61 protein-coding genes and 1 pseudogene (2 of these 62 running past the window's edge) are annotated in these 54702 nt (G+C 70.4%); 33 read left to right on the top strand and 29 right to left on the bottom strand.

Translation table 11 applies throughout. The features are described from left to right. Together IG04_RS0104995 and IG04_RS0104990 are read right to left on the bottom strand one after the other, a co-directional pair. Positions 1-327 carry the beginning of a HAMP domain-containing sensor histidine kinase gene (locus IG04_RS0104995; RefSeq protein ID WP_030475326.1) on the bottom strand. The gene continues 1371 nt to the left of window position 1, outside the view, so the window shows 327 of its 1698 coding nt (coding positions 1-327); its start codon is at positions 325-327; its stop codon lies off the left edge, out of view. Next, positions 317-1012 (bottom strand): response regulator transcription factor, encoded by a 696-nt coding sequence (locus IG04_RS0104990; protein ID WP_030475325.1) that lies wholly within the window; start codon positions 1010-1012, stop codon positions 317-319. Before IG04_RS0104990 ends, IG04_RS0104995 begins: the two co-directional genes overlap by 11 nt. Positions 1013-1091: 79 nt before the next feature. On the opposite strand from IG04_RS0104990, the gene IG04_RS46290 reads away from it, so the two are divergent. From IG04_RS46290 to IG04_RS0104970, 4 genes are read left to right on the top strand one after another with little or no spacing between them, the layout of a single operon-like run. Next, on the top strand, positions 1092-2126 hold the full coding sequence (locus IG04_RS46290) for an efflux RND transporter periplasmic adaptor subunit (RefSeq protein WP_030475324.1): 1035 nt from the start codon (positions 1092-1094) through the stop codon (positions 2124-2126). Further along, positions 2123-2839 (top strand): ABC transporter ATP-binding protein, encoded by a 717-nt coding sequence (locus tag IG04_RS46285; RefSeq protein WP_036013697.1) that lies wholly within the window; start codon positions 2123-2125, stop codon positions 2837-2839. The genes IG04_RS46290 and IG04_RS46285 overlap by 4 nt, the downstream gene beginning before the upstream one ends. Next, positions 2836-4005, top strand: a complete 1170-nt coding sequence (locus tag IG04_RS0104975; protein ID WP_030475322.1) for an ABC transporter permease — start codon at positions 2836-2838, stop codon at positions 4003-4005. The genes IG04_RS46285 and IG04_RS0104975 overlap by 4 nt, the downstream gene beginning before the upstream one ends. Before the next feature lie 17 nt (positions 4006-4022). Beyond that, positions 4023-4562, top strand: a complete 540-nt coding sequence (locus IG04_RS0104970) for a hypothetical protein (RefSeq protein WP_030475321.1) — start codon at positions 4023-4025, stop codon at positions 4560-4562. A gap of 39 nt (positions 4563-4601) precedes the next feature. Here the strand turns inward: IG04_RS0104970 and IG04_RS0104965 are convergent, their stop codons facing one another. Next, the gene (locus IG04_RS0104965) at positions 4602-5621 is read right to left on the bottom strand and encodes an LLM class flavin-dependent oxidoreductase (RefSeq protein WP_030475320.1); all 1020 of its coding nucleotides are present in this window, start codon (positions 5619-5621) and stop codon (positions 4602-4604) included. Further along, the gene (locus IG04_RS0104960; RefSeq protein WP_030475319.1) at positions 5618-6205 is read right to left on the bottom strand and encodes an NADPH-dependent F420 reductase; all 588 of its coding nucleotides are present in this window, start codon (positions 6203-6205) and stop codon (positions 5618-5620) included. Before IG04_RS0104960 ends, IG04_RS0104965 begins: the two co-directional genes overlap by 4 nt. A gap of 85 nt (positions 6206-6290) precedes the next feature. On the opposite strand from IG04_RS0104960, the gene IG04_RS0104955 reads away from it, so the two are divergent. Beyond that, a complete protein-coding gene (locus IG04_RS0104955; RefSeq protein WP_030475318.1) occupies positions 6291-7043 on the top strand; it encodes a class I SAM-dependent methyltransferase in 753 nt (250 codons plus the stop codon). Here IG04_RS0104955 and IG04_RS0104950 read toward each other — a convergent pair. Then, complete coding sequence (locus tag IG04_RS0104950) at positions 7027-7806, bottom strand: alpha/beta fold hydrolase (protein ID WP_030475317.1); 780 nt, start codon at positions 7804-7806, stop codon at positions 7027-7029. The two genes, IG04_RS0104955 and IG04_RS0104950, sit on opposite strands and share 17 nt — an antisense overlap. A gap of 67 nt (positions 7807-7873) precedes the next feature. Here IG04_RS0104950 and IG04_RS44965 point away from each other — a divergent pair, with 67 nt between their 5' ends. The 3 genes and pseudogenes from IG04_RS44965 (at position 7874) to IG04_RS0104935 (ending at position 10522) form a co-directional block, all read left to right on the top strand. Next, complete coding sequence (locus IG04_RS44965; RefSeq protein ID WP_084400994.1) at positions 7874-9343, top strand: ABC transporter substrate-binding protein/permease; 1470 nt, start codon at positions 7874-7876, stop codon at positions 9341-9343. Continuing rightward, a pseudogene (locus IG04_RS42255) lies at positions 9340-10106 on the top strand (amino acid ABC transporter ATP-binding protein). Before IG04_RS44965 ends, IG04_RS42255 begins: the two are co-directional and overlap by 4 nt. Positions 10107-10213: 107 nt before the next feature. Next, positions 10214-10522, top strand: a complete 309-nt coding sequence (locus IG04_RS0104935) for a DUF1540 domain-containing protein (RefSeq protein ID WP_030475315.1) — start codon at positions 10214-10216, stop codon at positions 10520-10522. On the opposite strand, the gene IG04_RS0104930 is transcribed toward IG04_RS0104935, so the two are convergent. The 3 genes from IG04_RS0104930 to IG04_RS0104920 form a co-directional block, all read right to left on the bottom strand. After that, positions 10519-10944: an MgtC/SapB family protein gene (locus IG04_RS0104930; RefSeq protein ID WP_030475314.1), complete on the bottom strand. Its 426-nt coding sequence runs from the start codon at positions 10942-10944 to the stop codon at positions 10519-10521. The genes IG04_RS0104935 and IG04_RS0104930 overlap by 4 nt on opposite strands. A gap of 192 nt (positions 10945-11136) precedes the next feature. Further along, entirely contained in the window at positions 11137-11724 is a 588-nt protein-coding gene (locus IG04_RS43710) for an SMI1/KNR4 family protein (protein ID WP_030475313.1), read from the bottom strand. A gap of 8 nt (positions 11725-11732) precedes the next feature. Then, positions 11733-12557 carry an aldo/keto reductase gene (locus IG04_RS0104920; RefSeq protein WP_030475312.1) on the bottom strand — a complete coding sequence of 275 codons (825 nt, stop codon included), beginning with the start codon at positions 12555-12557 and terminating at the stop codon, positions 11733-11735. Positions 12558-12587: 30 nt separating this feature from the next. Here IG04_RS0104920 and IG04_RS0104915 point away from each other — a divergent pair, with 30 nt between their 5' ends. After that, positions 12588-13229, top strand: coding sequence for a TVP38/TMEM64 family protein (locus IG04_RS0104915; RefSeq protein ID WP_084400995.1), 642 nt, complete (start codon positions 12588-12590; stop codon positions 13227-13229). A gap of 70 nt (positions 13230-13299) precedes the next feature. Here the strand turns inward: IG04_RS0104915 and IG04_RS0104910 are convergent, their stop codons facing one another. After that, positions 13300-13644 carry an RNA polymerase-binding protein RbpA gene (locus tag IG04_RS0104910; protein ID WP_030475310.1) on the bottom strand — a complete coding sequence of 115 codons (345 nt, stop codon included), beginning with the start codon at positions 13642-13644 and terminating at the stop codon, positions 13300-13302. A gap of 237 nt (positions 13645-13881) precedes the next feature. Continuing rightward, the gene (locus IG04_RS0104905; protein WP_030475309.1) at positions 13882-14637 is read right to left on the bottom strand and encodes a thymidine kinase; all 756 of its coding nucleotides are present in this window, start codon (positions 14635-14637) and stop codon (positions 13882-13884) included. Positions 14638-14871: 234 nt separating this feature from the next. Between IG04_RS0104905 and IG04_RS0104900 the strand changes: the two genes are divergently transcribed. Further along, positions 14872-15219: a helix-turn-helix transcriptional regulator gene (locus IG04_RS0104900; RefSeq protein ID WP_338043492.1), complete on the top strand. Its 348-nt coding sequence runs from the start codon at positions 14872-14874 to the stop codon at positions 15217-15219. Continuing rightward, positions 15216-16106, top strand: coding sequence for a hypothetical protein (locus IG04_RS0104895; protein ID WP_144065252.1), 891 nt, complete (start codon positions 15216-15218; stop codon positions 16104-16106). The genes IG04_RS0104900 and IG04_RS0104895 overlap by 4 nt, the downstream gene beginning before the upstream one ends. A gap of 99 nt (positions 16107-16205) precedes the next feature. Here the strand turns inward: IG04_RS0104895 and IG04_RS0104890 are convergent, their stop codons facing one another. Together IG04_RS0104890 and IG04_RS0104885 are read right to left on the bottom strand one after the other, a co-directional pair. Next, the gene (locus IG04_RS0104890; RefSeq protein ID WP_030475306.1) at positions 16206-17618 is read right to left on the bottom strand and encodes an MFS transporter; all 1413 of its coding nucleotides are present in this window, start codon (positions 17616-17618) and stop codon (positions 16206-16208) included. Between the two features lie 54 nt (positions 17619-17672). Then, entirely contained in the window at positions 17673-18434 is a 762-nt protein-coding gene (locus IG04_RS0104885) for a glycerophosphodiester phosphodiesterase family protein (protein ID WP_030475305.1), read from the bottom strand. 297 nt (positions 18435-18731) lie between these two features. Here IG04_RS0104885 and IG04_RS0104880 point away from each other — a divergent pair, with 297 nt between their 5' ends. The 3 genes from IG04_RS0104880 (at position 18732) to IG04_RS0104870 (ending at position 21818) form a co-directional block, all read left to right on the top strand. Continuing rightward, complete coding sequence (locus IG04_RS0104880) at positions 18732-19073, top strand: hypothetical protein (protein WP_030475304.1); 342 nt, start codon at positions 18732-18734, stop codon at positions 19071-19073. Positions 19074-19145: 72 nt separating this feature from the next. Next, positions 19146-21146 carry a putative bifunctional diguanylate cyclase/phosphodiesterase gene (locus tag IG04_RS0104875; RefSeq protein WP_245815997.1) on the top strand — a complete coding sequence of 667 codons (2001 nt, stop codon included), beginning with the start codon at positions 19146-19148 and terminating at the stop codon, positions 21144-21146. 15 nt (positions 21147-21161) lie between these two features. Further along, positions 21162-21818 carry a VOC family protein gene (locus tag IG04_RS0104870; RefSeq protein ID WP_338043489.1) on the top strand — a complete coding sequence of 219 codons (657 nt, stop codon included), beginning with the start codon at positions 21162-21164 and terminating at the stop codon, positions 21816-21818. Between the two features lie 164 nt (positions 21819-21982). On the opposite strand, the gene IG04_RS0104865 is transcribed toward IG04_RS0104870, so the two are convergent. Further along, positions 21983-22447, bottom strand: coding sequence for a PPOX class F420-dependent oxidoreductase (locus IG04_RS0104865; RefSeq protein ID WP_030475301.1), 465 nt, complete (start codon positions 22445-22447; stop codon positions 21983-21985). Positions 22448-22457: 10 nt separating this feature from the next. On the opposite strand from IG04_RS0104865, the gene IG04_RS0104860 reads away from it, so the two are divergent. Beyond that, complete coding sequence (locus IG04_RS0104860) at positions 22458-23303, top strand: alpha/beta fold hydrolase (protein ID WP_030475300.1); 846 nt, start codon at positions 22458-22460, stop codon at positions 23301-23303. On the opposite strand, the gene IG04_RS0104855 is transcribed toward IG04_RS0104860, so the two are convergent. From IG04_RS0104855 to IG04_RS0104840, 4 genes are all read right to left on the bottom strand, one after another. Next, the gene (locus tag IG04_RS0104855) at positions 23300-24502 is read right to left on the bottom strand and encodes a GGDEF domain-containing protein (RefSeq protein WP_245815999.1); all 1203 of its coding nucleotides are present in this window, start codon (positions 24500-24502) and stop codon (positions 23300-23302) included. The genes IG04_RS0104860 and IG04_RS0104855 overlap by 4 nt on opposite strands. 180 nt (positions 24503-24682) lie before the next feature. Beyond that, a complete protein-coding gene (locus tag IG04_RS0104850) occupies positions 24683-25957 on the bottom strand; it encodes an MFS transporter (RefSeq protein WP_063758210.1) in 1275 nt (424 codons plus the stop codon). Between the two features lie 3 nt (positions 25958-25960). After that, the gene (locus IG04_RS0104845) at positions 25961-27460 is read right to left on the bottom strand and encodes a carboxylesterase/lipase family protein (protein ID WP_144065254.1); all 1500 of its coding nucleotides are present in this window, start codon (positions 27458-27460) and stop codon (positions 25961-25963) included. 14 nt (positions 27461-27474) lie between these two features. Next, positions 27475-28980: a carboxylesterase/lipase family protein gene (locus IG04_RS0104840; protein ID WP_036013691.1), complete on the bottom strand. Its 1506-nt coding sequence runs from the start codon at positions 28978-28980 to the stop codon at positions 27475-27477. Between the two features lie 145 nt (positions 28981-29125). Here IG04_RS0104840 and IG04_RS0104835 point away from each other — a divergent pair, with 145 nt between their 5' ends. From IG04_RS0104835 to IG04_RS0104825, 3 genes are read left to right on the top strand one after another with little or no spacing between them, the layout of a single operon-like run. Further along, positions 29126-29797 carry an HAD family hydrolase gene (locus IG04_RS0104835; protein ID WP_245816002.1) on the top strand — a complete coding sequence of 224 codons (672 nt, stop codon included), beginning with the start codon at positions 29126-29128 and terminating at the stop codon, positions 29795-29797. Next, positions 29794-30798 (top strand): phosphotransferase family protein, encoded by a 1005-nt coding sequence (locus IG04_RS0104830; protein WP_030475294.1) that lies wholly within the window; start codon positions 29794-29796, stop codon positions 30796-30798. Before IG04_RS0104835 ends, IG04_RS0104830 begins: the two co-directional genes overlap by 4 nt. Further along, positions 30798-32003 (top strand): acyl-CoA dehydrogenase family protein, encoded by a 1206-nt coding sequence (locus tag IG04_RS0104825; protein ID WP_030475293.1) that lies wholly within the window; start codon positions 30798-30800, stop codon positions 32001-32003. Before IG04_RS0104830 ends, IG04_RS0104825 begins: the two co-directional genes overlap by 1 nt. An 85-nt stretch (positions 32004-32088) precedes the next feature. Here IG04_RS0104825 and IG04_RS0104820 read toward each other — a convergent pair whose 3' ends face one another. Genes IG04_RS0104820 through IG04_RS0104810 form a run of 3 tightly spaced genes read right to left on the bottom strand, consistent with a single transcriptional unit; the run spans position 32089 to position 34089 of the window. Next, positions 32089-32871 carry a poly-gamma-glutamate hydrolase family protein gene (locus IG04_RS0104820; protein ID WP_084400998.1) on the bottom strand — a complete coding sequence of 261 codons (783 nt, stop codon included), beginning with the start codon at positions 32869-32871 and terminating at the stop codon, positions 32089-32091. A 17-nt stretch (positions 32872-32888) separates the two neighbouring features. Then, the gene (locus tag IG04_RS0104815) at positions 32889-33602 is read right to left on the bottom strand and encodes a poly-gamma-glutamate hydrolase family protein (protein ID WP_030475291.1); all 714 of its coding nucleotides are present in this window, start codon (positions 33600-33602) and stop codon (positions 32889-32891) included. A 55-nt stretch (positions 33603-33657) separates the two neighbouring features. Continuing rightward, the gene (locus IG04_RS0104810; protein ID WP_030475290.1) at positions 33658-34089 is read right to left on the bottom strand and encodes an Hsp20/alpha crystallin family protein; all 432 of its coding nucleotides are present in this window, start codon (positions 34087-34089) and stop codon (positions 33658-33660) included. A 104-nt stretch (positions 34090-34193) separates the two neighbouring features. Here IG04_RS0104810 and IG04_RS0104805 point away from each other — a divergent pair, with 104 nt between their 5' ends. Next, a complete protein-coding gene (locus tag IG04_RS0104805; RefSeq protein ID WP_030475289.1) occupies positions 34194-34742 on the top strand; it encodes a hypothetical protein in 549 nt (182 codons plus the stop codon). Here IG04_RS0104805 and IG04_RS0104800 read toward each other — a convergent pair. Further along, the gene (locus tag IG04_RS0104800; protein WP_030475288.1) at positions 34716-35564 is read right to left on the bottom strand and encodes a S66 peptidase family protein; all 849 of its coding nucleotides are present in this window, start codon (positions 35562-35564) and stop codon (positions 34716-34718) included. The two genes, IG04_RS0104805 and IG04_RS0104800, sit on opposite strands and share 27 nt — an antisense overlap. Beyond that, a complete protein-coding gene (locus IG04_RS0104795) occupies positions 35561-37447 on the bottom strand; it encodes a dipeptidyl-peptidase 5 (protein WP_030475287.1) in 1887 nt (628 codons plus the stop codon). The genes IG04_RS0104800 and IG04_RS0104795 overlap by 4 nt, the downstream gene beginning before the upstream one ends. Positions 37448-37525: 78 nt before the next feature. Between IG04_RS0104795 and IG04_RS0104790 the strand changes: the two genes are divergently transcribed. The 9 genes from IG04_RS0104790 to IG04_RS0104750 all read left to right on the top strand — a co-directional run bounded on the left by IG04_RS0104790 (position 37526) and on the right by IG04_RS0104750 (position 45368). Next, complete coding sequence (locus IG04_RS0104790; protein WP_030475286.1) at positions 37526-38092, top strand: DUF3090 domain-containing protein; 567 nt, start codon at positions 37526-37528, stop codon at positions 38090-38092. A gap of 1 nt (position 38093) precedes the next feature. Next, a complete protein-coding gene (locus IG04_RS0104785) occupies positions 38094-38882 on the top strand; it encodes an SCO1664 family protein (RefSeq protein ID WP_030475285.1) in 789 nt (262 codons plus the stop codon). A 43-nt stretch (positions 38883-38925) separates the two neighbouring features. After that, positions 38926-39627, top strand: a complete 702-nt coding sequence (locus IG04_RS0104780; RefSeq protein WP_051768898.1) for a fructosamine kinase family protein — start codon at positions 38926-38928, stop codon at positions 39625-39627. An 11-nt stretch (positions 39628-39638) separates the two neighbouring features. Further along, positions 39639-40445, top strand: coding sequence for a DUF3097 domain-containing protein (locus IG04_RS0104775; RefSeq protein ID WP_030475283.1), 807 nt, complete (start codon positions 39639-39641; stop codon positions 40443-40445). A 183-nt stretch (positions 40446-40628) separates the two neighbouring features. Beyond that, complete coding sequence (locus IG04_RS0104770) at positions 40629-41054, top strand: NfeD family protein (protein WP_030475282.1); 426 nt, start codon at positions 40629-40631, stop codon at positions 41052-41054. A 35-nt stretch (positions 41055-41089) separates the two neighbouring features. Next, positions 41090-42298 (top strand): SPFH domain-containing protein, encoded by a 1209-nt coding sequence (locus IG04_RS0104765; RefSeq protein WP_173849977.1) that lies wholly within the window; start codon positions 41090-41092, stop codon positions 42296-42298. 181 nt (positions 42299-42479) lie between these two features. Beyond that, positions 42480-42902 carry a YciI family protein gene (locus tag IG04_RS0104760; RefSeq protein WP_030475280.1) on the top strand — a complete coding sequence of 141 codons (423 nt, stop codon included), beginning with the start codon at positions 42480-42482 and terminating at the stop codon, positions 42900-42902. Positions 42903-42932: 30 nt separating this feature from the next. Continuing rightward, positions 42933-44228, top strand: a complete 1296-nt coding sequence (locus tag IG04_RS0104755) for an RNA polymerase sigma factor (protein ID WP_030475279.1) — start codon at positions 42933-42935, stop codon at positions 44226-44228. Positions 44229-44291: 63 nt separating this feature from the next. Next, a complete protein-coding gene (locus IG04_RS0104750) occupies positions 44292-45368 on the top strand; it encodes a hypothetical protein (protein WP_051768895.1) in 1077 nt (358 codons plus the stop codon). A 36-nt stretch (positions 45369-45404) separates the two neighbouring features. Here IG04_RS0104750 and IG04_RS0104745 read toward each other — a convergent pair whose 3' ends face one another. Further along, on the bottom strand, positions 45405-46829 hold the full coding sequence (locus tag IG04_RS0104745) for an amidase (RefSeq protein ID WP_030475277.1): 1425 nt from the start codon (positions 46827-46829) through the stop codon (positions 45405-45407). Between the two features lie 77 nt (positions 46830-46906). Next, entirely contained in the window at positions 46907-47410 is a 504-nt protein-coding gene (locus IG04_RS0104740; RefSeq protein ID WP_030475276.1) for a CGNR zinc finger domain-containing protein, read from the bottom strand. A 25-nt stretch (positions 47411-47435) separates the two neighbouring features. Between IG04_RS0104740 and IG04_RS42245 the strand changes: the two genes are divergently transcribed. After that, a complete protein-coding gene (locus IG04_RS42245; RefSeq protein WP_036013684.1) occupies positions 47436-47642 on the top strand; it encodes a hypothetical protein in 207 nt (68 codons plus the stop codon). Further along, on the top strand, positions 47629-48243 hold the full coding sequence (locus IG04_RS0104730; protein ID WP_245816003.1) for a TetR/AcrR family transcriptional regulator: 615 nt from the start codon (positions 47629-47631) through the stop codon (positions 48241-48243). The genes IG04_RS42245 and IG04_RS0104730 overlap by 14 nt, the downstream gene beginning before the upstream one ends. A gap of 163 nt (positions 48244-48406) precedes the next feature. Here the strand turns inward: IG04_RS0104730 and IG04_RS47980 are convergent, their stop codons facing one another. The 4 genes from IG04_RS47980 to IG04_RS0104695 form a co-directional block, all read right to left on the bottom strand. Then, complete coding sequence (locus IG04_RS47980) at positions 48407-49882, bottom strand: ASCH domain-containing protein (protein WP_245816005.1); 1476 nt, start codon at positions 49880-49882, stop codon at positions 48407-48409. Beyond that, complete coding sequence (locus IG04_RS0104710; RefSeq protein WP_030475273.1) at positions 49879-50484, bottom strand: AAA family ATPase; 606 nt, start codon at positions 50482-50484, stop codon at positions 49879-49881. Before IG04_RS0104710 ends, IG04_RS47980 begins: the two co-directional genes overlap by 4 nt. Continuing rightward, positions 50481-51287, bottom strand: coding sequence for a hypothetical protein (locus IG04_RS0104705; protein WP_144065255.1), 807 nt, complete (start codon positions 51285-51287; stop codon positions 50481-50483). The genes IG04_RS0104710 and IG04_RS0104705 overlap by 4 nt, the downstream gene beginning before the upstream one ends. A 320-nt stretch (positions 51288-51607) precedes the next feature. Then, the gene (locus tag IG04_RS0104695) at positions 51608-52471 is read right to left on the bottom strand and encodes a sucrase ferredoxin (protein ID WP_030475271.1); all 864 of its coding nucleotides are present in this window, start codon (positions 52469-52471) and stop codon (positions 51608-51610) included. A 108-nt stretch (positions 52472-52579) separates the two neighbouring features. Here IG04_RS0104695 and IG04_RS0104690 point away from each other — a divergent pair, with 108 nt between their 5' ends. The 3 genes from IG04_RS0104690 to IG04_RS0104680 are packed head-to-tail and all read left to right on the top strand — an operon-like array spanning position 52580 to position 54363. Then, the gene (locus IG04_RS0104690) at positions 52580-52951 is read left to right on the top strand and encodes a DoxX family protein (RefSeq protein WP_030475270.1); all 372 of its coding nucleotides are present in this window, start codon (positions 52580-52582) and stop codon (positions 52949-52951) included. A 26-nt stretch (positions 52952-52977) separates the two neighbouring features. Further along, complete coding sequence (locus IG04_RS0104685; protein WP_030475269.1) at positions 52978-53676, top strand: SDR family oxidoreductase; 699 nt, start codon at positions 52978-52980, stop codon at positions 53674-53676. Positions 53677-53733: 57 nt separating this feature from the next. Further along, on the top strand, positions 53734-54363 hold the full coding sequence (locus IG04_RS0104680; protein WP_030475268.1) for a class I SAM-dependent methyltransferase: 630 nt from the start codon (positions 53734-53736) through the stop codon (positions 54361-54363). Here the strand turns inward: IG04_RS0104680 and IG04_RS0104675 are convergent. Further along, positions 54360-54702 carry the 3' portion of a VOC family protein gene (locus IG04_RS0104675; RefSeq protein WP_245816006.1) on the bottom strand. Its footprint extends 20 nt past the window's final position, so the window shows 343 of its 363 coding nt (coding positions 21-363); its start codon lies beyond the right edge, outside the window — the gene reads right to left on this strand; the stop codon is at positions 54360-54362. The two genes, IG04_RS0104680 and IG04_RS0104675, sit on opposite strands and share 4 nt — an antisense overlap.

Below are 54702 nucleotides of genomic sequence, written 5' to 3'. Positions count from 1 at the left end.
GGCCGAGGCCCTGTCCGGCAGCCGGCCGCCGGCCGCGCCCAGGTCGGCGACCGTGCGGCCGTCCTTGGTGACCAGCACGATGCGCCGGCCGGGCTGCCCGGACACCAGCGCCTCGACATAACCGTCTATTCCGGACCAGTCGCGATGACCGGCCGCGTAGTCGAGCAACGTCGTGTAGATCCGGTGATCCGAGGCGAGCTCACGGCCCTGCTCGCGGGCGATCGACGCCTGGGTCAGCTGCGTCGCCAGCCACGCCGTCGCGGCGATCGAGCACACCGCGATCAGCACCACCACGACGAGCAGGCGCGTGAAGACGCTACGGCGCATCGGCGCGTCCCGCCGTGAGCTTGTAGCCGATGCCGTACACGGTCACGAGGTGCGCGGGCGCACGCGGATCGGTCTCGATCTTGCGCCGCAGGTTCTTCACGTGCGTGTCGATCGTCCGCGCGGTCAGGAAGCTGCTGATGCCGTGCATCCGCTGCAGCAACTGCTCGCGGCTGAACACCCTGTCCACTTCGGACGCCAGCACCTCCAGCAGCCCGAACTCGCCGGGCGTGCACTCGACCGCTTCGCCACGCACCCTCACCTCGTGCCGCAGCTGGTCCACCACGATGGGCCCGACCTGCAGCACCGGCTCCGGTTTCGCGGCGGGCACGCGCCGCAACAACGTCCGTACCCGTGCCACCAGCTCGCGCGGGCTGAACGGCTTGGTCATGTAGTCGTCCGCGCCGATCCCGAGACCGTGCAGCAGGTCGTCCTCAGTGGACCGTGCCGTCAGCATCAGCACCAGCACGTCCGACTCGGCCCGCAACGCCCGGCACACGTCCAGCCCGCCCAGTCCCGGCAGCATCAGGTCGAGCACCACGAGTGCGGGGCCGTGCGCACGGACCACGTCGAGCGCGTCGCGTCCATCGTGGACGACGAGCACCCGGTGGTGGTCCTGCTCCAGGTACCGGCGCACCAGCTCGGCCTGGTTCTCGTCGTCCTCCGCGACCAGGATGAGAGCGCTCACCCGCCGATCATATGGACGCCCTCACCGCGATCACCGGTTCGACACAGGATCCTCACAAGTGCCTCCGAAGATCCACGGCATGCGCAGGACAATCATCGGGGCCGCGGTGCTCGTCGTGGTCATCATCGCCGTGGTGCTGGTGGTGAGGGCCCGGCCACCGGAGCCCTCCGCGGCCCCGCCACCGGCGGTGAAGACCACGACCGTGCGAAAGGGAGACCTCACGAACACCCGCACAGTGCAGGCCCAGCTCGGTTTCGGTGCCGCCCGCCTCGTGAAGGGCGCCGCGGGCACCGTCACGAAGCTGCCCGCCACCGGCCAGGCCACCGAGCTCGGCAAGGAGCTCTACCGCGTCGACGACCAGCCCGTCGTCGTGTTCTTCGGCGCGACGCCCCTGTTCCGCGCGCTGGACACCCCGGGCATCAAGGGGTCGGACGTGGCGGTGGTGATGGACAACCTCGCCGCCCTTGGCTACTCGGTCGGCACGCGGCCCAAGGACGTCACCAAGGCCGAGTTCACGCCGCGCGTCGTCGAAGCGCTCAAGAAGTGGCAGAAGGCCCTCGGCGTCGAACAGACCGGCACCCTGGCGCCGGGCCGCGTGCTCGTCCTGGACCGCCCGATGCGCGTCGGCGCCGTGAAGGCCCAGCTCGGCGAGCCGGCCACGGAGGAGCTGTTCGAGCTCACACCCACCACGCGCCTGGTCACGCTGCAGCTGCCGGTGACCGAGGCGGGCGTGCTGAAGGCGGACCTGCCGGTCACGATCGTGCGCCCGGACAACCGCCCGGTCCCGGCCAAGGTGACCTCGCTGACCCAGCTGGCCGCCCCCGCCGAGAACGGCAGCGGCCCGAAGGTCGACATCGTGGTCACACCCGACAACCCGGCGGACGTCGCCGACCTCGACACCGCCCCGGTCCGCCTCACGGTCACCACCGAGAGCCGCACCGGCGTCCTGACCGTGCCGCTGGCGGCCCTGGTGGCGCTGAAGGAGGGCGGCTACGCCGTGCAGCTGCCGTCCGGTGGCCTGAAGGCGGTCCAGACCGGCCTGTACTCGCAGGACAAGGTCGAGATCTCCGGCGACGGCGTGGTGGACGGTCTGGAAGTGGTGACCGCCCAATGACCCCGGTACTCGCCCTGCGCTCGGTGACCAAGCGGTACCCCGGCGGCGTGACGGCGCTCGACGACGTGTCACTGCAGGTCGCCTCGGGTGAGCTGCTCGCGATCGTGGGCCCGTCCGGCTCCGGCAAGTCCACGCTGCTGCACCTCGTCGGCACCCTGGACCTGCCCTCGTCCGGCACCGTGGAGATCGACGGCCAGGACGTGTCCCGCCTGCCGGACCGCCGCCTGTCCGCGTTGCGCGGCAGCCGGCTGGGGTTCGTGTTCCAGCAGTTCCACCTGTCCGACGGCCTGACGGCGACCGAGAACGTGGCCACCGGCCTCCTCTACGCCGGCGTGCGCCGCAAGGACCGCCGCCCGCTCGCCGTGGAGGCCCTGAACCGCGTCGGCCTCGGGCACCGGACCGACCACAAGCCGCAGCAGCTGTCCGGCGGCGAACGCCAACGCGTCGCCATCGCGCGTGCCGTGGTGAACAACCCGGCCCTGGTGCTGGCCGACGAGCCGACCGGGGCGCTCGACACGGCCAACGGGCTCGCGGTGCTGGACCTGCTGCGGGAACTGAACGGACAGGGGACGACCATCGCGCTGATCACGCACGACCGTGACATCGCCGCGTCATTGCCACGCCGTGTGGAACTGCGCGACGGGCGGATCGTCGCGGACACCGGAGACCAGCCCACCATCACGTTCCCGAGCCTGAACGGCATCACCGGATGAGCCGTCTGTCGCCCGTCGACCTGCTCGCCGTCGGCTCCCTGGGCATGCGCACCCGCAGGCTCCGCGCCGCGCTGTCCGCTCTAGGCATCGCCCTGGGCATCGCCACCGTCGTGGTGGTCACCGGCATCCCGGCCTCCAGCCAGCAGGCCCTGCTCGACGAACTGACCGCCCTGGGCACCAACCTCCTGCGCGCCCAGCCCACCCCACGCCAGGACGACCCGGTCCTGCTGCCGGAGTCCTCGGTGGCGATGGTCCAGCGCATCGGCCCGGTGACCGCCGCCGCGGCCGTCGCCAACACCCACACCCGAGTCCGCCGCAACGACCTCCTGGACCCCGGCCACAGCTCCGACATCACCGTCCTCGCCGCCACCCCGAGCCTGCTGGACACCGTGAACGGCTACGTCCAGAGCGGGGACTTCCTGCCACGGCCGGACTTCCCGGCCGTCGTCCTCGGCCACGTCGCGGCCCAACGGCTCGGCATCCCCGACGTGGGCGAGCGTCCGGCGATCTTCGTGGGGGAGAAGTGGTTCACGGTGACGGGCGTGCTCGGCCCCATGCCACTGGCACCCGACGTCGAACGCTCGGTGCTCGTCGGCTGGGAGGCCGCCCGCACGCACCTGGGCTTCGACGGCCACCCGACCGTCGTCTACGTGAAGGCCCGTGAGGAGTCCATCGAGGACGTTCGCGCGATCCTGCCCGCCACGCTGTACGGCGAGATCCCCGGCCTGGTGCAGGTGAGCCGCCCGTCCGACGCGCTGGCGGCCAAGCGCGCCACGCAGAACTCCTACAGCGCGTTGTTCCTGGGCCTCGCGGGCGTCGCGTTGCTCGTCGGCGGCGTCGGCGTGGCGAACACGATGGTGATCTCCGTGCTCGAACGCCGCAGCGAGATCGGCCTGCGCCGCGCCCTGGGAGCCACCCGCGGCCACATCCGCGCGCAGTTCCTGACCGAGGCCGTCCTGCTCTCCGGCCTCGGCGGTCTGGCGGGCACCGCATTGGGGGCGCTGGGCGTCGTCGGCTACGCGACGCTGCACCGCTGGCCGCTCGTCATCCCCCTCCAAGTCCTGGCCGCAGGCGTGCTCGCCGCGTTCGTCGTGGGCGCCGCCGCCGGCCTCTACCCCTCCATCCGCGCCTCCCGGCTCACCCCGACCCAGGCGCTCGCCGCGTGACGAAAGGAAATCCAACGATGAAGAAGGCCACCCTGGCCCTCCTGCTGCTGCTCCTGGCCGCGTGCTCCAAGCCAGAGGCCCAGCCGCAGGTCGCCTCGATCTCGACGCCGCCGAGCAGCGCGGCCCCGACGTCGGCCTCCCAGGAGCAACGCCCCCGCGAACGCCTCGACATGACCCCGGAGGACCTCGAGGCCCTCAACGTCCCGCACGACCAGTGCATGGCGGGCCTCGGCCTGGACAGGAAGGGCCGCGCCGCCGAGGGGAGCGGCCGCCCGCAGCCCACCAAGGAGGAACTCGACAAGGCGCTCCAGGCCTGCGAGTCGAAGGACCCGCTGCCCCCATGGGAGAAGGACTCCACCAACCCGGAGGCCGTCGACTTCGCCAACCGCGTCGTGCAGTGCCTGCGCGGCAAGGGAGTCCGCTACGTCGAGGTGCACAACGAACCCGGCTCGGAGATGATCAGCTACGCGCTGGGCGGCCCGAACAACGACGCCGCGTCGATCTCGCTCGGCCTGGAGCACGCCAAGGCGTGCGAGATCGCGAGCTCCAAGAAGTGACGCGGGGGTGAGCGGGGGCCGTGACAGCCCCCGCTCACCTCAGGCCAGCATGTCGCGCACCATCGGCACGACCTTCGTCCCGTACAGCTCGATCGTCCGCATCAGCGACTCGTGCGACAGCCCGCCGATCCCGTACTTCAGGTCGAACCGGCTCGCGTCGAGCTTCTTCATGGTGCGCGCCATCTTCTCCGCGACCGTCTCCGGCGACCCGACGAACAGCGCGCCGTGCGGTCCCACCTCGTGCGCGTAGGACTCCGGCGTCGGGGTGGCGAACCCCCGCGTCTTGCCGAGCCGGCCGATCATGTCGAGGTAGTGCGGCCAGAACTCCTCCCGCGCCTCCTCGTCGGTCGGTGCCACGTGACCGGGGGAGTGGATGCCGATCGGCAACGGGTCGCGGCCGAACTTCTCCAGCGCGTGCTGGTAGAGCTCCGAGAACGGCGCGAACCGGCCGGGGTGGCCGCCGATGATCGCGAGCATCAGCGAGAAGCCGTACGAGGCCGCACGCACCACGGACTGCGGACTGCCGCCGACACCGATCCACGTCGGGAACGGCTCGGTGTACGGCACGACGTCCTGCTCGTGCAGCGCCGCGCGGGTCTTGCCCTGCCAGGTGATCGGCCCGCCCTTGAGCAGCTCCGCGAACAGGTGCGTCTTCTCCTCGAACAGGTCCTCGTAGTCCGCGAGGTCGTACCCGAACAGCGGGAACGAGTCCACACTGGACCCGCGGCCCAGGATGACCTCCGCGCGGCCGTCCGACACGGCGTTCAGCGTCGAGAAGCGCTGGTACACGCGCACCGGGTCGTCCGAGCTGAGCACCGTCACCGCCGAACCGAGGTGGATCGACGACGTGCGGGCGGCGATCGCGGCCAGCACCACGTCGGCCGCCGACAGCGGCATGTCCGGCGTGTGGTGCTCACCGATGCCGAAGAAGCCGAGGCCGACCTGGTCGGCGAGCACGCCCTGCTCGACCACGTCGCGGATGGTCTGGGCGTGCGTGAGCGGGATGCCGGAGGCGTCGTGGGTGACGTCGCCGAACGTGTCGAGTCCGAAGGTGGTCATGACTGCTGCTCCTTGGTGAAGTTCTCGAGTTCCTGCCTGCGGGCCGCGACGCCGAACACCGGGCTGCCGGGTTCCAGCAGCCGTCCCGCGGCCAGGGGTCCCACCGGCACCGGGTCGAACCCGATGCGTTCCAGGAACTCCGCGACGGCCTGCACGGCATCGGCCGAGTCACCGGCGATGCCGACGGCACGGCCGGCGGCGGGTTCCATGTCCTGGTAGGCGACGTGGTTCAGGGTCTTCACGACGTCGGCGCCCACCAGCCGTCGCGCGACCTCCTCGCTCGTGCCCAGGGGAGCCTCGGCGGGCGGCCAGTGGTTCATGGAGTCGATGACGACCTTGCCCGCGAACATCTCCGGTTCGAGCGTGGGGAACCGGTGCCACGGGATCGCCAGCACGACGAGGTCCGCGTCCACCACGGCGTCGGCGGCCGGCAGCGCGACGGCACCGGGCGCGAGGAACTCGATGATCATCTCGATCCGCGCCGGGTCACCCGAACCCGCGATGCCCACCTCGTAGCCCGCCGCCAGGGCCAGGCGCGCGATGACGGGACCGACGTGGCCCGCACCGAGAACAGCGATCTTCACAGCACACCCGACCTCGCTAGTTGATGTGTCATCTAGCTTAACCGGACCAGCCCCCGGTTATTCCCTCGGGTGCTACGTTCGAGTCGTGTGGGATCTGGGTGACGCGTACGAGCGCTACGTGGGCCGGTGGAGCCGGCCCGTCGCGGCGGAGTTCCTGCGCTGGCTGGACGTGCCGCCCGGCCGGACGTGGCTCGACGTCGGCTGCGGCACGGGCGCGCTGACCGAGGCCGTGCTGGCGCACACGCGGCCGGCCGCGGTCACCGGCGTGGACCCGTCGGAGGGCTTCCTGCAACGCGCCCGCGCCTGCGTCCCCGATGCCCGTTTCGCGGCCGGCGATGCCACCGATCTGGGCGAACGCACCGCCGACATCGTGGTCAGCGGGCTCGTGCTCACGTTCGTGCCCGACGCCGCCCAGGCGGTGGGGGAGTTCGCGCGCGTGGCCCCGTGTGTCGGTTCGTACGTGTGGGACTACGCGAGTGGCATGCAGATGATGCGGCTGTTCTGGGACGCCGCGAAGGACGTCGACCCCGCCGCGGCCGCGCACGACGAGGGACTGCGCTTCAGCGCGGTGAGCGGTGCCGAGCCCTTGCGCGCCCTGTGGACCGGCGCCGGCCTGCGCGACATCGAGGTGACGGGCATCGTCGTACCGACGGTGTTCCGCGACTTCGACGATTTCTGGGAACCGTTCCTGGGCGGCACGGGTGCCGCGCCCGCCTACGCCGCGAAGCTGCCGCCGGAACAGCGCGACGCCATCCGAGACCTGCTCCGCTCCCGTCTCCCGGCGCAGGGCCCGATCGAGCTGGCCGCGAAGGCCTGGGCCGTCAGAGGTTCGCGCTGAGGAACCGCTCCAGGTGCGGGTTCACGTCCGCGGCGTGCGTGAGGCTCAGGAAGTGCGCGCCGCCCTCGACGAGCACGAGTGGTTCGGCCCTGGGCAGCGCCGCGACGAGCGCCTCGGCCTTCGTGACGGGGTAGGCGAGGTCGGCGGTGCCGTGCAGCACCAGCGCGGGCACGTCGACCTCGGTGATCCGGTCCAGCACGCCTTCACGGCCGACCAGGGCGTTCATGATCAGGCGCAGTCGCTCGGGTTCGACCTCGCTCCACTTCGGCGTCCACTCGAACGGGTCGTAGTCACCCAGGCAGATGTTCGCGACGGCCTCGGTCACCGTCTCCGGCCCCTGCTCGATCCACAACTCGGCGAGCTGCTGGTAGGCATCGGAGATCTGCTCGTCCTCGGTCTCGCCGGACGTGCCCAGCAACACGAGCGCCGTCACTCGTTCCGGCGCGAGCAACGCCATCCGCAGCGCCACGAACCCGCCCTGGCTGGTGCCGGCGACGGCCGCACTGCCGATCTTCAGCTCGTCGAGCACGGCGAGTGTGTCGCGCGCGACGTCCCAGTGGTCGAACGGCGCGGTCGCGGGCGTGGCACCGTGGCCGCGCTCGTCGATCGCGATCAGCCGGTACCGGTCACCGAGCGCCTCGACCTGCGGCGCCCACATCGACGCGTCCATCAGGAAGCTGTGCAGCAGCACGACCGCCGGACCGTCCCCGCCGTGGTCCACGTAGGACACCAGCTGCCCGTCCGCAGTGGTCACCGTAGCCATGCCGCACACCCCGTCCCGCATAGTGGATCTTCAGCACCGCCCGCCCGGTTCGCTCTACCCTGCCCCGATGCGACAAGTGTTCAGGAGCGCGGTGCTGCTCCTGCTGCTGGTGATCGTCGTCCCCGCACCGGCGTACGCGCAACAAGAGCAACCACCGCTGATCCGCGTCGGCACGGAAGGCACCTACCCGCCGTTCTCGTTCCACGACCCCCAGACCCAGGAGCTGACCGGCTACGACGTCGAGGTCGTCAAGGCGATCGCCGCGAAAGCGGGCTGGCGGCTGGAGTTCGTCGAGACGCAGTGGGACGCGATCTTCCCCGCCCTCGACGCCCAGCGGATCGACCTCGTCGCGAACCAGGTGTCGCGCAATCCCGAACGCGCCGCGAAGTACGGCCTGTCGAACACCTACACCTACTCGCGCGGCGTGATCGTCCGCCGCACCGGCGACGACCGGATCAAGTCCATCGCGGACCTCAGCGGCAAGACCACCGCCCAGTCCAGCACCAGCAACTGGGCCAAGGTCGCCCGTGACGCCGGCGCGAGAGTCGAGGCCGTCGAAGGCTTCGCGCAGGCCGCCGCGTTGCTGCAGCAGGGCCGCGTCGACGCCATCGTCAACGACAACATCGCGGTGCTGGACTACCTCGCCACCACCGGCTCGAAGGACGTCGAGATCGCCGGCGACGCCGGGCAGGCGGGCAGCGAACAGGTCCTGGCGCTGCGTCAGGCCGACGCCGCGTTGCTGACACAGGCGAACCAGGCGATCGACGCGCTGAAAGCCGACGGCACGTTGCGCGGCATCTCCCAGAAGTACTTCAAGGCCGACGTGTCCGTGCAGAACGGTGGCGCGGCGGACCTGTCCGAGGGACGTGGCCCGCGCAGCACGTGGGACATCCTGCGCTCGACGGCGTGGCCGATGTTCGTGGGCCTGGTCAAGGTCACCATTCCGCTGACCGCGCTGTCGTTCGCGATCGGCCTCACGCTCGCGTTGCTGGTGGCGCTGGCCCGGATCTCGCCGTACCGGGTGCTGTCGGGCCTCGCGCGGGCGTTCATCTCGGTCATCCGCGGCACCCCGCTGCTGCTGCAGCTGTTCATCGTCTTCTACGGCCTGCCGCAGATAGGCCTGAAGTTCCCGCCCTTCACCGCCGCCGTCGTCGCGTTCTCGCTGAACGTCGCCGGCTACGCGGCGGAGGTGATCCGCTCGGCGATCCTGTCCGTGCCGCGCGGCCAGTTCGAGGCGGCGTCCACCATCGGCTTCGGCTACGCGCAGACGTTGCGCCGCATCGTGCTGCCCCAGGCCGCCCGCACCGCCGTGCCGCCGCTGTCCAACACGTTGCTGTCGTTGCTGAAGGACACGTCACTGGGTTCGGTCGTGCTGCTGACCGAGCTCTTCCGCGAGTCGCAGCTGGCCGCGGCCGAGAGCAACGAGTTCCTCGCCCTGTACTCGTTCGCGGGGCTCTACTACTGGGTGATCTGCGTGGCCCTGTCCGCCGCGCAGAAACGACTGGAGACCAGGCTGAACAGGTACGTGATCGCATGAACGACATCCGCATCGAGGTCACCGGGCTGCACAAGTCCTTCGGCGACCTGGACGTCCTGCGCGGCATCGGCTTCACCACCCCGCGCGGCACCTCGACCGTCCTGCTGGGCCCGTCCGGCTCCGGCAAGACCACCCTGCTGCGCTCGCTCAACGCCCTGGACACACCCGATCGCGGCATGGTCCGCATCGACGACGTGTCGGTCGACTTCTCCGCCCTGCCAGCGGGCAAGGCGGGCCGGGCGGCAGGGGCGCGGCTGCGGGGGCAGAGCGGCATGGTCTTCCAGTCGCACAACCTCTTCCCGCACCGCACGGTCCTGCAGAACCTCACCGAGGGCCCGGTCGTCGCCCAGCAACGCCCGCTGGAGGAGGTCGTGGGGGAGGCACGGGGACTGCTCGACCAGGTGGCCTCGCGGACAAAGCCGATTCGTACCCGTACCAGCTTTCCGGCGGCCAGCAACAACGCGTAGGTATTGCCCGTGCACTGGCTTTGAAGCCACGAGTCGTGCTGTTCGACGAACCCACCTCGGCACTCGATCCGGAACTCGTGGGCGAGGTGCTCGCGGTGATCAAAGATCTGGCCTCGGAAGGGTGGACCACCGTCATCGTCACGCACGAGATCCGGTTCGCCGAGAAGGTCGCCGACCAGGTGTTGTTCCTGGACGGCGGGGTGATCGTCGAGCACGGGCCGCCCGGTCAGGTGATCGCCGACCCGCGGGAAGAACGCACCCGGCGGTTCCTGCGGCGCGTTCTCGACCACGGCTGAAATGATTCTTGAGGATAGGCTCGCCTAATTCCTCTCGAATTGCGGGGCTCCTGCGGTGGTGGCATCGTCGCGATTACCGAACCTTTCCCACCACGGCAGGAGCGGACATGACCACCCTCGAGAACCCGGCGATGCCCGCAGTCCACGATTGCACGGTGAGCGACTGCTCCTACAACCACGACGGATGCCACGCGTTCGCGATCACCGTGCGCGGCGACAACGGCGCGGCCGACTGCGGCACCTTCATCCCGCTGGGCACGAAGGGTGGCCTGGACAAGGTCATCGCGCAGGTCGGCGCCTGTTCCCGCGCCGACTGCGTGCACAACGCCTCGCTGGAATGCACGGCGCAGAGCGTGCGGGTCGGTCAGGGCACAGGCGGCCACCACGCGAACTGCCTGACGTACCAGCCTCGCTAGCCCTCCTCGTCCTTGCGGTCGACGGCCCGGCCCAGCTCCCGCAGCCCGACGTTGACCGCGATGATCGCCACCGTGCCGGCCGCCGCCACGACGTGCAGCCCGGCACCGGCCAGTGAACCCACCGCGGCCGCGCACCAGAGCGTGGCCGCGGTGTTCAGTCCGCGCACCGACAGCCCGTCGCGCAGGATCACGCCCGCGCCGAGGAACCCGATGCCGGACACCACCTGTGCGGCGACGCGCGTGGGGTCGCCCTGGCCGTCGAAGCCCTGTGCGGACAGCAGGACGAACAACGCGGCGCCCACCGCCACGAGGGCGTTGGTCCGCAGGCCTGCCATACGAGAGCGGTACTGCCGCTCGAAACCGATCAACGCGCCGAGACCCATGCTCTCGGCAATGCGCAGCGTCATGTCGAAGACGTGCATCGTGTGACTCCCCTTGTGTGCAGGGGTGTGCGTCACACGCCAGAACTGGAGCGTGCGAGGTGGGATGACCTGCGCGGGCTACTGTCGCCTGGCATGTGTCGCTCACCTCGCTTCCTTGTGTCTGGTCGGTAGAACCGGGAAGTCACGCTACCGAACCGGCCGTGAGCCTGCGGTGAGAGTGGGACGCGCGTCTCATTCCCAGTGGAAGTCGTTGTGCTCGACCACGATGCGGTGCCCGGTCTCGCCGCGCAGCGCGCACGACGCCTCGGCGAACATCGCGGTCACGTTGGGCCACAACGGATCGCCGTCCGCGCCGCTGTACTTCCCCCACTCCATCACGCACCCGTGCCGTGGCCCGCCGCGCAGGTCCACGAAGAGCTCGTACCCGGAACCGTCCGCCGCGACCGGCAGCCACGCGGGCAGCCAGAGGTCCACACAGGGCGTTCCGGCGGGCTCTCGCAGCGCGCCGGCCTCGTAGTCCTTCTCCTCGCCGAGCGTGGCGAACGCGATGCCGCTGATCGCCCGCATCATCAGCGTCCGCAGGTGCAACGCCCGGTCGAGGCCGTGCGGCTGCCACATGGCCGGGATGAGCGGCCAGCGCGAGTACGTCACGCCGACGCCACCGAACCGCCGCCACCACGCGGACAGGTCGGGCGGCAGTGCGTACCCGATGGACTCCTCCGCGTCCGCGACGTCCACGGCGGACGACGGCGGGAGCAGCGCGGCGTGCAGCGCCGGGGCGTGCTCGCCGATCCAGCCCTCGATGTCGGTCCAGCTCATCCGCGGAACTAAAGCATGGCGAGCGGCGAAGGCCCAGCAGGGGGAGGAAAGGCGCGGTCGAGGTCGGCGAGGTCCTCAGGGGACAGCCGGAGTTCCAGTGACCGCGCGTTCTCCCGGACGTGCTCCGGCGAGCCCGCCTTGGGGATCGCGTTCACGTGCGCCAGCCGCAGCACCCAGGCGAGCGCGATCTGGGCGGGGGTGGCGCCGTGCCGTGCCGCGACCGATGCCAGCGCGGGGGAGTCGAGCAGCCTGCCCTGTTCGACGGGGGAGTAGGCCATGACCGGGATGCCGGTGGAGGCGTGCCACGGCAGCAGGTCGTGCTCGGGGCCGCGGCGGGTGAGGTTGTAGAGGATCTGGTTGGTCTGGCAGTGGCCCGGCAGCGCCGTGAGCTCGCGCATGTCGTCCAGGTCGAGGTTGCTGACGCCCCAGTGCCGGATCTTGCCCGCGTCCTGCAGCGCCGCGAACCCCTCCAGGGTCTCGGCGAGCGGCACACCACCGCGCCAGTGCAGCAGGTACAGGTCGAGGCGGTCGGTGTTCAGGCGGCGCAGTGACGCCTCGCACGCGCGCACGGTCGCGGCGGCGGACGCGTTGGACGGCAGCACCTTCGACACCAGGAACACCTCGTCGCGCCGGCCCGCGACGGCCTCGCCCACGAGCGTCTCGGACGCGCCCGAGCCGTACATCTCGGCCGTGTCGATCAGGGTCAGGCCGAGGTCGAGGCCGGTGCGCAGCGCGGCGATCTCGGCGGAGCGCCTGCCGGGGTCCTCGGCCATCATCCAGCTGCCCATGCCGAGCGCGGGGACGGTCTCGCCGGAGGGGAGGAGCACGGTCATGCGCTCCAGCTTGCCGGGTACGTTGGTCTGATGCGACGTGCGGGCCTGATCCTGTTGGTGCTGCTCGTCGTCGCGCTGGCGATCACGGCCCAGCTCGTGGACCTGCCTGATGGCGCGGAACTCCGTGCCCTGGTCGGCCGTGCGGATCATGCGGCGCCGATCGTGTTCGTGGCTGTGTGCGCGCTCGGCACGGCGGTGTTCTTCCCGAAACCGGTTCTCGCCACGGCCGCGGGGCTGCTGTTCGGCGTGGGGTGGGGGAGCGCGCTCGCCATCGCGGGGTTCACGGCGGGCGCGATGATCGCGTTCGCGATCTCCCGAGGGCTCGGCCGCGACACGGTCGAACGCCGGCTCGGGAAACGGCTGGCGGTGCTCGAACGGGTCTTCGCGCGCCGGGGAGTCGAGGCGACGCTCGTGATCAGGTTGCTGCCGATCCTGCCGTTCGCGCTGGCGAACTACGGCGCGGGCGTGACGTCGGTGCGCGGCAGGGACTTCGCGCTCGGCACGGCGCTCGGGCTGGTGCCCTCGACGGTGCTCGCCGCGGTGCTGGGCGACGCCCTGAGCGATCTCGGCTCACCACGCTCGATCGTCGCGTTGTCGATCTGGGCCGTGCTGGCGGCCGTGGGCGTGTGGTGGGGCCGGAACTTGATCACAGGGGCCGTACGGGCCTCCTAGACGCCCTTATGAGGTGCGCAAAAAGCCGCCCCGGCGGGAGACCGGGACGGCTTGACGCGTCTGGTGTGGATCAGGCCGTGCGGGTGCGGCGTCCGCGAAGCTCTTCGAGGCGCTCGTCGAGCAGCTCCTCGAGCTCGGGGATCGACCGGCGCTCCAGGAGCATGTCCCAGTGCGTGCGCGGCGGCTTGACCTTCTTGATCTCCGGCTCGACCCCGTCGATGATCTTCGACTCGGTGCCGTGGAGACGGCATTCCCAGGTCGGCGGCAACTCGGCGTCGTCGGAGAACGGGACCTCGAAGTCGTGTCCCTTCGGGCAGGCGTACCGCGCTGCACGGCGCGGAGCGAGATCGTGGTTGCGGTCGGTCTCGTAGCTGACTGCTCCGAGCCGGCTTCCACGCAAAACGCGGTCGGCCATGGCGGTGTCCTTTCGCTCGGCTCAGGGCCGGGGCCCAGGCTGCTTGCTCACCGTGTGCAACGCCCGGATTGCTCCGTTTGTTTCCGGTTCGCTCTCATGGTCGCCCACAGTGACGTCGTTCACTCGTCAACGAAGGCTTCCTACTAATGGATGCGATCGCCACAGGATCGTGACGCGTTATCAAGCTCCTGCGCTCATGCATCACTCTAATGGCCCAGTGGGACCGATGGGTAGTCGCTACGCCAACCGAAGCTGACCACTTTGTGCGACGTCAGGGCCCAGGTCGCCCAACCTAAAGTGACGCCGACAGAGCACCTGGTAACGGACAGTAGTTTCCGTGGCGTCGGTTACATCGTTGCTCTCAGTACCCGATCGGTGCTGTTCCGTGTCCGCCGCCGTGTCGGCGACCAGGACCGTGTCCCCGGCCCGGATCACCCGTCCGGCCCGCACTCGCGCGTTGAACCGTCCAGGCACCCCGCACCAGCACAGCACCTCGACCTGAATCGCCTTCAGCTCGTCGGCGAGTTCGAACAACCGCTGCGACCCGGGGAACATCTCGCCGCGGAAGTCCGTGGCGAGCCCGAAGCAGTACACGTCGACCTGGACATCGTCCGCGAGCTCCGCCAGCTGCTCTACCTGATCGGGTGACAGGAACTGCGCCTCGTCGACGATCAGGTAGTCCACCCGCCGGCCCTCGGCCCACTCCGACCGCACCATCTGGCGGAGATCGTCGTCGCTGATCTCCGCGGCCTCGCGCGTGATGCCGATGCGACTGGAGATCTGAGGCTTGCCCGAACGATCGTGCCGCACCAGCAGCAGCCCGCGCCGACCCTGGCGCGAGTTGTTGTGGTCGATCTGGAGCGCGAGCGTCGACTTGCCGCAGTCCATGGGACCGAAGAAGAACTTGAGATGCCCGACCACCGGCGTCGAGCGCCGGGAACCAGCGACAGGTACAGCGGAGAGGGCGTCTGTCGGATCGGGAAGGGCGTCCACGGCGGGTCACCCTAGTGCCTGGATCCCGATCATGAGGAATCCCCACGGTCCGCCTCCCTCCTGCTTGCGGCCTTTCGAGTACGACCTGCTGTTTCCGGACGACATAGCCGCTGTGGGGGAGGCTCAAACCTCCTCTCGGCTCGGATCACTCGATAACTTCAGTGTTGACTAAAGTTTATCTCACCTGGCCGCTACGCTTCCCGATATACCTCGCGCCGCGATATATTCAGCGACATGAGTGGTCGGGTCATGTCCGAACAGACGTTTCTGGTGCTCACCGCGCTGGCGGAGGAGCCGTTGCACGGTTACGCGATCGTGCAGGCGGTGGAACAGCTGTCCGAGGGGCGGATGGTGTTGCGGGTCGGCACGCTGTACGGGGTGCTGGACCGGTTGGTGGCGGACGGGCTCGCCGAGCGCGACCGGGAAGAGGTGCACCAGGGGCGGCTGCGGCGTTACTACAAACTCACCGACTCCGGGGTGCGGGCGTTGCAGGCCGAGGTCGCGCGGCTGAGCGCCAACGTGCGGGCGGCGAGCGCGGTGCTGCGGGGGAGAGGGCTTCAGGCATGGGCGGGTCGGGCATGAGGAATCTCGAGCGGCGGTATCGCACGCTGCTGAAGGTGTTGCCCCGGTGGTACCGGCGGGATCGCGAGGAGGAGATGGTCGGGATCTTCCTGGCCGAGCGGGACGACGATCTCGACCTGGAGCACAGCTGGCCGGGGTGGGGGGAGACGTGGGCGGTGCTCGGGCTCGCGGTGCGCACGCATCTGGCGGCGGGGGCGGCGCTCACGAGTGTGCCGGCGAAGGTGGTGTGGCGCGGCGAGGTCGTGCGGGCGCTGGGGATGCTCGGGCTGTTGCTGGGGCTGTACTACGCGACGTCGGCGGTCGTGCAGGTCTTCACCCTGTCCGGTGGTCCGTACGCCGCAGGCGTGGCCTGGTGGCGTGTGCTGGAGCTGGCGCCGTTCGTGGCCTTCCCGGCGTTGCTGAGCGGGCGGCGGACGCTCGCGAAGGTCGCGGCGGGGGCTCCGGCGTTGTTGTCGGTGGCGTCGCTGGGGCAGCCGGGGCCTGCCGCGCTGATGTGGACCGTGTTCCAGTTGCCGGCGCTGGTGACGTTCGCGTGCCTGTGCCTGGGTTTCCACCGCGAGGCGCCGATCCCTCCGGCGCGGAGGTTGCTGTGGTGGGGCGGGGGAGCGGTGGTGCTCGGGGCGGTCGGCGGGGTCGCGGCCGGGACCGGGTTGCTGTTGCTCGGCCTGATCACGGCGGGTGCGCGGGTCTTCGCGTTCGTGCGGGGTGACGCGGTGTTCGGGCGGGCGTTGTCGTTGTTCGCCTTGCTGCAGCTGGTTCCGCTGGTGTTCCTGGTCGTCGCGTGGGACGAGGTCGTGACGTCGCGGACCGTGCTCTCGGTGGTGCTCCTGCTCGTCGCGGTGTTGCCGGTGCGGCGCCGCTCGAAAGCGGCGCCGCAGGTGAGCTAGTGGCGTGACCCGGAACGTCGGCGAGGTAATCCACGTTCAGCAGGGCACCTCGCACCCGTCTGACCGCGAATTCCCCCGGCAACGTTCCGGGCCACACCACTAGACGAGTGCGGGTTCTTCGTTGCCCACGGCCTTGATGGCGCGGCGGACGGGTACGAAGATCAGCAGGACGAAGCCCGCGACGAAGAAGATGATCAGGGCGAGGATGGCGGGCCGCAGGCTGCCGGTGGCCTGGCCGACGCCGGCGAAGACCAGTGGGCCGAGCCAGCTGGTGGAGCGCTCGCCGACCTCGTAGAGCGAGAAGTACTGGGCTTCGCGGCCGGGCGGGACCATCTGGCTGAACAGGCTGCGGGACAGGGCGTTGGTGCCGCCGAGCACGATGCCGATGCCCGCGGCGACGAGGTAGAACGACGTCTCGTCGCCCGCCTCGACGAAGAACGCCGCGGTGATCACGACGATCCACACGACGAGTGAGCCGAGGATCGTCTTCTTGGCGCCGACGCGCTTGGCGATGAAGCCGTGCAGCACGCCGCCGACGAACGCGACGAACTGGACGATGAGGATCACCGTGATCAGCGTCTGCTGGTTGAACCTGAGCTCGACGCTGCCGTACTGGGCGGAGACGTTGGCGACGGTGGCGATGCCGTCGGTGTAGATCAGGTAGGTGCCGAGGAACGCGAGGGTGAGCGGGAAGGCCTTGGCCTGCCTCAGCGTCGTGCCGAGTTCCTTGAAGCCGCCGGAGATCACCGAGGCGCCCTGCTCGCCGCCGTGCGGGCGCTGGTGCTCGGTGAGGGCGCGCAGCGGGATGATCGTGAAGGCGGCCCACCAGATGCCGGAGATGACGAACGCGATGCGGGCGGCGTCGCCGGAGCTGATGCCTAGGGGGTCGGCGGACAGGGTGATGGCGAGCTGGATGGCGAGGGCGACACCGCCGCCGAGGTAGCCGAAGGCCCAGCCGCGGCTGGAGACGGCGTCGCGTTCGTCGGGTGTGGCGATCTCGGGCAGGAAGGCGTAGTAGACGACGACGCTGGCGCCATAGCAGATGTTCGCGATGATGAAGAAGAAGACGCCGAGCTTCCAGTTGGTGCCTTCGACGGTCGCGAGCGCGATGGTGGCCGCGGAGCCGGTGAAAGCGAAGAAGCCGAGCATCTTCTTCTTGTTCTGGGTCCGGTCGGCGATGGCGCCCATGACGGGCAGCACGACGACCTGGACGACGGTCGCGATGGAGAGCAGGTAGCCCCACAGCGAGCCGGAGGGGAACTGCAGGCCGAGGATCGTGACGTCGCATTGGGCGAAGGCGTTGTCGTTCGCGCACGGGTTGGCACCGTTGAGCGCGGTGTCGGCCTTGGCCGCGTTGGTCGCGATGCTCGTGAGGTACAGCGAGAGAAAGACGGTGATCACGGACGTGGGGAACACGGAGTTCGCTACGTCGTACCAGACCCAGCCGCGTTGTTCTTTCTTGCGGCGCTCGGCGGTGTTGGCGTCGGCGGCGTCGTCGCCCTTGACCTTCATGTCGGCGGACTGTACTTGTCCGCCGACACGTCCAATGATCGACTGCCCAAGCTGTTACCAGCTGTTGCGCGACTGGAGAACTTCGCGCAGGACGTCGGGCCGGTCGGTGACGAGCCCGTCGACGCCGAGGTCGAGCAGGGTGCGCATGTCGGCTTCGTCGTCGATGGTCCAGACGTGGACTTCGAGCGACCTGCGGTGGGCTGCCTGGACGAAGCGGCGGTCGACGATCTGCAGGCGGCCCTGGCTGACGGGGACCTGGGCGACCTGGCCGCGGACGGCGAGTCCGGCGAGGGGGATGCGTCCGGCGGCCCAGAGCGCGCCGGCGGAGCGGGGGCCCATGGAGGTGAGCAGGTCGGGGCCGGCGATCCTGCGCAGGCGGGCGAGGCGGTTGTCGGAGAAGCTGGCGAGGCAGACGCGGTGCAGTGACTTGGCTTTGCGCAGCAGGGTGATGATGGGTTCGACGGCGTTCTCGGACTTGACGTCGATGTTGAAGAACGTGTCGGGGAGTTCTTCGAGGACGTCGGCGAGGCGGGCGATGGGTTCGCGGCCGCCGACGCGGGCGTGCTGGACCTCGGTCCAGGGGAGTGCGGAGACGATGCCCTGGGCGTCGGTGGTGCGGTCGAGGGTCTGGTCGTGGTGGACGACGACGTGGCCGTCGCTGGTGGCGTGGACGTCGGTCTCGATGTAGCGGTAGCCCTCCTGCACGGCCCGGCGGAAGGAGCTCAGTGAGTTCTCCATGCCGGTGAGGTCGTCGACGTGCCAGCCGCGGTGGGCGAAGGCGCGGGGGCGCGTGCCTGTGAGGTAGGGATGTGTCACGTGCTGGAGTGTGCCTTCCGGCGGTGGCTTCGGGGTGGACGGTGGGTGGCGACACACTTTCTTCTTGATCTCTATTACTTCAGTGTTGCCTGAAATCAGACCTGTCGGTCTACGAGTCCCCGCACTCACCACCGACCCAAACCCGCAAAGGAACAGGCAAAAACAACGGAAGTTGATCAAATCCCACCCGAAAGCGACACGAACGGCCCTGCGGGTAGTGTCCGGTTCCCTACGAAGGTCGGGCTTTCTGGCGCGTCGCTGGAGACCACCCACCACCATTCGCTACCGTCGCGCGCCATGGAGCGCTCCATGGAGGCGGATGAGCCCAGGCACTGTGCGTGGTGCGGGAGGCGGTTGCCCGGGAGCGGGCGGATCGGCCGGCCGCGCCGGTACTGCGCACAGCCGTGTCGTCAGCGCGCGTACGAGCGCAGGGCGGCGTTGCAGCGTGGTGGTCTGCCGGAGGACGCGGTGGTGCTGAGCACCGCCGAGCTGGCGGATCTGCAGGACAGGTTGTTCCAGCTGCGGTGTGCCGCGGAGGATGTGGTGACGGCGGCGCAGGACGGGGCCGAGAACGAGGAGCTGAGGAAGCTGGCCGCGGAGCTGGTGGAGTCGGCGAAGGGTTTGGAGCGGCTGAGATAGCCGTTCGCACATCAGCGAACTGACCGGCGTAGCGGGTTGCTTACGTCCGGTGATCGGACGATCATGACGCGCGTGACCTCCTACTGCCGCACGGTGCTGGACCGAGCGGGTGTCGGCTATGCCGTGACGGATTCGCGCGGAAACCTGTTGTGGTGCAACCGCGCGTTGGGTGCTGTGCTGGGAATTCCGGTCGAGCAGGCGTACGGGCGGTCGTTGCCCGCGCTGCTCCCGGGAGTGCCCGAGGTGCCCGCTCCGGTGCGGGAAGTGCTGGTGCCGGGTCCGAAGTGGCTCGAGGTGCGGTGCTCGAAGCTGGGTGACGACCTGATGTACGAGGTCGTGGACGTGTCGGCGTGGCGTGATCGTGAGTTGACGGTGACGCAGGAGGCGGACGCGTTGCGCCGGGCTCAGGCGCTGGGGCGGATGGGTACGTGGGAGTGGTCGATCCGCGAGGACCGGGTGACGTGGTCGGACACGTTGCTGGAGATGTTCGGGTTCGCGGCGGGGACGGCGTTCGACTTCGAGATGTACTCGCGGCTGGTGCACCCGGACGACCTGCCGATGATCGAGGAGACGCTGGACACGGCGCTCAAGACGGGTTCGGTGTTCACGTACACGCATCGGATGTTGCGGCCGGACGGCAAGGAGCGGGTGTTCGAGTGCTTCGGTGAGGTCGTCGTGGGTGACGACGGCACGCCGTTGCGGGCGCTCGGTACGGCGCATGACGTGACGCAGTCGTCGCGCGTGCACGACGAGCTGGTGCGGATGGCCGAGCAGGATCCGCTGACGGGTCTGCCGAACCGCAGGGCGCTGACTCGTGCGCTGGAGCGGGAGCTGGCGAACAACGGTTCGGGTGCGTTGCTGGTGCTGGACCTGGACAACTTCAAAGACGTCAACGATCTGCGCGGTCACGCGGTGGGTGACCGGGTGATGCGGATGCTGGCGAGTGCGTTGCAGTCCCGTTTGGGTGACAGGTTGATCGCTCGTCTGGGTGGTGATGAGTTCGCGGTGGTGTTGCCGGGGGCGTCGCCGAAGGACGCGTCCGAGGTGGCCGACGGGTTGCGGGACGCGGTGGCGGGTTTCCCTCTCGCGGGGATCGGGACGCCGGCGCGGATCACGGTGAGCACGGGGCTGGCGGAGTTCGGGCCGGGTGACTCGTGGGAGCTGGTGCTGGCGAACGCGGATCTGGCGTTGTACGCGTCGAAGGCGGCGGGCCGGGACCGGGTGACGGTGTACGAGCCGAACCATTACGCGGACACGGTGAAGCGGGTCAGTGTGCTGGACCGGTTGCGGGCGGCGCTGGCGGGTGGCGGTCTGGCGTTGTACGGCATGCCGATGGTGGAGCTGGCGACGGGACGGGTGCTCGGGCACGAGTTGTTGCTGCGCCTGGAGGATGGGCAGGAGCCGTATCTGGGGCCGGCGGACTTCCTGCCGGTGGCGGAGCGGTCGAACCTGATCCTGGAGGTGGACCGGTGGGTGCTGACGACGGCGATCGACGCGTTGGTGGAGCAGCCGGATCCGTTGTTGCGGTTCAACGTGAACGTCTCCGGCCGGACGCTGGAGGATCCGGATTTCGGGAACTTCGTGCTGGACAAGCTCGGGTCGGCGGGGGTGGCTCCCGGCCGGTTGGGGTTGGAGATCACGGAGACGGCGGCGGTGACCAATCTGGACGCCGCGGTGACGCTGGCGACGCAGCTGCGCAGTTTCGGGTGCCGGATCACGCTGGACGACTTCGGTTCGGGGTTCGGGTCGTTCGTGCATCTGAAGCACCTGCCGATCACGGGCATCAAGATCGACGGTGAGTTCGTGAAGGGCATCGAGACCAACGACGCGGACGCGGTGCTGGTGTCGGGGATCGTGCAGATCGCGAACGGGCTGGGGTTGTCGTCGGTGGCGGAGTGGGTGGAGCGACCGTCGCAGGTGGACGCTCTGCGCAAGCTCGGGGTGCGGGTGGGGCAGGGTTTCCACCTGGGCAGGCCGGTGCCGTTGCGTGACGTGCTGAATGCGGAGCGCATGCCGCCGAATGGTGCATTGTCGTCTCAGGTGGTCGGAGCAGAGGATGGTGCGCGCTCCTGATGTCCGCCCGATGGGATGCCCGTGTCGTCTTGTGGTCTTCGTCGTCTCGAGTTGAGTGTTGCCGAGCCTGAGTTGTCGGTGGATTTTTTAGCCGGTGTGCTCGGGTGGACGGTGATCGCGGAACCGGGTGGGTCGTTCTCGGGCTGGGTGGGTGATCGGCTCGCGGCTCAGGTCGTTGCGGGGGAACGTGGTTGGCGCCTCGTGTTCGGTGGTGACGAGGCACGCGAGCTGACGCACGACTCCTCTGTGGACACCGGCAGGGTGCTGCACGGTCCGTGGGCGCCGCCGCCGCGGCACGGTGAGCCGTGCTGGGTGGAGTACCTGACCAGCGAGCCGGATGAGAGCAACGCGTACTGGAAGCGGGAACTCGGCTGGGAGACCGCGAAGGGAAGCCGGGGCCTGGGGTTGTACACGTCGTCCCGCCACGGTGATCCGCGTCCGGTCGCGGGCAGCATGTCCTCGTGTTTCGCCGGATTCTTCGGCTGGAGTTTGTACTTCGCGGTCGATGACCTGGAGGCCGCGTGCGCGCGGGCGTCCGGGTTGGACGGTGAGGTGGTGTCGGAGCCGTTGTCGCTACCGATCGGGTTGATCGCGTCGATCAAGGGCCCGCGTGGCGGCTCGTGTGCGTTGCTGGAGAAGCCGGCGGGCTGGGGCGGGGCCTGGTCCGGCTAGTGGTGTGGCCCGGAAGGTTGCCGGGGGAATTCGGGGTCAGACGGGTGCATCGTGGTGTCGCCCCCACGTCGTCGTACTGGTTGTACGGGGGCGTGGGGGCGGCGCCGCGAGGTGCCCTGCTGAGCGTGGATTACCTCGCCGACGTTCCGGGTCGCGCCACTAGATCACGAGTCCAGTTCGGGTGGGAAGCCGCCGGTGGCGATGGGTCCCCAGCTGTCGATGGTGATGCGGATGAGGGATTTGCCCTGGCGGAGCATGGCGGCGCGGTACTCGTCCCAGTCGGGGTGTTCGCCTGCGATGCAGCGGTAGTACTCGACGAAGTCGTCCAGTGCGTCGGGGAGGTCGAGGACTTCGGCGGTGCCGTCGATCTGGACGTAGGCGTCGTTCCAGTCGTCGGAGAGCACGCAGATCGTGACGGACGGGTCGCGGCGGGCGTTGCGGACCTTGGCGCGCTGGGGGTAGGTCGCGATGACGATGCGGCCGTGGGTGTCGACGCCGCAGGCGACGGGGGAGACCTGCACGCCGCCGGTCGAGGGGCGGCGGGTGATGAGGACGCCGTGGTGTCGGGTGGAGAGGAACTCGAGCAGCTGCGGCCGGTCGACGAGGTCGGCCGTGGCGATCTTCGGCATGATGTGCAGCATGGCACGCTTCACCTCGTTCGACGGCACGGAACTCGCCTATCGGGAAGAGGGTGAGGGCACTCCGCTGATCGTCCTGGCCGGTGGTCCTGGCCGGGCTTCGGAGTATCTGGAGACCCTCGGTGGCCTGGATGCGTCGCGGCGGCTGATCGTGCTGGACAACCGGGGTACGGGTGCTTCGGACGAGCCGGCGGATCCGTTCACGTACCGGCGGGACATGCTGGTGCGGGACGTGGAGATGCTGCGCCGGCATCTGGGTCTGGACGTCGTGGACGTGGTGGGTCATTCGGCGGGTGCGGGGATCGCGATGGGGTACGCGGCGGACTTTCCCGAGCATGTCGGGAAGCTGGTGTTGCTGACGCCGGCGTTGCGCAGTGTCGGGTTGTCGCCGGAGCAGAGTGACTGGGACGTGTTCCTGGCGGCGCGGGTGGATCAGCCGCGGTTCGAGGCCGCGACGGCGGCGCTTGCGCGCAACGCGGCGGGGGACGACTCGGTGGAGAACCGGGTGGCGGCGTCGCCGTTGCTGTACGCGCGGTGGGACGAGCGGGCGCGGGCGCATGCGAACGCCGAGCTGGGTCAGTGGAAGTACGAGGTGGCGCTGGGTTACAACGCCGAGGGCGCGTTCGTGCCGGGGGTGTTGCGGCGGGCGCTGGTGGACTTCGACCATCCGGTGCTGGTGTACGTGTGCTCGGAGGACCCGATCTCGCCGGTGCGGCGGTGTGCGCAGCTGGCGGAGCTGTTCTCGGATGTGACGTTGTACGTGCACGAGGGTGTGGGGCACTACCCGTGGGTGGAGGACCCGGAGCGGGTGTCGGAGCAGGTCGCGGCGTTCCTGGACGGGGTCTAGAAGAGCTGCGCGGTGGCGACGCGGTCGCGGCCGTTGCTCTTGGCCTGGTAGAGCGCCTCGTCCGCGGCGAGCAGCAGCGGGCTGAGCTCGGTTCCGGTGTCGGGGAACACCGCGGCGCCCACGGAGGCGGTGAGGCCGGCGACGACCTGTTCGCGGCCGAGGCGGTCGACGGCGACGATGTGCAGGCTCGCGATCTCGAAGCGGATGCGTTCGGCGGTGGCGCGGACCTCGTCGGTGCTCACGCCGGGGAGCAGGACGGCGAACTCCTCGCCGCCGAAGCGGCCCACGAGGTCGTAGGAGCGCACGGAGTGTTTGAGGGCGTCGGCGACGGCGAGCAGGACGCGGTCGCCGGCGAGGTGGCCGTAGGTGTCGTTGATCTGTTTGAAGTGGTCGAGGTCGAGGAGCAGCACGCCGACGGTGGACTGCAGGCGGCGGGCGCGTTCGATCTCGCGGCCGGCGACGTCGTGCCAGAACGTGGCGTCGACCAGGCCGGTCTTGGAGTCGGTGCGGGCGGCGACGCGGAACTGCGGGAGCAGCAGGCCCATGTGCAGGGCGAGGACGGTCAGCAGCAGCATCGGGGCGAGCCACGGGCGGTCGTTCATCATGATCGCGAGCACGGAGCCCAGGCCGATGGAGGCGAGGATGATGAGCTGGTCGGAGGCGTTGCCCAGGGCGGCGCGGGCGGGCTGGTCGCGGTTGGTCATGACGATGGCGGCGACCACGAGCGCGTAGTTCACCAGCCAGTACACGAGGCCGGCCAGGGTCAGCGCGATCAGGCCGATCGGGCCGTCAACGTCAAGAGGCCGGTTCGGGAAGAATCCGAGAACCTGTTGCGCCGCGGCGCATGCGAGTACGACAGTGGCCGCGGAGAACACCTTGCGGAACAGGACCGCCCGCCGCTTGTAGACCCGGAGCCACGCGTGCAGGTAGCTGATTGCGATCAGCGCGACCAGCAGGGGCATCGGTAGTACGAGCACGCCTGCGAACAGCCACACCGACTGCATGTGGGCGTGTGGCGAGCCTTCGCGTGAGATTTCGCGAATCCGCTCGATTCCCTGGGCTGCCTCCAGGTGCAGTACCGCACCTCCGGCGAGCAGCAGGAACAACGGCCAGGCCAAGGTCTCGGCCGGGGTACGCCATGCGGTGGCGAGCGTGACGAGGGACGCCAAAACGTCCGCCGTCACGACGTAGGCCAGCACCACAGGAGGAAGCGACCATAACCTCCATCGGCGCGGGTCGAGCCAAGGCACGCTGCCACCCCCACACCACCGTCAGGAACAAACAACTGTAGCTACCGGGTAACTCAAAGTCGTGGCTCCATGTGGGGGACCTCACCCTGAGTAGTACTCACGATTTCCGCACCCCTTCGAAGGAGATTGTCATGATCGTCCGTACCTCTTCCCCGCGTCCGGTCCGTCCGAACGACTGGTGCCGCCCCAACGACTGGAACCGTCCGAACGACTGGCGTTCGGGCGAGACCCGCTGACCCACCAGAAGATGGCCGCACCGCCTGCCGCGAGCACGCCGAGTGCTCCGGCGGCGGCGACGACGAGGTGCACCGCGATCCGTTCGGCCGCCACGCCGGCCAGGGCCACCCCGATGCCTTGGGAGACCCGCAGCGCCGTGACGGCCAGACCGAACGCCTGCCCTCGTGAGGAATCCGGAACCGCGCGCACGAAACTCGTGTTCGCGACCAGGTGATACGCGCTGGCTGCTCCGGACAGCGCGAACAGTGCCACGCTGACCGCCAGGCCCGGCCGCAACGCGGCCGGGACGAGAACAGCGCACGCGGCGATCGCCAGCCACGGCATGAGCCGTAGTTGTTGCCGCTCGCTTTGGCGTGCGATCAGCAGCATGCCGGCGGCAGCGCCCGCGGCGTAGGCGCCGAAGATGAGCCCGACGCCGGCCGGTCCGGCTCCGAGCTGCGCCGAGTACGGTGCCGCGAGAGCCTCCCCGGCGATGTAGAAGCCCGAGACGCAGGCGAGCGCGACCAGCGCGCGCAGCCGCCGGTCACCCCACACCAGCCTCGCCCCGCCGACCAGGTCGGCGGGCCACGCGCGGACGTGTGCGTGTCGCGGTGCGGGCCGGTGCAGCAGGAACGCTGCTATCAGTGCCGCCGAGACCGCGAACGTCAGCCCGTCGGCGATCAGCACGAGGCCTGGTCCGAGCCAGGCGACCAGCGCGCCGCCGGTGAGGAAACCGGCGACCTGCGCGGCCTGGGTGACGGTGCTGAGTACCGCCTGACCCATCGGATACCGCTCGTCGGGCAGGATCTGCGGCAGCAGCGCCGCCCGGGCCGCCCCGTGCGGCGCTCCCGCGAACTGCACGGATACCAGCAGCGACGCGAGTGCCCACAGAGGCAGCCCCGGTATCGCCATGAACAACAGGAGGACCGCCCGGACGAGGTCGGCGGCCACCATCACCCGCCTGCGGGCGAACCGGTCGGCGAGCCCGGAGAGCAGGGGCCCGCCGAGCAGGTCGGGCAGGAACGTCAACGCGTAGGTCAGCGCGGCCAGGCCGGCGCTGGCGGTGCGGTCGTAGACGTGCACCGTCAGCGCGACCCTGGCGAACTGGTCTCCGGCCACCGACACCACGTGCGCCACGAGCAGGGCGCGGAACTCGCGATCGCGGGCGAGGTCGCGGTAGCCGGGCATGCGCTACAGGATGGACGACCAGAACCCGCACTGGTGTTCGCGGGCGAAATCAGTGCCGCCGATTGCTCCGGGCGCCAGTGACTGCACGTCCGGACGCCATCCCGGGTCGCCGGTGCGGGCGAAGCGGCCCCACGCCGTGATCATGTAGTCCGACAGCCTGCGCTGTGCGGGCGTGAGCTGCACGCCGGGGAACTCGAACAGCGACAGCAGCTCGGAGGCGTGGTAGGCGCCGTAGTCGGGGAACGGCGGCAGGCCGGGGAAGATCAGCGGCGCGTCGGGGTCGGCGAACTCGTAGCCCGAGACCCGCGTGTGGCGGCCGATCTCCTTGCGCGCGGTGTCGGTGGGGCAGGCCCACGACGCGTCGGTCAGCAGCCGGGCGAGCTCGTCGCGGGCGTCGTCGTTGCCGTTGACCGGGTAGCGGGCCACGATCCGGTCGGCAGGTGCCTGGCCGAACAGGCCCGCCACCTGTGCCCGGTACCCGGCCTCGGGCAGTGGCTGCGCCCAGATCAACGCGGCGAACAGCGTGAACTCGTCGTGCGTGGAGCCGATCATCGTCGGTACGCGGTGCAGGCGTCCCGTGCGTTGCGCCACGACCGGGTCGACGGGCATGACGGCGGTGTCGAACGCGGGGCTGGCGAACTGCTCGTGCACGGTCAGCAGCTCTGCGACCGGCTTGGCCCGCAGGCAGGCCACGTCCGCGCAGCCCAGGGTGCCGGTGCCCTGCTTCTCCACGTCGGTGCGGGACTTCCACACGTGCGTGAACTTGCCGGGTTCGGTGAACGACGGCGAGACCAGCCCGCACGGACCGGACTGGATGATCGCCTTGGCGAACAGGCCCGCGGCCCGCGGTGACGCGAGCTGCGCGCACACGCTCAGCCCGCCCGCGGACTCACCGAAGATCGTCACGTTGCCGGGGTTGCCGCCGAACGCGCGGGCGTTGCGCTGCACCCACCGCAGCGCTGCCTGCTGGTCGGCCAGGCCGAACGCGCCCGAGCCGGGCAGGCCGGGGTGGCCGAAGTAGCCGAACACGCCGAGCCGGTAGTTCACCGTCACCACGACGGCGTCGTTGCGCGTCGCGAGCTGCCGGGCGTCATACAGCGACGCGCCACCGCCGGTGAACCCGCCGCCGTGGATCCACACCATCACCGGCCGTGGTTTCTTCGGGGCCGTGGCCGGGGTGGTGACGTTGAGGTAGAGGCAGTCCTCGGTCTCGGAGCCGGGCTGGCCCAGCTGCGCGGTCTGCGCGCAGACCGGCGCGGGCCTGGTCGCGTCCCGCACGCCCTGCCACGGCGCGGCGGGCTGCGGGTCGCGCCACCGGTTGGCCCCCACGGGGGCGGCGGCGAACGGGATGTTCCCGAACGTCCGGTACGTGTCGGTCACCGTGCCCCGCACGGCGCCCTTGTCGGTGCGCACGACCCCGCCCTCGCCCTCGGCCTGCGCCGGGACCTGCGTGATCGTGAACGCCAGCGCGGCGGCCATGGCCGCCGTCAGCAGTCGTTTCATCAGCTGAACACCCCTCAGTGTTGTTGTCCCCAGAAATCGCACTGGTGGTCCTTCACGAAGTCGGCCGGCCCGATCGCACCCGCCCGCAGCGACTGCACCGGTGCCCGCCAGCCGGGATCGCCGGTGCGGGCGAACCGTCCCCACGCCGTGAGCAGGTAGCCGGACAGCTCCCGCTGAGCGGCGGTGAGCGGCAGGCCCTCGAACTCGAAGAGCAACGGCAGCTCCGAGGCGTGATAGGCCCGGTAGCCGCCGGGGAACGGCGGCATCCCCGGAAAGATCATCGGCATGTCGGGCTGCGCGAACTCGTAGCCCGCCACCGGCATCCGCCGTCCCAGCCGCTGCCGTGTCTCGTGCGTCGGGCACGACCACGACCGGTCCGTCAGCGCCGCCGCCAGCTCGTCACGCGCGTCGCCGTTGCCGTTGACCGGGTAGCGGGCGACGACCTGGGCGCCGAGGTCCTCGCCGAACACCGCCGCCGCCTTCGCCGGGTAACCGGGCTCCGGGATCGGCTCCGGATAGATCAGCCCCGCGTACAGGGTCATCTCGTCGCGCGTCGACCCGACCAGCGTCGGCACCCGGTGCGTGCGGCCGGTGTTCTGCGCGACGTGCGGGTTGATCGGCAGCACCCGCGTGTGGAACGCGGGCTGTGCGAACGCGCCGTGCACCGCGAGCAGCGCCGAGGTCGGCAACGCGCGCAGGCAGGTGATGTCGGAGCAGCCCAGTCGCAGGTCCGAGCCCTGCTTCTCGACGTCCTCGCGTGGCTTCCAGAACGTCATCAGCCCGCCGGGCTGGTCGGTGGGCACGCTCAGCCCGCACGGTCCCGACTGGATGACCGCCTTGCCGAACAGGCCCGCCGCGCCCGGTGAGGCCAGGTGGGCGCACACACTGAGTCCGCCCGCCGACTCGCCGAGCACCGTCACGTCGCGGGCGTCGCCGCCGAACGCGCGGATGTTGCGCTGCACCCACCGCAGTGCCGCCTGCTGGTCGGCCAGGCCGAACGCGCCCGAGCCGGGCAGTCCGGGATAGCCGAAGAACCCGAACACCCCCAGCCGGTAGTTCACCGTCACGACCACGGCGTCGTTGCGCGTCGCGAGCCACCGCGCGTCGTAGCCCGACGCGCTGCCGTTGATGAACCCGCCGCCGTGGATCCACACCATCACCGGCCGCGGCTTCGCCGGGGCTGTGGCCGGGGTGGTGACGTTGAGGTAGAGGCAGTCCTCGACGTCCGAGGCCGGATCACCCAGCTGCGGCGTCTGCGCGCAGACCGGCGCGGGCCTGGTCGCGTCCCGCACGCCCTGCCACGGTGTCACCGGCTGCGGATCGCGCCACCGGTTCGCCCCCACCGGCGCGGCGGCGAACGGGATGTTCCCGAACGTGCGATCAGTGCTGGTCACCGTCCCCGCGACGGCGCCCTTGTCGGTCCTGACGATGCGGCCGCCGACATCGGCCCGGGCGATCGGGACCTGGATGACGGCGAGCGTCATCGCGGCGGCCAGCGCCGCCGTCGTAAACCTTGCCATGAGTTGATGGACCCCCTTCGGGCTCGAACGTAGCGAGGTCCGGGGGAGTCGGAAACCAGATAAAGGGGACTTGTCCCATCCATCGAAAGTTGACGGCCCAGATCACCGGTTGCCGACATACCGACCGGTCGGTACCCTCCGTGTCGTGGGTGACTCAACCGGCAACGACCTGCCCGGCGGCCAGCGGCCCGAGGTCGACGCGCTGATCTTCGACTGGGGCGGCGTCCTGACCGTCTCCGTGCCCGAGTTCGTCGGTGCCTGGCTGCACGCCGAGGCCATCGACCGCGAGGTGTACGGCCGCATCATGCGCGACTGGCTGGGCCGCGACGCGCTCCCGGACAACCCCGTGTTCCGCCTGGAGACCGGCGAGCTGACCGTGCCTGAGTTCGAACGGCTGCTCGCGGCCGAGCTGATCACCACCAGCGGCGCGGGCATCGACGAGAACGGGCTGCTCAGGCGCATGTTCGGCGGCGCCACCCCGGACCCGGCGATGGTCGAGCTCGTCCGCAAGGCCCGCGCCGCCGGCCTGCACACCGCGCTGCTGTCCAACAGCTGGGGCGAGGGCTACCCGAAGGACCTGCTGCTCGAGCTGTTCGACACCGTCGTGATCAGCGGCCGGATCGGCCTGCGCAAACCCGACGAGCGCATCTACCTCCACACCCTCGAGCAGGTCGGCGTCCCCGCCGCGCGATCGGTGTTCTTCGACGACGCGCCCGTCAACGTCGAAGCCGCCCAGGCCGTCGGCATGCACGCCTTCCGCCACACCGGTGCGGACAGCACCCGCGCCCACCTCGCCACCCTCGGAGTGAACCTGTGACCGACCTTCCCGGCCTCGACCTGCAGGCACTGGCCGCACACCTGGGCACGGGCCCGCTCACCGGCGAACTGTTCCGCGGCGGCCGCTCCAACCTCACCTACCGCATCAGCGACGGCACCCGCACCTGGGTCCTGCGCCGCCCGCCCCTGGGCCACGTCCTCGCCACCGCCCACGACATGGCCCGCGAGTTCCGCGTCATCTCCGCGCTCGCCGGCACCACCGTGCCCGTGCCCGGCGCACACCGGCTCGTCGAGGACACCTCCGTCATCGGCGCGCCCTTCTACCTCATGCAGGAGATGCCCGGCGCCGCCCTGCGCGAACGCGGCCAGTGCCCGTGGCTCACCCCCGAAGACGCCCGCACCCTGTCCGAACGCCTCGTCGACGTGCTCGCCGACCTGCACTCGGTCGACCCCGCCTCCGTCGGCCTGCAGGACTTCGGCCGCCCCGAGGGGTTCATGGCCCGGCAGGTCAAGCGGTGGGGCAAGCAACTCGACGCCTCCCGCAGCCGGGATCTACCGGGCATCGAGGAACTGCGCGACAAGCTCGCCGCCACCGTCCCGGACTCGCCGCGCGCCGCGATCATCCACGGCGACTACCGCCTCGACAACGCCCTGGTCACCCAGGACCCGCTCGCCATCAGCGCCGTCCTGGACTGGGAGATGGCCACCCTCGGCGACCCGCTCGCCGACCTCGGCCTGCTCTACGTCTACTGGGCCGGTCTGGGCGTCGACAACGACCCCATCACCGGCAGCGTGCCGTCCCTGCCCGGGTTCCTGACCGCCGACGAACTCGTCTCCCGCTACACCGCCCGCACCGGCACCGACACCTCCGGCCTGGGCTGGTACATCGCCTTCGGCTACTTCAAGCTCGCCGTCATCGTCGAAGGCATCCACTTCCGCTTCGCCAGTGGCAAGACCGTCGGCGCCGGCTTCGAAAAGCTCGGCGCGTTCACCGTTCCCCTCGTGCGGCAGGGACTCGCCGCCGCTCACAAGGAGCTCTAATGGACTTCGCCTACGACGCCAAGACCGAGGAACTGCGCACCAAGCTCCTCGCGTTCATGGACTCCCACGTCTACCCGGCCGAAGCGGTCCTCGAACAGCAGCTGCGCGACGCCGCCGACCCGTGGGAACGCCAGCCCATCCTCGAGGAGCTCAAGGCCGAGGCCCGCCGCCAGGGCCTGTGGAACCTCTTCCACCCCGAGCACAGCGACGGCGTGACGAACCTGCAGTACGCGCCACTGGCCGAGATCACCGGCCGCAGCCCCCACCTCGCCCCCGAAGCGCTCAACTGCGCGGCGCCCGACACCGGGAACATGGAAGTGCTCACCATGTTCGGCACCGACGAGCAGAAGAAGCAGTGGCTGCAGCCCCTGCTCGACGGCGAGATCCGCTCCGCGTTCTGCATGACCGAACCCGAGGTCGCCTCCTCCGACGCCACCAACATCGCCACCCGCATCGAACGCGACGGCGACGACTACGTCATCAACGGCCGCAAGTGGTGGTCCTCCGGGGCGATGAACCCCAACTGCGCCATCTTCATCGTCATGGGCAAGACCGACCCCGACGCCGAACGCCACCGCCAGCAGGCCATGATCCTCGTCCCGCGCGACACCCCCGGCGTCACCGTCAAGCGCGCCATGCACGTCTTCGGCTACGGCGACCACGCCCACGGCGGCCACGCCGAGATCGAGTTCGCAGACGTCCGCGTCCCCGCCTCGAACCTCATCTCCGGGGAGGGCGAGGGCTTCGCCATCGCCCAGGCCCGCCTCGGCCCCGGCCGCATCCACCACTGCATGCGCCTGATCGGCATGGCCGAACGCGCCCTCGAACTGATGTGCCGCCGCGCCACCTCGCGCGTCGCGTTCGGCAAGCCCATCGCCGCCCAGGGCGTCGTGCACGAGTGGATCGCCGAATCCCGCGTCCGCATCGAACAGGCCCGCCTGCTCGTGCTCAAGACCGCGTGGCTGATGGACACCGTCGGCAACAAGGGCGCCCACACCGAGATCCAGGCCATCAAGATCGGCACCCCGTCGATGACCGAATGGGTCCTCGACAAGGCCATCCAGGCCCACGGCGGCGCCGGCGTCAGCCAGGACTTCCCGCTCGCCGAACTGTGGGCCGCCACCCGCACCCTGCGCCTGGCCGACGGCCCCGACGAGGTCCACCGCATGTCGCTGGCGAAGAGGGAACTCAAGAAGTACCTGTAGAGGCGTTCCCGCTCTGCCACCAAGTGCACGCGCGGGCCTTTCGTTCGCTCCGAGCGCACGAAAGGCCCCCGCGTGCGATGCGCGACTAAAGGATCGGCTGCGTCGCCTCCTGTGCGGCGATCGCCGACCGCACGGCACCCACGAAGTCCCAGAACAACGGAGTTGTCGTGTGCTTGCGTTGCGCCCCGGTGTTCGTCGTGAACATCGCGGCCCGCAACGGCGTCGTCAGCTCCACCTGCACCCCGGCCGCCGGCAACGTCCGATTCACGATGTTGCCCGGATCCGTGCCGTCCAGGCTCGGATGCGACGACGCGTCCACCGCCGAGATCCCCGCAGCGCCCAACGCCGACACCACACGAGAACGCAGCTCCGCCGAAGCCCCGCCCACCAGCGCACACGCCTGATCCGGCAACGGCCGCCAGTTCCGCTCCGCCTCCGTCACCGTGCACCCGTGCAGCGCCACGGCGTTCAACGCGCCCGCCGCCAGCGACCGGGCGTAGTGGTCGTCACAGCCGGTCGAGGTCACGTGCAGCGCGGAGTTCCCCGACGCGCGCAGCCCCTCGAACATCCAGTAGTCGTGCACGGCACCGGAGGCGGCCAGCGTCGCCGGGTGATAGCCCGCGACCGCCAGGCACAGCTCCGACGTGCCCGGCTCGATCCCACCCCCGTGCGGCGCGAACACCACGGTCCGGCCGAACGCGGGATGCCGCAGCATCCGCCGGCCCCAGTCCACGCCCTCCGCCAGCGCCGGATCACGGTAGATCTCGCTGTAGGTCGCATAGCCCGCGACCGCGTACACCGTCACCGGACGGGTCAGCAGCGGCGTCGCGGCCACCAACCCCAGAAACACACGCCTCGAAGTCCCCATGAAACCGCAGGCTAACGTCAGTTGTTCAGCGCCTCACGCGCCGCCAGCGCCGCCCGGCAGGCGTGCACGAAGCCCCAGAACACCTCGGTCGTCGTGTGCCGCCGCGCCGGCCGCGAGTTCTCCGAGAACATCGCCGAACGCAGCGGAGTCGTCAGCTCCAGCTGCGCGCCCTGGCGCCCGCGGGTGCGGTTCGCGATGTTCGCCCGGTCGTAGCCGCCCAGGATCGGATGGTCCACCGCGTCGATCGTGTGGAACCCGGCCCGCCGCAGCCGCGTCAGCAGCTCCAGGCGCAGCAACGCGTCGCGGCCGCCGACCAGCACCGCCCGGTCGTGGTCGGCCAGGCCCGCCGCGGCCGCCGTGCAGCCGTGCAGGCCCAGCGCGTGCGAGGCACCCGACACCAGCTGCCGCGCCATCCGGTCGTCGCAGTTCGACGACGTCACGTGCAGCTCGTCGTTCGACGCGGTGCGCAGGCCCTCGAACATCCAGTAGTCGTGGGTCTGCCCGATCGGCACCCGCGTGGAGGGGTGACAACCGGCGATGGCCAGGCACAGTTCCGAGGTGCCGACCTCGATGCCACCGCCGTGCGGGGCGAGCACGACCGACGGGGTGCGGGGCCGGTGACGCTTGAAGCGACGCCGGTAATCCACCCGTTCCACAAGTCGGGGATCTGCGTAAAGGTCGGAATTGGACGCGTAGACGTCCAGCGCCGTCCACTGGGGCTGCGGTCTCATGGCGGGCGGAAGCCTACCGGGCGTCACCCGGACGGCCGCCGCCCGCCGGGGTGGATCAGGCGTCGATCTGGCGCGGCGCGTCCTCGCCCGCGGAGATCGCGATCTTGCGGGGCTTCGCGCGTTCCGCGATCGGAATCCGCAGCGTCAGCACACCCGCGTCGTACTGGGCGTCGACGTGGTCGGTGTCGAGCGAGTCGCCCAGGAACAGCTGCCGCGAGAACACGCCCAGCGGCCGTTCCGACACCTGCATCTCGACGTCCTTGCCCACCGGCCGGCGCTCCGCCTTCACGGTGAGCACGTTGCGCTCGACGTCGAGATCGATCGCGTCCGGCGGCACGCCCGGCAGGTCGAACGCCACCACGAACTCGTCGCCGTCGCGGTAGGCGTCCATCGGCATCGCCGTCGGCCGCGACCACGTGCCCGCGGTCCCCATCACCTGCTGCGTCAGCCGGTCCAGCTCACGGAACGGGTCAGTGCGCATCAACATCTGACACCTCCAGTCATCACTCGTAGGACTGTCAATGCGCTGCCCCACCGTTGTAACATGTCGTCGAAACGATGACAAGTCCCCTGCGTCATCGGGAGGATGACATGACGAACGACTACGACGTGGTCCGGTCCGCGGCCGCCACGCCCGGTGACGCCACCGAGGTCCTCGCGGCGTTGATGCTGCTCAGGCAGCTGCGCGACGAACTGTCCGGCTGGGAACCCCAGCTCATCGAGGCCGCGCGGGCACTGGGCACGAGCTGGGCCGACCTCGCCCCGGCCCTCGGCGTCGCCAGCCGGCAGGCCGCCGAGAAGCGCTACCTGCGCGTGCGCCGCACCGGCGAGTCCGGCACCGGCGACGAGCGCGTGCAGGCCGAACGCGACCGGCGCGCGGGAGACAAGGCCGTCACCGCGTGGGCGCAGCAGAACGCCGCCGTGCTGCGCAACCTGGCCGCCCAGGTGGGCCCGCACGACCCCGCCGTGCAACAGGCACTCGCCGGGCAGGACGCAGCCGGTCTGCTCGGCCCCCTGGCGCAGGCCGGGCCCGGCCTGCGCGACGGACAGCCCGGCCTGGCGCGGCAGATCGCCGACATCAGCCGGCACACCGACCGGTTGCGCGCCGACGCCCTACAGCAGCGTCAGCCTCGCGGCTGAGGCGTCCAGCACCGCCGGCACCCCCAGCGGCAACGACCACGAGCCCACGCAGTGCCCGAACCCGAAATCGCCCAGGATCGGCACGCCCAGCCCCGACAGGCGGTCCGCCAGCACCGCCGACACGTCACCGCAGTCCGTCCACGACCCCAGCACGATCCCCGACACCGGCTCGAACCAGCCCGCCCGCAGCAGCTGCGTCAGGATCCGGTCCAGCCGGTAGGGCTCCTCACCGATGTCCTCCAGCAACGCGATCGCCCCCGGCACCGGCGGCGCCCACCGCGGCCCGCCCACCGACGCCGCCAGCAACGCCGCGTTCCCGCCCGTGAGCACCCCGCGCGCGGTGCCCGCCACCACCGGCGTTCCCGCCGTCCACGAGCGCGTGCCCGTGAACAGCAGCTCACGCAGCCGTGCCTGGGCCAGCGGGTCGTCGACGAAGTCCGAGGTGCCCGGCATCGGCCCGAACACCGTGGACTGCCCCACCGCGTTGAGCTCCGCGTGCAGCACCGTCACGTCCGAGGAACCCACGAACACCCGCGGCGGCAGGTCCTTCCACGGCACCAGGTCCGTCATCCGCAGAGACCCGTAGCCGCCGCGCACGCAGAACACCGCCGCCACGTCGGAGCACCACGCCGCCACGAACTCCGCCGCCCGCGCCTGGTCGGACCCCGCCAGATACGGCAACGACCACGGCCCCACCTGCGGCGTGGCGACCTGCAGGCCCCACGACCGCAGCACCCCCGCACCCGCGGCGATCCTCGAGGCCAGGGCCGGGCCGGCCGGTGACACCAGCGCGACCCGATCCCCGGCGCACAGCGAACTCACTCCGACAGGTCCAGCACCGGCACACCCGCGGGCACGAACCCGAACGCCTGCCCGTAGAACGACAGCTCCGCCTCCAGCGCCGCCTTGATGTTCCCGGCCATCCGGAACCCGTGCTGCTCACCCTCGAACCGCAGGTACGCGTGCGGAATACCCGACCCGGCCAGGTCCGCGGCGAACCGGTCCGCCTGCTCCGGCGGGCAGATCTCGTCCTCCAGGCCCTGCAACAGCAGCACCGGCCCCGACACCTGACGTGCCTTCGTCGACGGCGACCGGTCCCGATAGCGGTCCGCGGCCTCCGGCAGCGTCCCGACCAGGCCCTCGACGTAGCGCGACTCGAAGTCGTGCGTCTCGCCGCCCTCCGACGTCCACCCCGCCAGGTCCAGGATCGGGAACGCGACCATGCCGCACCGGTAGACGTCCGTGGACGTCAGCGACGCCGCCGACGTCCAGCCACCCGCCGAACCACCCCGGATCCCCAGCCGCTTCGGGTCCGCCGTGCCCTCCGCGGCCAGCTGCTGGGCGACGAACGCGCAGTCCTGCACGTCCACTACACCCCACTGCTCCCGCAGCCGCTCGCGAAACGCCCGCCCGTAGCCGGTCGAGCCGCCGTAGTTCACCGCCACCACACCGATGCCGCGGCTGGTCAGGTAGGCGATGTCGCTGTCGAGCTTGGGCAGCGCACGCCCCGTCGGCCCGCCGTGCACGTGCACCACGTACGGCGGCAACTCACCCTCAGGCCCCGCGAAATCGGGGTTCGACGGCGCGTACACGTACGCCGGGATCTCACCGAACATCCGCTCCACCGGCACCGGCAGATACGCGGCCTCGGGGGATTGCTCCCCGCCGGTCAGGTAGGTCAGCTCACCGTTGGACAGATCCAGCCGCACCACGGCGAAGTCCGACGTCGGCCCCGCCGCCGCGCACACCACCACGCCGTCGCGCACCGACAGGTCCGGCACCCACGTCGGCAGGTCGGTCTGCACGTCGGTCACCGTCGCGGACCGTTCGTCGAGCACCGCCAGCTGCCCCGAGCGCACCACCAGGTACCGGCCCGGCGACAGCGTCGCGAACCAGCGGTTGCCCAGCCGCCACATCGGCCCGCCCAGCTCCTCCTCGCACGGCGCCAGGTTCGTGCGGGTGCCGTCGGGGGAGACGCGGAACAGGTTCCACCAGCCGTCCGGGTCGGTCAGCGCCAGCAGCGAGTCGCCCTCCCACTCGAACTGGCACACCGCCTCCGTCGCCGACCCCGAGACCACCTCGTGGGTGGCCGAACCGACCTCGGCGACGCACAGCTCGGTGCCGTCCCACGGCATCTGCGGGTGGTTCCAGCCGATCCACGCGAACCTGGTGCCGTCCGGGCTGATCTTCGGTCCGGTCATGAAGTGGTGCGAGGCGCCCAGCACCCGGACCTCGCCCGCCTGCGTGATCGCCACCAGGTCACGGCGCACGTCGGTGCGCGCGTCACCCGTGACGGTCTCCCGCACGCACCACACCTCGCCGTCCGGGCCCGCCGACAGGTCGGAGTACCGCACCCCGTGGTGGCGCTGCGGCGCCTCGGTCAACGGCTTGGGCTCGGGAGAGTCCGGATCGAACACGTACACGCGCTGGTCGTCCCAGTGCGTGAACGCCACCCTGTCCGGCGCCAGCACCACGAACGGCCGTCCGCCGTACTCGTGCACCCGGTTGCGGGCGTTCCACGGCGCGGGCAGCACCTCCGCGCCGTCACGCACCAGCGCCACTCTGCCGCCCTCGGCCGGCCGGCTCTCCGCCCACCACACCTGCTCACCATGCAGGTCGGCCCACTGGAACCCACCTCCCGGTTTCGAGGTGTCGCCGGCCTTGATCGGCGAGGTCCAGGTCCCGTACGAAGCGATCTTCACCACAGCCCGACCCTATACGCGCGGTGTTTGGTGGGGGAGGACCTGCCGACGATCTCCGCGTGGCCTAGGGTCGTATCTGCCATGGCTCGTGTCATTCACGTATTCCGCGCACCCGACCGGTTCATCGCAGGAACCGTCGGGCAGCCCGGCGACCGCGTCTTCTACCTGCAGGCCTCAGAGCAGAGCAGGTTGATCAGCGTCGCCCTGGAAAAGCAGCAGGTCCAGGTCCTCGCCGAGCGCATCGGCTCGTTGCTCGAGGAGGTGCATCGCCGCTTCGGCACCGACGTGCCCGACGACGCCCCGCCCGACGACCTCGACACCCAGCCCCTCGACGTGCCCGTCGAGGAGGAGTTCCGCGTCGGCACCATGGGACTGGGCTGGGACGCCGAGTCCAAGGCGGTCGTCATCGAACTCCTCGCGGTCTCCGAGGAGGAGGTCGACGAGGCCGTCGTGCTCGACGACACCGAGGAAGGCCCCGACGCCGTGCGGGTCTTCCTGTCCCCGTCCGCCGCCCGCGCCTTCGCCGAACGCGCCGACCGTGTCGTCAACGCCGGCCGCAAACCCTGCCCGCTGTGCAACGAACCGCTCGACGCGGACGGCCACATCTGCCCCCGGCAGAACGGCTACCGCCGCACCGAAGAAGACTGACGTGGACACCTCCGCGGCCCTGCGGTTGCTCGAACACGGCCGCATCGAGGTCGAAGGCCGCCTCGTCGACGCCTCCAACGCCACCTTGTTCTGCAAGATCTCGCTGGACGGCGTCGACGCGCAGTGCGTCTACAAACCCGTGCGAGGCGAACGGCCGCTGTGGGACTTCCCCGACGGCACGCTCGCCGGCCGCGAGGTGGCCACCTACCTGATCTCCGCCGCGTCGGGCATCGGCGTCGTGCCGCCCACCGTCCTGCGGGCCGGCCCGTTCGGCAGCGGCATGGTCCAGCTGTGGGTCGAGACCCGCGAAGAGGACGAACTCGTCGACATCATCGGAGTCGACGACGTCAAACCCGGCTGGATCCCCGTCTTCCACGCCCACGACCGCTTCGGCGACCCGGCCGTCCTCGTGCACGCCGACCACCCGCGCGTCGCCGAGATGTCCGCCTTCGACGTCGTCGTCAACAACGCCGACCGCAAGGGCGGCCACGTCCTGCACGCCCTCGACGGCGCCGTGTACGGCGTCGACCACGGCATCTGCCTGCACACCGAACCCAAACTCCGCACCGTGCTGTGGGGCTGGGCCCGCGAACCCCTGCCCGACCACGTCGTCGAGGCGTTGCGCCGCCTGAGATCCGAGCTCGACGCGACCCTGGGGGAGTCGCTGCACGAGCACCTCACGCGCGCCGAGGTCCGCGCCGTCGGTGAACGGGTCGACAAGCTGCTGGCCGCCGGGGTCTTCCCCGAACCGTCGGGCGACTGGCCAGCCATTCCCTGGCCCGCGTTCTAGGTCACGCGTTCTAGGCCGCGGACGGCACGCTAATCTGAGTTGAGTGATCGATGACGAGGCCAGAACCCGGCTGATCCGACGCTTCGGCACCGACGTGACCGGGTGGATCGACGCGCTGCCCGACCTGGTCGCCACGCTCACCGCCCGCTGGGGCCTCACGCTGCTGCACCACATGCCCGGCGGCACCGGCACCACGTTCCTGTGCACCAGCGCCGTCCTCAAACTCACCCCGGACCACGACATCGCCGTGCACGAGGCACGGGCACTGGCCGCCTGGGCCCACACGCCCGCCGTGGTCGACCTCCTCGACGCCGACCTCCCCCGCGGCGCGTTGCTGCTGGCGCCGATCCGGCCCGGCACCCCCGCAGCCGACCCGGCGACGGTCGTCCCGCACCTGCACGAGGCGGACCCGGCGGGGTTCCCGCCGCTCAAAGCCCGCGTCGACTTCCTGTTCGAGACCGTGCTCACCCGCCGCACCGGCACCTACTACGCCACCGAGCACCACCGTGCCCGCAAACTCGCCGCGGACAACGTCAAGCCGGTGCTGCTGCACGGCGACATGCATCCCGGCAACGTCCTGCAAGGCCCGGACGGACCGGTCGCGATCGACCCGCGCGCCTGCGTCGGCGACCCGGCCGTCGACTGGCTCGACTTCGTGCACGGCGGCCACGACCTGCACGGCGCCGACGTCGATCTCGACCGCGTCCACGAGTGGCTCACCGCCTTCAAACCGTTCTACGGCTAACCTTGCGAGCCGTGCGTTCCCACGACTACGGCCGCGACATCCTCTCGACCCGCAAGCGCAAGAAGGTGCCCGAGATCGCGGCCGAACCCGGCCTCGTCGTCGAGGACCCCGCCAGCGGCTTCTGCGGAGCCGTCGTGAAGTTCGAGTACGGCCAGGTCGTCCTGGAGGACCGCCACGGCCGCCACCGGCTGTTCCCGCTGCGCCCTGCCGGGTTCCTCGTCGACGGACAGCCCGTCACCCTGGTCAAACCCGCACCCCGGCCGGCCAAGGCGAAGATCACCGCGTCCGGTTCGGTCAAGGTCGAGGGGTTGCGCGCGCAGACCGCCAAGGCCAGCCGCATCTGGGTCGAGGGCAAGCACGACGCCGAGCTCGTCGAACGCGTCTGGGGTCACGACCTGCGCGTCGAAGGCATCGTCGTGGAACCTCTGCACGGCGTCGACGAACTCCCGCAGCGCATCGCCGAGTTCGGCACCGCGTCGCACCGCCGCCTCGGCGTCCTGGTCGACCACCTCGTCGCGAACTCCAAGGAACAGCGCGTCGTCGATCAGATCCGTGACGACAACGTGCTGGTCACCGGCCACCCCTACGTCGACATCTGGCAGGCCGTGAAGCCCCGGGCCGTCAAGATCAAGGCCTGGCCCGTCGTGCCGCGCGGCGTCGACTGGAAGACCGGCGTGTGCGCGCAGCTGGGCTGGGGCGAGACCTGGGAGGGCTGGCAGCGCGTCCTGAGCTCCGTGAGCAGCTACCGCGACATCGAGTCCGACCTGCTCGGCGCCGTCGAACGGCTCATCGACTTCGTCACCGTCCCCCAGGACTGACCGCGCCTCCCTCGCAGCGGCGCGGGGGAGTCCACGCGATGAGGCTCGCGCCGAGCGCCAGGACACCCCAGCGTCACGCCTCCTTCGCCCGAATCATCTTCCGTTGATCGATTTCGTTACGGTCCAGGGCGCAGCACGGTGAATCTCCGATCCGGCAGTCCCCGTTGGTGTATGTATGGGGCCATGGCCGCCCTGATCTGGCTGATCGTCGGGATACTGCTCGTCGTCGCCGAGGTTCTCTCCGGTGACTTCGTGCTGGTCATGCTCGGCACCGCCGCGCTGGCCGCGGCAGGCGTGTCCGCACTGGGTGTCCCCGACCTGGTGAGCGTGCTCGTCTTCGCGGCGTCGTCGGTGGGCCTGATCGTCGCGGCCCGGCCGTTGCTCAAGAAGCGGCTGCAGCTCGGCTCAGGCATCCGGATGCACCACGAGGCACTGCTGGGCGGCAGGGCCGTCGCGGTGACGAAGGTCGACGAGCACGGCGGGCAGGTCAAGATCGGCGGCGACACCTGGAGCGCGCGCACCCTCGACGGGTCCGTGGTCGAAGAAGGCGAAGCCGTCACCGTTGTCGAGATCTCGGGCGCCGTCGCCGTGGTGATAGCCGCGGTGTGAGCGCCCGCAGGAGGGTGTGAACCGAGTTGGACCCGATCACCGCTGTGATCGCCGCCGTAATCGCGATCTTCGTGCTGACCATCGCCGTCAAATCCGTGCTGGTCATCCCGCAGGCGCAGGCCGCCGTCATCGAACGTCTCGGCCGCTACCGCAACACCGCGGCACCCGGCCTGAACATCATCGTCCCGTTCATCGACAAGGTGCGTGCCCGTATCGACCTGCGCGAGCAGGTCGTGTCGTTCCCGCCCCAGCCGGTGATCACGAAGGACAACCTGACGGTGTCCATCGACACCGTCGTGTACTTCCAGGTCACCGAGCCGCGTTCCGCGGTGTACGAGATCTCCAACTACATCGTCGGTGTCGAGCAGCTCACCATCACGACGCTGCGCAACCTCGTCGGTGGCATGAGCCTGGAAGAGACGCTGACCTCGCGTGACCACATCAACGGTCAGCTGCGCGGGGTGCTGGACGAGGCGACCGGCCGCTGGGGCCTGCGCGTCGCCCGCGTCGAGCTCAAGTCCATCGACCCGCCGCCCTCCATCCAGGACTCGATGGAGAAGCAGATGCGCGCCGACCGCGAGAAGCGGGCCATGATCCTCACCGCCGAGGGCCAGCGCGAGTCGTCGATCAAGACCGCCGAGGGCCAGAAGCAGTCGCAGATCCTCGCCGCCGAGGGTGGCAAGCAGGCCTCGATCCTGTCCGCGGAGGGTGAGCGGCAGTCGCAGATCCTGCGGGCGCAGGGTGAACGTGCCGCCCGCTACCTGCAGGCGCAGGGTCAGGCCAAGGCCATCGAGAAGGTGTTCGCCGCGATCAAGGCGGGCAAGCCGACGCCGGAGGTGCTGGCCTACCAGTACCTGCAGACGCTGCCGCAGATGGCCCAGGGCGACGCGAACAAGGTCTGGATGATCCCGTCCGACTACGGCAAGGCCCTCGAAGGGTTCGCCCGCATGCTCGGCGCGCCCGGTGAGGACGGGGTGTTCCGCTACGAGCCCCCGGCCGCCGACGAGGGTGCGACGTCACGTCCGGAGGACGAGGACGAGGCGGTCGCCGCCTGGTTCGACCTCAAGTCCGACCCGAAGGTCGCCGAGGCCGTCGCCGCCGCGGAGGCGGTCGCGCGCCAGGAGGTGCCCGGTCCGCTCAGCGCCATGCCGCGCCCGGTCGCCGGCACCACGCCGCGGCCGGAACTGGCCGGCTTCGAGGGCGAGCAGCCCCGGTCGCTGCACCAGCCGGGCGAGCAGGTCTGACCGGACGACACACCGAGCGGCCCATCCCGATCACCGGGGTGGGCCGCTCGGTCGTTTCACCAGCGCGAACAGAAATTTCCAAGAAATTCCGGGTCGTGTGTCGATCGAACGCCCCGCCCGTTCGACCTGGGCGTGAAAGGGTCCACAACGGACCCGCACGAACCTACCGGGAGACACCGAGATGAAGTTCATGCTGATCTGGCGCGCGACCTCCGACGAGGCCTGGGGCAACCTCGGTGAGATCGACTTCGACCAGATGCTCGAGACCGTCGGCAAGTTCAACGAGGAGATGATCGAGGCCGGGGTCCTGATCGCCGCCGAGGGGCTCGCTCCGGCCGAGGAGGGCGTGGTCGTCGACTTCTCCTCCGAGCCGCCCGTGGTCACCGACGGCCCGTACGGGGAGACCAAGGAGCTGTTCAACGGCTTCTACCTGATCAACGTCCCGACCATCCAGGACGCGGTCGAGTGGGCCAAGCGCACGCCGATGACCGCGGCCGGGTTCAAGACCGAGATCCGCCGCGTCCCCACGATCGACGAGTTCCCGCAGGACAACGAGTGGATCAAGAAGGAACGGGCCTGGCGTGAGTCCACCGGCCAGCTCTGATCCAGTGGCCACACCACTAGTTTGGGCATCATGAGCGACCCCACGGGACGCAAGGCCGTAGCGGCGGTGTGGCGCATCGACTCCGCGAGGATCATCGGTGCGCTCACCCGCTACACCGGCGACTTCGCGCTGGCCGAGGACCTGGCGCAGGAGGCGCTGGCCGAAGCGCTGGTGACATGGCCGCGTGAGGGCGTGCCGAACAACCCGGCGGGCTGGCTGCTCACCGTGGGCCGGCGCCGGGCGATCGACGCGTTCCGCCGCCGCAGCGCCCGCGACGAGAAGTACGCCGCGATGGCGCACCACCTGCCCGAGGGTGGCGCGCTGACCGGAGCCGATCCCGGTCCCGCGCCCGATGACGTGTTGTGGGACCCGGACCAGATCGACGACGACACCCTCGCGCTGATGTTCACCTCGTGTCACCCGGTGCTGTCGCGCGAGGCCGGGGTGGCGCTGACGTTGCGGGTGATCGGCGGTCTGACCAGCGACGAGATCGCCCGAGCGTTCCTGGTGCCCACGGCGACCGTGCAGGCCCGCATCACCCGCGCGAAGAAGACCCTGGGCGCGGCCGGTGTGCCGTTCGAGGTGCCGCCGGTGGCGCAACGGCCCGCGCGGCTGGCGCAGGTCCTCAGCGTCGTCTACCTGATCTTCACCGAGGGCTCGTCGGCCAGTTCCGGTGACGAGGTCATCCGCTTCGACCTGGCCGGGGAGGCGCAGCGGCTCACACGGATCCTGTCGCGGCTGATGCCGGAGGAACCCGAGGTCCACAGCCTGCTCGCCCTGCTCGAACTCACCGCCGCCCGCTTCCCGGCGCGCCGCGGCCCTGACGGCGAGATCGTGCTGCTGGAGGAGCAGGACCGGCGCCGCTGGGACCGCTCCGCGATCGCCCGCGGCCGTGCCGCGCTCGCGAAGGCCGCCGACGCCGGCCGCGGGTACGGCTACTACGGGCTGCAGGCCGCGATCGCCGAGTGCCACGCGCTGGCGTCGTCGGTCGAGGAGACGAACTGGGGCCGCATCGTCGCCCTCTACGACGGCCTGGGCCGCCTCGCCCCGTCCCCGGTCGTGGACCTCAACCGGGCCGTCGCCGTCTCGATGGCCCAGGGGCCCGCCGCCGCCCTGCCGATCGTCGACGCGCTGGCGTCTGCCGAGGCGTTCAAGGACTCGCACCAGCTACCGGGCGTGCGCGGAGAGTTGCTGCGCCGCCTCGGCCGTCTCGACGAGGCCCGCACCGAGCTTGAACAGGCGATTCGATTGTGCGGCAATGAACGCGAACGGGCCGTGCTCACGCGGAAGCTGGCGGAACTGTCCCCATCTGACAACCGAGGGTGAACCTTAAATCCGTTAGGGCGACATCGGTAGCACTCGACCGGGTGACGCGGGAATGATGTTGTGATGGACTCGCTGCCCGCCACCGTGGCCTCCGCGCTCGTGGAGTCCGACAGCGAGACCTCCGACTGGCCGGTCCGCTGGCAGGCGCTGACCGCCGTGTCGGTCGAGCTGCAGTCGCTGCTGGTCACCGATCCCGGGCCGCGGCTGGTCGCGTTGATCGAGGAGATCGTCACCCAGCTCGCCGACGGGGTCGCCACCAGCCGGCGCCATCGCGTCGAACTGGCCGAGCTGGCCCACCGCGTGCTGGGCATCCACTCCCGCGCGTGCGCCCAGACCGGTACCGACCCGCGGCGCCTGGCCGACTGGCTGCTCGACCTGCAGCTGCAGCACCCCGACGCGCCCGACGTCAGCCTCGCCGCCTACACCGGCGCCCTCGACGACGACGGTCTCGCCCGCTACCGGGAGCGGGCGGTGGCGTTGTTCGAGCCGCTGCCGGTGATCGGGTTCGGCGAGACCGGCCGCTACGACCGCGCCCGCTGGGCGTTGCTGCGCGTCATGGAGGAGCTCGCCGAGTACACCGAGGACGTCGACCTGCAGCTGCTCGTGCTGTCCAAGGACCTCTCCTCGGGCTGGCACTACCTGCAGGTCGCGACGGTGCTGCGGGACAACGGCCGCTCGGAGGAGGCCTTGGCATGGGTGGAACGCGGGCTGCGCGCCGTGGGCGGGCGGGGAGCGGCGTTGCGGTTGATCGACCTCGCGGTGGAGGAACACCTGCGCCGGGGCGCACCCCAGCGCGCGTTGCAGGTGTGCCGGGAGGCGTTCTTCGCGCGGCCCAACCTCGACGTGTACCTCAAGATCCGGGCGCTGGTCGTGCACACCGACGAGTGGCCGCCGTTGCGCGCGGAGCTGGTGAACCACCTCGTGCAGGACGGCAGCCGACTCGCCGTCGAGGTGTACCGGCGCATCGTGGAGGTCGAGCTCGCCCGGCGGGGCATCGAGGAGCAGGACCTGGTGATGGAACTGCTCGAACAACTACGCGGCCTGCAGCCCGACGCGTTCGCCGACTACCTGGACCACATCAGGTCGCGGCACGTGGCCGACCGGGAACTGCTCGACGAGTTGTCCAAGCGCGGATTCTGACCGTTCCCGATTCGGATAGTCCGTTCTCGTAATGTCCTAGTTCGCATGATCGAGGCCGGAGGGGATCCGGTCCGCCCACGGCCGGGCACGCTCCAGCTGGGCGGACACCGACAGCAGCGTGCACTCGTCGTGCTGGCGGCCCACGAGCTGCACCGCCAGGGGCAGGCCCGCCGACGTGCGGCCGGCCGGAACCGAGGCGGCGGGGTTGCCGACGATGTTCCACAGCGGCAGGAACGTCGTGTAGTGCGCGGCCGCGAGCAGCGCCGTGACGACGTTGCGGCCGTCCCACTCGCCCACGCGGATCGGCGGGCGGGTCAGCGCCGGGGTGAGCAGCACGTCGATCGAGGCGAACACCCGGTTCGCGTACGCGGTGAGCGCCGCGTCGTCCTTGACCGCCCAGCGCACGGCACCGCGCGGCAGGCGCCGGCCCAGTTCGGCGGCCGCTCGGGTGCGGGGCTCGACCAGGTCCGGGAACTCCATGCCCGTGCGCGCCAGGTAGGCGTTGTGCAGGTAGCGGACGGCGAACTGCGTGGAGGCGGTGACCTCGCGCATCGGCGGGTCGAGCCGCACGACGTCGTGGCCGAGGTCGGTGAGCAGCGCGGCGGTGTCCTGCACGGCGTCGCGGACCTCGTCGGCGATCGCGATGCCCGGACCCCACGGCCGCAGCGACACCCCGATCCGCAGCCGGCCCGGATCCGTGCGCGCCGCCTGCGTGAAGCTCGTGCGCGGCGGATGCGCGACGTGCGCGTCACCGGGGACGGCGCCGTGGATCTCATCGGCGACCAGCGCCCAGTCCAGCACCGTGCGGGTGATCGGTCCCGCCACGACGAGACCGCCCCACATCTGCGGCTCCGGCGACAGCGAGACGCGGCCGCGCTGGGGCTTGAGCCCGAACAGTCCGGTCACGGCGGAGGGGATGCGGATCGATCCGGCGCCGTCGGTGCCGATCGCGGCCGCGGCCAGTCCCGCCGCCACGGCCGCGGCCGAACCGCCGCTGGAGCCGCCGGGGGAGTGCGTGAGCGACCACGGGTTGCGCGTCGGGCCCGCCCAGGAGCTCTCGGTGTGGGGCCACAGGCCCAGTTCCGGCATGCGGGTGCGGCCGATGATCACCGCCCCGGCCGCGCGCAGCCGCGTGACGATCGCGGCGTCCGCCGGCTGCGGGGTGCGCGCGGCGTTGGTGCCCTTGGTGGTGGGCAGGCCTGCCAGCGCGATGTCCTCCTTGACCGCGATCGGCACGCCCAGCAGGGGCAGGTCCTCGCCCGCGGACCTGCGTTCGTCGGCCCGTTCGGCCTGCTCGAGGGCCTGCTCGGCGAAGACCAGCCGGAACGCGTTGAGCCGCGGATCGATGCGCTCGATGCGGCGCAGGTGCTCGGCGATCAGGTCGCGGGCGGTCACCTCGCCGGAGCGCACGGCGTGCGCCTGCCTGGCCACCCCGGCGAAACACAGCTCCGTCAGCTCCATGAACCGACCCTAAGCGCCCGCAGCTGATCTACGGAATGGGCACAGGAGAGTCCTGTCGGGTCCTCTTCTGATCGGGTTCACGCCGGCTGGGCCCGGCTGCGGTGGTTCGCGACGGCGACGCGGTTGGCGCACTTGGTCGAGCAGAACCGCCGCCTGCCGTTGCGGCTGGTGTCCACGAACACCGTCTCGCAGCCGTCGCGGCCGCACGAGCCGATACGCCCCGCGTCCTCGCAGAACAACGCCGCCATCCCCGCCGCCGTGTAGGCCTTGAGCCGCACGTCGGTCGGCGCGTCCTCGCGCGCGTAGTGCAGGTGCGGGGCGCGTCCGTCGTGCGTGGAGATGTAGTGCGTGGTCGAGGACTGGGCCAGCAGCTCGTTGAGCAGCTCCACCGTGGGCGCGCGGAACGCGTGGCGCAGCCGTTCGATCCAGTCTCGTACGTCACGTTCCTGCCGTGCGTCCAGCGAGCCCAGGGGCTTGTAGTCCGACGCTTTCAGCACGTCCAGCAGCCGCGCGGCCGGGTCGGCGTTGACCAGGACCGCGGCGAGTTCGGCGGCCGCCCCGCCGTAAGGGTTGAAATGCACTAGACCATGACATCAGGCTTTGCTCATGATCGCCACCTGCCCCGCCTGCCACTGGCCGTCCACCTCCGCGGTCTCCTCGCACGGCGCCGTCGCCTACGTCCGCTGCGTCTGCGGCCTGTTCCTCGTGCTCGAACGCGGCATCGTCACCGCGACCGCCGGGGCCAGCACGTTCGCCCCGATCCACCACACCCGTGGTGATCTTGCTAGTGTCCCGGACCGTGAGCCGTCGTGATCTCCTGTGCGACACCGCGATCCAGATCCTCGCGGTGGAAGGCGGCCGGGGCCTGACCCACCGCGCGATCGACCGCGAGGCCGGCGTCCCCATCGGCACCACCAAGAACTACTTCCCGACCCGTGAGGCCGTCCTCACCGCCTGCGCCGCCCGCATGACCTCGCTGCACCGCGCCGCCGTGCAACGCCTGCGCGACACGACCCCGGCAGGAATCAGCGCCACCGACGTCGCCGAGCTCTACCCGGCCCTGCTGCGCCGCGCGGTCGCCGACGACCCGACGCAGATGCTCGCGATGGTCGAGCTGTACCTGGAGGCCGTCCGCCGCCCCGGTGTACGCGAGGCTCTCTCCGGCATGGTGCTGGCGAACGCCGAAGCCGCCGCCGCGCTGCAGCAGGCGGCCGGGCTGCCCTCGACGGTGCGCGACACAGGCCTGCTCGACGCCTACTTCCTCGGGGTGGCGATCTCGCTGCTCGCGCTGCCGGCGGAGACGCTGCGGACCGTCGGCCTGGACGACCCGTACGCGCTGGGCATCGGCGTGTTCTCCGCGACCGCGCCTAGCGGCGGCCCGCCACCAGAACGGCGATCAGCAGGATCAAGCTGACCACGCGGGCTGTGCCGGTGGGGGGCGAGGGGGGTCACCGCTCATCCGCGCGACGATCAACCTAGCGCCAGCACCGTCCTGAGCGTGGCGTAGGTCTGTTCGACGTCACCGCCGGCCTCGATCACGGTGACGTGGCGGCGTTCGGTGGGACCGCAGTGTGGTGTCAAGCGGGCCGGGGCGGGTCGACGAGTTCGATGCCGATCGCGACGACGCCGAGGGCTTCGCGTTCGGGCGGGTAGATCTGTCGGATGTTGGCGAGCTGGTCGTCGCGGGTGGCGGTGGGGTTGACCGAGGCGACGGGTTCGTGGTCGAACATTTCCTCGAAGCTGGTGTAGCGGTTGACCTTGGTGACGCGGGTCAGGACGTTGTCGCCCTGGCAGTTGAAGCGGATCAGTGAGCCGGGCTTGATGTTGCGGCGGCTGGAGTCGTTGACACGGATCTCGGTGGTCTTGCGGCCGGTGGCGATGAGGTCGAAGTAGCGCTTGTAGATGCCCATCTCGTGGGCCCGGACGGCGGGTTCGGTGGGGCGCATGGTCATGAGTCTGCCGAGTTCCTTGACGGTGAAGGAGCGGAAGAAGTGCTTGGGGTCGGTGAGCAGCTCGCCGACCAGCCAGACCAGGGCGTCGACGTAGTCGTCGACGCTGCCGGGCCAGGCGGTGGTGTCGAGCATCCACGGTTCAACGTCGGGCGGCAGCGCCGCACGGCCCTGTTCGCGCAGCAGCGATTTCGACAGCTTCGCACCGGTCGGGGCGAGTACCTGCGGGGTGAACACGCGGATCGGCATCTGGGCGGCCGGTGTGCCCAGAGCGCCGAGGGCGCCGTCGACGAGCTGGCAGCCGAAGGCCCAGTCGCCGCCCTTGAGCATCACGTGCAGCACGTCGGTGTCACGGCCGAACGCGCGTTCCTTGACCAGGTTCCGGTACAGCGTCGCAAGGTCCAGGTACGGGGCGTCGTCCTCAGGGTCGATGTGCACCTCGTAGGCACCGTGATCGAGGCAAACGGCGGTGAAGGTGGCACCGTCCTCGTCGAGGTGGGCGAGTTTGGTGCGGTCGGCGCGTTTCTCGGCCCATCCGCAGTCCGGGCAGGGCACCCGGATGTGCACCACCCCGTGGCTGGGTGCCATCCACCAGCGGATGTCCTCCAAGCGCTCCAGCGTGCGCAGAAACTCCGCCCGGAAGCCCGGCGTGGCCTGCTGGTCGGTGTAGGTCTCCACCGCGTACTCGGTGTCCGTGGCTTCGGACAGCGACCGGAAGAACGCCTGGTAATAGCCCTCGATCAGCTCACTGATCCGGTCCTTGCCCAGGGCGTGGAAGTAGGTCTGCTGGTAAGCGTGGTGTGTCTCGGGATCCAGTTCCACGGTGTAGGGGGCGTTGTCCAGCGCGCCGAACCGCACGACCGTGTCGATCGAGAACTCCCGGCGGGCGATCTTCGCGAGCAGGAACGCTGCGGTCTGCACCAGGTTCGTCCCGAGGTGAGGGGCGCCGTTGATCTGCGTGCCGACCACGAATTCGATCCGCTTCGGGCGCGCGGCGTGCACACGCGGGCGGAGCAGGTCGATCGAGCGCAGCAGCGCGTTGGCCAAGATGCTGTTCGGCGAGACCAGAGGCGCGGGTTTTCCGTTGCGCGACAAGGGGTTCACGCTCCTCGGCCGGGTTTGGGCAGGCGCAGGTTGGCGCAGATGAAGTCCAGCCGTGCGGACGCGGACTCGGCGGCGACGAACACCGGCTCGTAGCCTGCGTCGTAGTAGCCCTGCACGATCAGCTCGTGCACCCGGCGGATCTCGCGGTCCTTGGCCCACACGATGTCGTCGGGGTCCTCGAAGGTGTCGAGCGGATCCAGCACGAAGATCGCGTCGTAGCGATAGCGCTTCGTGGCCGACTCGAGTTCCGGGGCTGGCTTGAGGCCGAAGAACCCCTCCCAGCCATAGCCGTCCGGGATACCGCGGTTGTAGAACCGCACGCCGTGGACGTGCGCGGTGTACTCGGCGACGAACGCCTCCAGAACCTCCAGCGAGTACTCGCGCCGATCTTCCTTCTGCAGGTGCCGGCCGAGACGTTCGCGATGCTTGCGGTAGATCTCGCGGCCCGGCTCGTCGACCATGCACGGAATCCCGGCGGCGTGCACCGCGGTGATCAGGTCGTCCTTGCCCGAAGACGGGCCGCCGGTGATGACGTAGCGGCGCGGGGGTCCGGCCGCCGCTACGGCGAGCGCGGTGGACAGGTCGCGATTGATGCTGGTCACGGTCGTCCGTTCTCGTTGTCGTGTCGGGATTCGCGGGAGGCGGAGAGGAAGCCTTCGGTCCAGGTGTTGCCCAGGCCGGTCTCGCCGTGCAGATGCGCGACAAACTGCTCACGGGTCGCACCGCCGGTGGCGGCCTCGGTCAGCCGCGAGGACTGTGCCTCGGTCAGTGACGGAGTCCAGCCCGCCAGCGCGACCAGTTCGCCGACGTGAAGTTCCGGTGCGAACGCAGTGGTGTAGCTGATCGCCTCGGCACGGGCGACGGCCCAGCGCCAGGCGGCCGTCACCGCAGCGCGGATGATGTCGGTCCGGTCAGCCCGCAGGCTGATCAGCCGTTCCACGGTCAGCAGCTCGGCGCGCGCAGCGTAGATTGCCGACCACAACAAGGAGAGCTGCACTTCCTGCTCGGCGACCTCCCACGCGAACGGGTCGGCCACCACCGGTTGCCGCGCGGTCACCGGTGCGAGTCGGGGCGCGATCAGCGGCGAGCGGGTGAACCGGTCCGAGTCGGCCAGCAGCTCACCGGCCAGCGTCTCGATCAGCTTGGGCTCGATCCGCTTGCGGAAGTGGTGCACCTCGTGCCCGGCCTGCTCGGCGGCGAGCTCTCGCCGCGCGGTCAGGTTCTGGCCCGGCGCGGCAGGTGGCAGTCCGAACAGCGCACGCGCCGCCGCTGCGTACCGGGCATCGGGAAATCGAGCGAGCAGCCCGCGCAGTGTCCCGTCCAGCGCGGCGGTGCGGCTCACCTCGTCGGTGGGATCCACCGCCCGAGCGACCACGCCGCGCAGATCCAGCAGCACCGGATCCACCGCCGCAAGGGTGGCTGGCAGCCCGCGCCGCAGCAGCTGCTCGACCCCAGCGACTACCTCATCCTCTACTGGGCTTTTTCTGGGCATGGGCCAAGTGAAGCACGATGCCCAGAAAAAGCCCAGTGACCGGCTCGGTCTGCGTCGTTCCGAGGTATGACTCGGCCCCGCTGGGGCACCTGACCAGCGGGGCCTGGCAGCAGTTGTGGCGCGTCAGATGGCCGGGCTGCACGGCTCAGAACATCGAGGTGAGGATCTAGGTCAACGAACTCGTCGCGGCGTTGGAGCCGTTGAGGTGGATCAGCCGAGACACTCGATCGAGGTCAGCGGCAGACCTTCACCAGCTCGTCGATCGCCGTCGCCACCAGCGCGATCGCGATGTCCGGCGACTTCCCGCAGCTCGCGGGCCGCGGCGGTACCGGCTGCTCGGTCAGCGCCACCCGCCACTCCCGTCCGTCGGCGTGCCGCACGGTCGCGGAGTCCGGGGTCTCGGCCACGACGGTGAGCACGTCGCGGGTCTCGCTGATCTTCTCGCGCACGGCGACCTCGGCGACCTGCCCCCTCGGGGTGAAGCAGGAGCGGCCCCGGCAGCGGTCGGCGACGATGCCCTCGGTGACGACGCGCTGGGCCAACTGGTGGTCGAGTCGCCCGTACAGGTGACCGGTGGGCAGCAGCACGCCGGTGGGTGCGAAGCGGTGGCCGCCGGTGTGGGTGCACTCCCACAGGTTCAGCGCGGTGGCGATCGGGCGGCCGTACAGGGCGCAGCACACGTCGCGTTTGCTGTTCGTGCAGACCAGCAGCAACGGGTCGCGGACCGGGGTGCCGAACGCGGTGGAGCGGCCCGCGCCCAAGGCCTCGAAGTCGAGTTCGAGGGCTTCCTCCGGCGCGGCCAGGTCGGCCTGTTCCAGCCACGAGGCGCCCGGCTTCGCCGAGGCCAGGTACAGGCGGCGGGTCGCGGGGACGTGGTTGTCGGCGTGTCTGCCGGGGCGGCGGATCAGCAGGATGCGCACGCCGGTGCCGGCGGCGCGGCGTTGCAATTCGGCGCCCAGTTCGGGGTCGAGGTGGCTCTCGGTGAGGGCGTCGCGGCCCCACGGGCCCGGCTGTTCCAGGCACAGCCACGCCGTCGCGGTCGCGGCCGTGCCGGCCAGCGGTTCGCCCGCGAAGTCGGAGAGTATCGAGCACCTCATCTACACACTCTATACGGCCGTTCGGGTGATGACTAAGGCGACCCTTAGTTGATCTGCGGCCTCGGCATCGGTGGTTGTGCCACCGGAGGCAGGGCTAGGTTCTCGTTCATGAACGTCGCCGTGTGGATCGTGTCGGGTGTACTGGCTGCCCTGTACCTGATGGCGGGCTTCACCAAGCTGGCCAAGACCAAACAGGCCCTGCTGGCCGAGCCGAAGATGGCCTGGGCGGGGGACTTCACGTCCGGGCAGGTCAAGGGCATCGGCGCGGTCGAGGTCGCGGGCGCGATCGGGCTGGTGCTGCCGTGGCTGACCGGCGTCGCGCCGATCCTCACCCCGATCGCGGCGCTCGGCCTGGCGCTGGTGCAGGTGGGTGCCGCGATCACGCACATCCGGCGCGGTGAGGGCGCCACGGTGCCGATCAACCTCGTGCTGTGCGCGCTGGCCGTGTTCGTGGCGGTCGTGCGCTTCGGTCAGCTCTGAGCAGCCGCACCCCGTCAGGTAGAGCTATGACTACGGTGATCACCGGCGGAAGCCGGGGTATCGGCGCCGCGACCGCGCGCAGGCTCGTGCGGGACGGGCACAAGGTCGTGATCAGCTACCGCCAGGCCGAGGACGAGGCACGTGCGCTGGAGGAAGAGCTCGGTGTGCTCGCCGTCCGGGCCGACACGGCGGACGAGACCGATGTGGCGCGCCTGTTCGACGCCGCGGGCGACGACATCACCGGCGTGGTCAGCAACGCCGGCATCACCTCCCCGTCCGGGCCGCTCGCGGACCTGCGCACCGAGGACCTGCGCCGCGTCGTGGACGTCAACCTCGTCGGCGCGATCTTCGTGGCCCGCGAGGCGGCCCGGCGGATGAGCCGGGGCTCGATCGTGAACGTCTCGTCCGGCGCGGCGACGCTGGGCAGCCCGGGGGAGTACGTGCACTACGCCGCCACCAAGGCCGCCGTGGACGCGCTGACGATCGGCCTGGCCAAGGAGCTCGCGCCGCGCGGGATCCGGGTCAACTGCGTGCAGCCCGGCACGATCCGCACCGACATCCACCGCCTGTCCGGCGAACCCGGCCGCCCCGACCGCGTGGCCGCCCGCATCCCGCTGGGCCGCCCCGGTGAGGCCGGCGAGATCGCGAACGCCATCGCGTGGCTGCTGTCGGACGAGGCCTCGTACACCACAGGCGCGATCCTGCGGGTCACCGGCGGCATGTGAACCTATGGCCTTTCGCCTCTGCGGGCGGTGTTCGCGCTGCCCCTAAGCTTCTCCGTCATGTCCGCGCCCACGCTCACCGACTTCGTGCTCGCCAACACGACGCTGGCCCCCGTGCCACTGGTGCCCGAGGTGCTGCTGCACAGCGCGGCCGAGGCGATGGACCTGTGGGAACTCACCCACCACGACCAGCCGCCGTTCTGGGCGTTCCCATGGGCGGGCGGGCAGGCCCTGGCACGGCACCTGCTCGACAACGCCGGGCTGGTGCGCGACAAGAAGGTCTTCGACCTCGCCTCGGGTTCCGGGCTGGTCGCGATCGCCGCGGCACTGGCCGGAGCGGACGTGGTGACCGCCAACGACATCGACCCGCTGGCACTCGCCGCGGTACAGCTCAACGCCGCCGCCAACGGCGTCACGGTCAGCACCCTGGGCGGCGACCAGCTCGACAGCGACGCGCACGGCGCCGACATCGTGCTCGCCGGGGACGTGTTCTACGACGCCGAGATCACCGCGCTGGTGCTGCCGTTCCTGAGCAGGGCCGCGGCACGAGGCGCGGTCGTGCTGCTCGGCGACCCGGACCGCGCCCACCTGCCCCGCGACCGGTTCACCGCACGCGCCCGCTACGAGGTACCGGTGCCACTGACGCTGGAGAGCACCGAGACCCGCGCGGCCACCGTCTGGCGCGCCTAGCTGGTGAGCAGGCAGAACGGATGCCCGGCCGGATCGGCGTAGACGCGGAACCCGACGTTCTTGGGCGAACCCTTGAGCAACGTCGCACCCAATGCCAGCACGAGCGGCTCGGCGACGTCGAGATCGGCGACCATGACGTCGAGGTGGATCTGCTGGGGGTGATCCTGGCCGGGCCAGCGCGGCGGCGAGTAGTCCTCGACGCGCTGAAACGACAGCCGCCGGCCGTTCGCCGTGACGAGAGTGGACCAGTCGCCGTCGGAGTCGGCTATCCGGCCGCCGACGACCTCCCGGTAGAACTCGGCGAGCGCGCCGGGGTCCGGACAGTCGATCACCACGTCG

The organism is Lentzea albidocapillata (assembly GCF_000719115.1).
In the GTDB taxonomy this organism is placed as follows: Bacteria; Actinomycetota; Actinomycetes; order Mycobacteriales; family Pseudonocardiaceae; genus Lentzea; species Lentzea albidocapillata.
This window is presented reverse-complemented; position numbering and strand designations above follow the sequence as displayed.

Coding starts and splice junctions, on each gene's coding strand:
- IG04_RS0104950 (WP_030475317.1), bottom strand. CDS start 7,806: ATGGCTACGGTGACCACTGCGGACGGGCAGCTGGTGTCCTACGTGGAC.
- IG04_RS0104750 (WP_051768895.1), top strand. CDS start 44,292: ATGGACTCGCTGCCCGCCACCGTGGCCTCCGCGCTCGTGGAGTCCGAC.
- IG04_RS0104880 (WP_030475304.1), top strand. CDS start 18,732: ATGGAGCGCTCCATGGAGGCGGATGAGCCCAGGCACTGTGCGTGGTGC.
- IG04_RS0104790 (WP_030475286.1), top strand. CDS start 37,526: ATGGCTCGTGTCATTCACGTATTCCGCGCACCCGACCGGTTCATCGCA.
- IG04_RS0104915 (WP_084400995.1), top strand. CDS start 12,588: ATGCGACGTGCGGGCCTGATCCTGTTGGTGCTGCTCGTCGTCGCGCTG.
- IG04_RS0104890 (WP_030475306.1), bottom strand. CDS start 17,618: ATGAAGGTCAAGGGCGACGACGCCGCCGACGCCAACACCGCCGAGCGC.
- IG04_RS46290 (WP_030475324.1), top strand. CDS start 1,092: ATGCGCAGGACAATCATCGGGGCCGCGGTGCTCGTCGTGGTCATCATC.
- IG04_RS0104845 (WP_144065254.1), bottom strand. CDS start 27,460: ATGAAACGACTGCTGACGGCGGCCATGGCCGCCGCGCTGGCGTTCACG.
- IG04_RS0104840 (WP_036013691.1), bottom strand. CDS start 28,980: ATGGCAAGGTTTACGACGGCGGCGCTGGCCGCCGCGATGACGCTCGCC.
- IG04_RS0104910 (WP_030475310.1), bottom strand. CDS start 13,644: ATGGCCGACCGCGTTTTGCGTGGAAGCCGGCTCGGAGCAGTCAGCTAC.
- IG04_RS0104825 (WP_030475293.1), top strand. CDS start 30,798: ATGGACTTCGCCTACGACGCCAAGACCGAGGAACTGCGCACCAAGCTC.
- IG04_RS0104860 (WP_030475300.1), top strand. CDS start 22,458: ATGGCACGCTTCACCTCGTTCGACGGCACGGAACTCGCCTATCGGGAA.
- IG04_RS0104820 (WP_084400998.1), bottom strand. CDS start 32,871: ATGGGGACTTCGAGGCGTGTGTTTCTGGGGTTGGTGGCCGCGACGCCG.
- IG04_RS0104970 (WP_030475321.1), top strand. CDS start 4,023: ATGAAGAAGGCCACCCTGGCCCTCCTGCTGCTGCTCCTGGCCGCGTGC.
- IG04_RS0104695 (WP_030475271.1), bottom strand. CDS start 52,471: ATGAGGTGCTCGATACTCTCCGACTTCGCGGGCGAACCGCTGGCCGGC.
- IG04_RS0104680 (WP_030475268.1), top strand. CDS start 53,734: ATGTCCGCGCCCACGCTCACCGACTTCGTGCTCGCCAACACGACGCTG.
- IG04_RS0104755 (WP_030475279.1), top strand. CDS start 42,933: ATGAGCGACCCCACGGGACGCAAGGCCGTAGCGGCGGTGTGGCGCATC.
- IG04_RS0104815 (WP_030475291.1), bottom strand. CDS start 33,602: ATGAGACCGCAGCCCCAGTGGACGGCGCTGGACGTCTACGCGTCCAAT.
- IG04_RS0104760 (WP_030475280.1), top strand. CDS start 42,480: ATGAAGTTCATGCTGATCTGGCGCGCGACCTCCGACGAGGCCTGGGGC.
- IG04_RS44965 (WP_084400994.1), top strand. CDS start 7,874: ATGCGACAAGTGTTCAGGAGCGCGGTGCTGCTCCTGCTGCTGGTGATC.
- IG04_RS0104770 (WP_030475282.1), top strand. CDS start 40,629: ATGGCCGCCCTGATCTGGCTGATCGTCGGGATACTGCTCGTCGTCGCC.
- IG04_RS0104850 (WP_063758210.1), bottom strand. CDS start 25,957: ATGCCCGGCTACCGCGACCTCGCCCGCGATCGCGAGTTCCGCGCCCTG.
- IG04_RS0104745 (WP_030475277.1), bottom strand. CDS start 46,829: ATGGAGCTGACGGAGCTGTGTTTCGCCGGGGTGGCCAGGCAGGCGCAC.
- IG04_RS0104810 (WP_030475290.1), bottom strand. CDS start 34,089: ATGTTGATGCGCACTGACCCGTTCCGTGAGCTGGACCGGCTGACGCAG.
- IG04_RS42245 (WP_036013684.1), top strand. CDS start 47,436: ATGATCGCCACCTGCCCCGCCTGCCACTGGCCGTCCACCTCCGCGGTC.
- IG04_RS43710 (WP_030475313.1), bottom strand. CDS start 11,724: ATGAGCTGGACCGACATCGAGGGCTGGATCGGCGAGCACGCCCCGGCG.
- IG04_RS0104865 (WP_030475301.1), bottom strand. CDS start 22,447: ATGCCGAAGATCGCCACGGCCGACCTCGTCGACCGGCCGCAGCTGCTC.
- IG04_RS0104895 (WP_144065252.1), top strand. CDS start 15,216: ATGAGGAATCTCGAGCGGCGGTATCGCACGCTGCTGAAGGTGTTGCCC.
- IG04_RS0104900 (WP_338043492.1), top strand. CDS start 14,872: ATGAGTGGTCGGGTCATGTCCGAACAGACGTTTCTGGTGCTCACCGCG.
- IG04_RS0104935 (WP_030475315.1), top strand. CDS start 10,214: ATGACCACCCTCGAGAACCCGGCGATGCCCGCAGTCCACGATTGCACG.
- IG04_RS0104965 (WP_030475320.1), bottom strand. CDS start 5,621: ATGACCACCTTCGGACTCGACACGTTCGGCGACGTCACCCACGACGCC.
- IG04_RS0104870 (WP_338043489.1), top strand. CDS start 21,162: ATGCCCGTGTCGTCTTGTGGTCTTCGTCGTCTCGAGTTGAGTGTTGCC.
- IG04_RS0104690 (WP_030475270.1), top strand. CDS start 52,580: ATGAACGTCGCCGTGTGGATCGTGTCGGGTGTACTGGCTGCCCTGTAC.
- IG04_RS0104930 (WP_030475314.1), bottom strand. CDS start 10,944: ATGCACGTCTTCGACATGACGCTGCGCATTGCCGAGAGCATGGGTCTC.
- IG04_RS0104805 (WP_030475289.1), top strand. CDS start 34,194: ATGACGAACGACTACGACGTGGTCCGGTCCGCGGCCGCCACGCCCGGT.
- IG04_RS46285 (WP_036013697.1), top strand. CDS start 2,123: ATGACCCCGGTACTCGCCCTGCGCTCGGTGACCAAGCGGTACCCCGGC.
- IG04_RS0104975 (WP_030475322.1), top strand. CDS start 2,836: ATGAGCCGTCTGTCGCCCGTCGACCTGCTCGCCGTCGGCTCCCTGGGC.
- IG04_RS0104920 (WP_030475312.1), bottom strand. CDS start 12,557: ATGACCGTGCTCCTCCCCTCCGGCGAGACCGTCCCCGCGCTCGGCATG.
- IG04_RS0104685 (WP_030475269.1), top strand. CDS start 52,978: ATGACTACGGTGATCACCGGCGGAAGCCGGGGTATCGGCGCCGCGACC.